The 57,671-nt window shown below is 52.5% G+C and carries 50 protein-coding genes and 1 other annotated feature; of the genes, 31 read left to right on the forward strand and 19 right to left on the reverse strand.

What is annotated here, in order from left to right:
- Nucleotides 1–368: 368 nt before the first annotated feature.
- Both BUB68_RS02570 and BUB68_RS02575 read left to right on the forward strand, forming a co-directional pair.
- Nucleotides 369–2,210: a glucose PTS transporter subunit IIA gene (locus BUB68_RS02570; RefSeq protein WP_073088238.1), complete on the forward strand. Its 1,842-nt coding sequence runs from the start codon at nucleotides 369–371 to the stop codon at nucleotides 2,208–2,210.
- A 51-nt stretch (nucleotides 2,211–2,261) separates the two neighbouring features.
- Nucleotides 2,262–3,707, forward strand: a complete 1,446-nt coding sequence (locus BUB68_RS02575) for a glycoside hydrolase family 32 protein (protein WP_073088239.1) — start codon at nucleotides 2,262–2,264, stop codon at nucleotides 3,705–3,707.
- Nucleotides 3,708–3,786: 79 nt separating this feature from the next.
- Here the strand turns inward: BUB68_RS02575 and BUB68_RS02580 are convergent, their stop codons facing one another.
- A complete protein-coding gene (locus BUB68_RS02580; RefSeq protein WP_073088240.1) occupies nucleotides 3,787–4,023 on the reverse strand; it encodes a ferredoxin in 237 nt (78 codons plus the stop codon).
- Between the two features lie 458 nt (nucleotides 4,024–4,481).
- Here BUB68_RS02580 and trkA point away from each other — a divergent pair, with 458 nt between their 5' ends.
- The 5 genes from trkA to BUB68_RS02605 all read left to right on the forward strand — a co-directional run bounded on the left by trkA (nucleotide 4,482) and on the right by BUB68_RS02605 (nucleotide 10,339).
- A complete protein-coding gene (gene trkA / locus BUB68_RS02585; protein WP_073088241.1) occupies nucleotides 4,482–5,834 on the forward strand; it encodes a Trk system potassium transporter TrkA in 1,353 nt (450 codons plus the stop codon).
- 28 nt (nucleotides 5,835–5,862) lie between these two features.
- Nucleotides 5,863–7,341 (forward strand): TrkH family potassium uptake protein, encoded by a 1,479-nt coding sequence (locus tag BUB68_RS02590; protein WP_073088242.1) that lies wholly within the window; start codon nucleotides 5,863–5,865, stop codon nucleotides 7,339–7,341.
- 4 nt (nucleotides 7,342–7,345) lie between these two features.
- The gene (locus BUB68_RS02595; protein WP_073088243.1) at nucleotides 7,346–8,797 is read left to right on the forward strand and encodes a TrkH family potassium uptake protein; all 1,452 of its coding nucleotides are present in this window, start codon (nucleotides 7,346–7,348) and stop codon (nucleotides 8,795–8,797) included.
- 12 nt (nucleotides 8,798–8,809) lie between these two features.
- Nucleotides 8,810–9,751: an AEC family transporter gene (locus tag BUB68_RS02600; RefSeq protein ID WP_073088306.1), complete on the forward strand. Its 942-nt coding sequence runs from the start codon at nucleotides 8,810–8,812 to the stop codon at nucleotides 9,749–9,751.
- Nucleotides 9,752–9,865: 114 nt separating this feature from the next.
- Entirely contained in the window at nucleotides 9,866–10,339 is a 474-nt protein-coding gene (locus BUB68_RS02605) for a hypothetical protein (RefSeq protein WP_073088244.1), read from the forward strand.
- A 78-nt stretch (nucleotides 10,340–10,417) separates the two neighbouring features.
- Here the strand turns inward: BUB68_RS02605 and BUB68_RS02610 are convergent, their stop codons facing one another.
- Nucleotides 10,418–11,533 carry a hypothetical protein gene (locus BUB68_RS02610; RefSeq protein ID WP_143188063.1) on the reverse strand — a complete coding sequence of 372 codons (1,116 nt, stop codon included), beginning with the start codon at nucleotides 11,531–11,533 and terminating at the stop codon, nucleotides 10,418–10,420.
- A gap of 12 nt (nucleotides 11,534–11,545) precedes the next feature.
- Nucleotides 11,546–12,934, reverse strand: coding sequence for an MBOAT family O-acyltransferase (locus tag BUB68_RS02615; protein ID WP_073088246.1), 1,389 nt, complete (start codon nucleotides 12,932–12,934; stop codon nucleotides 11,546–11,548).
- A gap of 461 nt (nucleotides 12,935–13,395) precedes the next feature.
- Between BUB68_RS02615 and BUB68_RS02620 the strand changes: the two genes are divergently transcribed.
- The 10 genes from BUB68_RS02620 to pdxR all read left to right on the forward strand — a co-directional run bounded on the left by BUB68_RS02620 (nucleotide 13,396) and on the right by pdxR (nucleotide 23,208).
- Entirely contained in the window at nucleotides 13,396–14,415 is a 1,020-nt protein-coding gene (locus BUB68_RS02620) for an ABC transporter substrate-binding protein (RefSeq protein ID WP_073088247.1), read from the forward strand.
- A gap of 84 nt (nucleotides 14,416–14,499) precedes the next feature.
- Nucleotides 14,500–16,008 (forward strand): sugar ABC transporter ATP-binding protein, encoded by a 1,509-nt coding sequence (locus BUB68_RS02625; protein WP_073088248.1) that lies wholly within the window; start codon nucleotides 14,500–14,502, stop codon nucleotides 16,006–16,008.
- Nucleotides 16,008–17,081: an ABC transporter permease gene (locus tag BUB68_RS02630; protein WP_073088249.1), complete on the forward strand. Its 1,074-nt coding sequence runs from the start codon at nucleotides 16,008–16,010 to the stop codon at nucleotides 17,079–17,081. Before BUB68_RS02625 ends, BUB68_RS02630 begins: the two co-directional genes overlap by 1 nt.
- Nucleotides 17,078–18,112: a galactofuranose ABC transporter, permease protein YjfF gene (gene yjfF, locus BUB68_RS02635; protein WP_073088250.1), complete on the forward strand. Its 1,035-nt coding sequence runs from the start codon at nucleotides 17,078–17,080 to the stop codon at nucleotides 18,110–18,112. The genes BUB68_RS02630 and yjfF overlap by 4 nt, the downstream gene beginning before the upstream one ends.
- Nucleotides 18,113–18,223: 111 nt before the next feature.
- Nucleotides 18,224–18,370 carry a hypothetical protein gene (locus BUB68_RS15185; RefSeq protein WP_178139451.1) on the forward strand — a complete coding sequence of 49 codons (147 nt, stop codon included), beginning with the start codon at nucleotides 18,224–18,226 and terminating at the stop codon, nucleotides 18,368–18,370.
- A 2-nt stretch (nucleotides 18,371–18,372) separates the two neighbouring features.
- Nucleotides 18,373–19,533 (forward strand): tetratricopeptide repeat protein, encoded by a 1,161-nt coding sequence (locus BUB68_RS02640; RefSeq protein ID WP_073088251.1) that lies wholly within the window; start codon nucleotides 18,373–18,375, stop codon nucleotides 19,531–19,533.
- Between the two features lie 118 nt (nucleotides 19,534–19,651).
- A complete protein-coding gene (locus BUB68_RS02645; RefSeq protein WP_073088252.1) occupies nucleotides 19,652–19,894 on the forward strand; it encodes a hypothetical protein in 243 nt (80 codons plus the stop codon).
- 379 nt (nucleotides 19,895–20,273) lie between these two features.
- Nucleotides 20,274–21,161: a pyridoxal 5'-phosphate synthase lyase subunit PdxS gene (gene pdxS, locus BUB68_RS02650; protein ID WP_073088253.1), complete on the forward strand. Its 888-nt coding sequence runs from the start codon at nucleotides 20,274–20,276 to the stop codon at nucleotides 21,159–21,161.
- A gap of 12 nt (nucleotides 21,162–21,173) precedes the next feature.
- Nucleotides 21,174–21,755: a pyridoxal 5'-phosphate synthase glutaminase subunit PdxT gene (pdxT, locus tag BUB68_RS02655; protein ID WP_073088254.1), complete on the forward strand. Its 582-nt coding sequence runs from the start codon at nucleotides 21,174–21,176 to the stop codon at nucleotides 21,753–21,755.
- 19 nt (nucleotides 21,756–21,774) lie between these two features.
- A complete protein-coding gene (gene pdxR / locus BUB68_RS02660; RefSeq protein ID WP_073088255.1) occupies nucleotides 21,775–23,208 on the forward strand; it encodes a MocR-like pyridoxine biosynthesis transcription factor PdxR in 1,434 nt (477 codons plus the stop codon).
- 104 nt (nucleotides 23,209–23,312) lie between these two features.
- On the opposite strand, the gene BUB68_RS02665 is transcribed toward pdxR, so the two are convergent.
- Complete coding sequence (locus BUB68_RS02665) at nucleotides 23,313–24,665, reverse strand: PTS sugar transporter subunit IIC (protein ID WP_073088256.1); 1,353 nt, start codon at nucleotides 24,663–24,665, stop codon at nucleotides 23,313–23,315.
- Between the two features lie 333 nt (nucleotides 24,666–24,998).
- Here BUB68_RS02665 and BUB68_RS02670 point away from each other — a divergent pair, with 333 nt between their 5' ends.
- Nucleotides 24,999–29,477 (forward strand): autotransporter outer membrane beta-barrel domain-containing protein, encoded by a 4,479-nt coding sequence (locus tag BUB68_RS02670; protein WP_073088257.1) that lies wholly within the window; start codon nucleotides 24,999–25,001, stop codon nucleotides 29,475–29,477.
- Between the two features lie 100 nt (nucleotides 29,478–29,577).
- Here BUB68_RS02670 and BUB68_RS15190 read toward each other — a convergent pair whose 3' ends face one another.
- The 8 genes from BUB68_RS15190 to BUB68_RS02705 form a co-directional block, all read right to left on the reverse strand.
- Nucleotides 29,578–29,742: a hypothetical protein gene (locus BUB68_RS15190; protein WP_178139452.1), complete on the reverse strand. Its 165-nt coding sequence runs from the start codon at nucleotides 29,740–29,742 to the stop codon at nucleotides 29,578–29,580.
- Between the two features lie 81 nt (nucleotides 29,743–29,823).
- The gene (locus BUB68_RS02675) at nucleotides 29,824–32,385 is read right to left on the reverse strand and encodes an ATP-binding protein (RefSeq protein WP_073088258.1); all 2,562 of its coding nucleotides are present in this window, start codon (nucleotides 32,383–32,385) and stop codon (nucleotides 29,824–29,826) included.
- Entirely contained in the window at nucleotides 32,372–33,487 is a 1,116-nt protein-coding gene (locus BUB68_RS02680) for a BMP family ABC transporter substrate-binding protein (RefSeq protein ID WP_073088259.1), read from the reverse strand. Before BUB68_RS02680 ends, BUB68_RS02675 begins: the two co-directional genes overlap by 14 nt.
- Complete coding sequence (locus BUB68_RS02685) at nucleotides 33,477–34,805, reverse strand: PTS transporter subunit EIIC (RefSeq protein WP_073088260.1); 1,329 nt, start codon at nucleotides 34,803–34,805, stop codon at nucleotides 33,477–33,479. The genes BUB68_RS02680 and BUB68_RS02685 overlap by 11 nt, the downstream gene beginning before the upstream one ends.
- Before the next feature lie 21 nt (nucleotides 34,806–34,826).
- Nucleotides 34,827–35,267 carry a response regulator gene (locus BUB68_RS02690; RefSeq protein ID WP_073088261.1) on the reverse strand — a complete coding sequence of 147 codons (441 nt, stop codon included), beginning with the start codon at nucleotides 35,265–35,267 and terminating at the stop codon, nucleotides 34,827–34,829.
- Nucleotides 35,268–35,288: 21 nt separating this feature from the next.
- Entirely contained in the window at nucleotides 35,289–37,349 is a 2,061-nt protein-coding gene (locus BUB68_RS02695) for a type 2 periplasmic-binding domain-containing protein (protein ID WP_073088262.1), read from the reverse strand.
- A gap of 139 nt (nucleotides 37,350–37,488) precedes the next feature.
- Nucleotides 37,489–37,851 (reverse strand): PTS glucitol/sorbitol transporter subunit IIA, encoded by a 363-nt coding sequence (locus tag BUB68_RS02700; protein WP_081371826.1) that lies wholly within the window; start codon nucleotides 37,849–37,851, stop codon nucleotides 37,489–37,491.
- Nucleotides 37,852–38,112: 261 nt separating this feature from the next.
- Entirely contained in the window at nucleotides 38,113–38,358 is a 246-nt protein-coding gene (locus BUB68_RS02705) for a hypothetical protein (protein ID WP_073088263.1), read from the reverse strand.
- Nucleotides 38,359–38,628: 270 nt separating this feature from the next.
- On the opposite strand from BUB68_RS02705, the gene mqnE (BUB68_RS02710) reads away from it, so the two are divergent.
- The 7 genes from mqnE (BUB68_RS02710) to BUB68_RS02740 all read left to right on the forward strand — a co-directional run bounded on the left by mqnE (BUB68_RS02710) (nucleotide 38,629) and on the right by BUB68_RS02740 (nucleotide 45,911).
- Nucleotides 38,629–39,726 (forward strand): aminofutalosine synthase MqnE, encoded by a 1,098-nt coding sequence (mqnE, locus tag BUB68_RS02710; protein WP_073088264.1) that lies wholly within the window; start codon nucleotides 38,629–38,631, stop codon nucleotides 39,724–39,726.
- 9 nt (nucleotides 39,727–39,735) lie between these two features.
- A complete protein-coding gene (mqnE, locus tag BUB68_RS02715) occupies nucleotides 39,736–40,821 on the forward strand; it encodes an aminofutalosine synthase MqnE (RefSeq protein ID WP_073088265.1) in 1,086 nt (361 codons plus the stop codon).
- Complete coding sequence (gene mqnC, locus BUB68_RS02720; RefSeq protein ID WP_073088266.1) at nucleotides 40,821–41,846, forward strand: cyclic dehypoxanthinyl futalosine synthase; 1,026 nt, start codon at nucleotides 40,821–40,823, stop codon at nucleotides 41,844–41,846. The genes mqnE (BUB68_RS02715) and mqnC overlap by 1 nt, the downstream gene beginning before the upstream one ends.
- A gap of 68 nt (nucleotides 41,847–41,914) precedes the next feature.
- Nucleotides 41,915–42,766 carry an MTAP family purine nucleoside phosphorylase gene (locus BUB68_RS02725; RefSeq protein ID WP_073088267.1) on the forward strand — a complete coding sequence of 284 codons (852 nt, stop codon included), beginning with the start codon at nucleotides 41,915–41,917 and terminating at the stop codon, nucleotides 42,764–42,766.
- Nucleotides 42,767–42,779: 13 nt separating this feature from the next.
- The gene (locus BUB68_RS02730; protein ID WP_256625619.1) at nucleotides 42,780–43,712 is read left to right on the forward strand and encodes an AAA family ATPase; all 933 of its coding nucleotides are present in this window, start codon (nucleotides 42,780–42,782) and stop codon (nucleotides 43,710–43,712) included.
- 5 nt (nucleotides 43,713–43,717) lie between these two features.
- The gene (locus tag BUB68_RS02735) at nucleotides 43,718–45,397 is read left to right on the forward strand and encodes a vWA domain-containing protein (protein WP_073088268.1); all 1,680 of its coding nucleotides are present in this window, start codon (nucleotides 43,718–43,720) and stop codon (nucleotides 45,395–45,397) included.
- Between the two features lie 49 nt (nucleotides 45,398–45,446).
- Nucleotides 45,447–45,911: a hypothetical protein gene (locus BUB68_RS02740; protein ID WP_073088269.1), complete on the forward strand. Its 465-nt coding sequence runs from the start codon at nucleotides 45,447–45,449 to the stop codon at nucleotides 45,909–45,911.
- On the opposite strand, the gene BUB68_RS02745 is transcribed toward BUB68_RS02740, so the two are convergent.
- From BUB68_RS02745 to BUB68_RS02760, 4 genes are all read right to left on the reverse strand, one after another.
- Complete coding sequence (locus tag BUB68_RS02745) at nucleotides 45,889–46,260, reverse strand: hypothetical protein (protein ID WP_073088270.1); 372 nt, start codon at nucleotides 46,258–46,260, stop codon at nucleotides 45,889–45,891. The two genes, BUB68_RS02740 and BUB68_RS02745, sit on opposite strands and share 23 nt — an antisense overlap.
- Nucleotides 46,261–46,334: 74 nt before the next feature.
- On the reverse strand, nucleotides 46,335–48,233 hold the full coding sequence (locus BUB68_RS02750; RefSeq protein WP_073088271.1) for a PTS fructose transporter subunit IIABC: 1,899 nt from the start codon (nucleotides 48,231–48,233) through the stop codon (nucleotides 46,335–46,337).
- A gap of 58 nt (nucleotides 48,234–48,291) precedes the next feature.
- Complete coding sequence (gene pfkB, locus BUB68_RS02755) at nucleotides 48,292–49,200, reverse strand: 1-phosphofructokinase (protein ID WP_073088272.1); 909 nt, start codon at nucleotides 49,198–49,200, stop codon at nucleotides 48,292–48,294.
- A gap of 3 nt (nucleotides 49,201–49,203) precedes the next feature.
- Nucleotides 49,204–49,950 carry a DeoR/GlpR family DNA-binding transcription regulator gene (locus BUB68_RS02760; RefSeq protein WP_073088273.1) on the reverse strand — a complete coding sequence of 249 codons (747 nt, stop codon included), beginning with the start codon at nucleotides 49,948–49,950 and terminating at the stop codon, nucleotides 49,204–49,206.
- A 249-nt stretch (nucleotides 49,951–50,199) separates the two neighbouring features.
- Between BUB68_RS02760 and BUB68_RS02770 the strand changes: the two genes are divergently transcribed.
- Nucleotides 50,200–51,084 carry a YitT family protein gene (locus BUB68_RS02770; protein ID WP_073088309.1) on the forward strand — a complete coding sequence of 295 codons (885 nt, stop codon included), beginning with the start codon at nucleotides 50,200–50,202 and terminating at the stop codon, nucleotides 51,082–51,084.
- A 13-nt stretch (nucleotides 51,085–51,097) separates the two neighbouring features.
- The gene (locus BUB68_RS02775) at nucleotides 51,098–51,757 is read left to right on the forward strand and encodes a hypothetical protein (protein WP_143188064.1); all 660 of its coding nucleotides are present in this window, start codon (nucleotides 51,098–51,100) and stop codon (nucleotides 51,755–51,757) included.
- Here the strand turns inward: BUB68_RS02775 and BUB68_RS02780 are convergent.
- Together BUB68_RS02780 and BUB68_RS02785 are read right to left on the reverse strand one after the other, a co-directional pair.
- Complete coding sequence (locus BUB68_RS02780) at nucleotides 51,738–52,301, reverse strand: beta-class carbonic anhydrase (RefSeq protein ID WP_073088276.1); 564 nt, start codon at nucleotides 52,299–52,301, stop codon at nucleotides 51,738–51,740. The two genes, BUB68_RS02775 and BUB68_RS02780, sit on opposite strands and share 20 nt — an antisense overlap.
- Before the next feature lie 15 nt (nucleotides 52,302–52,316).
- Nucleotides 52,317–52,862, reverse strand: coding sequence for a hypothetical protein (locus BUB68_RS02785; protein WP_073088277.1), 546 nt, complete (start codon nucleotides 52,860–52,862; stop codon nucleotides 52,317–52,319).
- Nucleotides 52,863–53,028: 166 nt separating this feature from the next.
- Here BUB68_RS02785 and BUB68_RS02790 point away from each other — a divergent pair, with 166 nt between their 5' ends.
- From BUB68_RS02790 to BUB68_RS02800, 3 genes are all read left to right on the forward strand, one after another.
- Nucleotides 53,029–53,292 (forward strand): YhdT family protein, encoded by a 264-nt coding sequence (locus BUB68_RS02790; RefSeq protein WP_073088278.1) that lies wholly within the window; start codon nucleotides 53,029–53,031, stop codon nucleotides 53,290–53,292.
- Nucleotides 53,285–54,784 carry a sodium/pantothenate symporter gene (gene panF, locus BUB68_RS02795; RefSeq protein ID WP_073088279.1) on the forward strand — a complete coding sequence of 500 codons (1,500 nt, stop codon included), beginning with the start codon at nucleotides 53,285–53,287 and terminating at the stop codon, nucleotides 54,782–54,784. Before BUB68_RS02790 ends, panF begins: the two co-directional genes overlap by 8 nt.
- A 170-nt stretch (nucleotides 54,785–54,954) precedes the next feature.
- Nucleotides 54,955–55,239, forward strand: coding sequence for a hypothetical protein (locus BUB68_RS02800; RefSeq protein ID WP_073088280.1), 285 nt, complete (start codon nucleotides 54,955–54,957; stop codon nucleotides 55,237–55,239).
- A gap of 50 nt (nucleotides 55,240–55,289) precedes the next feature.
- On the opposite strand, the gene BUB68_RS02805 is transcribed toward BUB68_RS02800, so the two are convergent.
- Nucleotides 55,290–55,598 (reverse strand): AzlD domain-containing protein, encoded by a 309-nt coding sequence (locus BUB68_RS02805; RefSeq protein WP_073088281.1) that lies wholly within the window; start codon nucleotides 55,596–55,598, stop codon nucleotides 55,290–55,292.
- A gap of 153 nt (nucleotides 55,599–55,751) precedes the next feature.
- Nucleotides 55,752–56,006 (forward strand) — a binding site (T-box leader).
- Between the two features lie 50 nt (nucleotides 56,007–56,056).
- Between BUB68_RS02805 and BUB68_RS02810 the strand changes: the two genes are divergently transcribed.
- Nucleotides 56,057–57,394 carry an MFS transporter gene (locus BUB68_RS02810; RefSeq protein WP_073088282.1) on the forward strand — a complete coding sequence of 446 codons (1,338 nt, stop codon included), beginning with the start codon at nucleotides 56,057–56,059 and terminating at the stop codon, nucleotides 57,392–57,394.
- Nucleotides 57,395–57,671: the final 277 nt, after the last annotated feature.

The raw sequence follows: 57,671 nt of genomic DNA on the forward strand, positions 1-57,671 counted from the left end.
ACAGCATTGGCTGGAAGCTTCGTTGATTGGAGCGCCGTTGGCCTGCCCGGCGCAGGTAACTGGAAGATACGTACTTCTGCTGGCGGGGCATTTAGTGGAGCGGCGAAAAAGTATTCCCACCGCCGCCCCGCTGAGCTGTAACAAATTGCGTTCCAGCTCACACAAACAAACTGCAATTTATGACAGGTTTTGTATTTGGGGGGAAGATGGAGAACGGGACTCTTGACCGATTTTGACGGATTTTTGCAAGTTTCATCTTGACAAAGTAAGAGAAAGCTTGTAGACTGTAAATATGAAATTGGTTTCATACAGATTCTTTACAGGATTTATTCTTAGAAGCACGAACTAATAAAAGGAGGCTTTTTCCGATGAAGGAAATTCGTTTGGACAGCCCGCTTAACGGCGAACTGGTGGAACTGTCCCAGGTAAACGATCCGGCTTTTGCCAGCGGAGCTATGGGATTTGGTGCGGCAGTGAAGAACCCGGAAGGCAAGGTTTATGCACCTGTTGACGGTGAAATCACGGTACTTTTTGAGACGAAGCATGCCATTGGCATCCATGGTGTGAATGGCGAAGACCTGCTGATTCATGTTGGTCTGGATACGGTGAAGCTCAGCGGTGAGCATTTCACGGCGCATGTGGAACAGGGCGCAAGCGTGAAAAAAGGCCAGCTGCTGCTGGAATTTGACGTAGAAGCCATCAAGGCTGCTGGTTATGATATTACGACGCCGTTTGTTGTAACCAATTCCAGTGAGTTTGAAAAAATTACCATTGCGCTGGGTGATAAGGAAATCGTCTCCGCTCAGGCTGAGGAAAAGGCTACTGCCGTGACGGCTGATGATGAATACGCTGACCTGCCGAAGGAAGCCCGCGTAGCCAAGCTCATCGAGAAATATGTGGGCGGTATGGATAACGTGCGCAATGCGGAACACTGTGCTACGCGCCTGCGCCTGATTATCAATGACAAATCCAAGATCGACGAGAAAGCCATTGAGAATATCGACGGTGTAAAGGGCCAGTTCTTCGCAGCTGCCCAGTATCAGATCATTCTGGGCACGGGCTTTGTGGATAAGGTCTTTGCGGAATTCACCAAGGGCACGAACTTCTCCGGTGTCAGCAATAAGGAAGAAGCTTATGCTCAGATGACGCCGCTGCAGAAGATTTCCCGTACGCTGGGTGACGTATTCGTACCGATCATCCCTGTACTGGTTGCAACCGGTCTGTTCATGGGCCTGCGCGGTGCAGCTCAGAGCCTGGGGGTGGAGTTCAGCCCCAATGTGCTGCTGTTGAGCCAGATTCTCACGGATACGGCCTTCATCTTCCTGCCGGCACTTGTTTGCTGGTCCACGATGAAGCGCTTTGGCGGCACGCCAGTTATCGGTCTGGTTCTTGGCCTGATGCTGGTTGGTCCGCAGCTGCCGAATGCCTGGGCTGTTGCCGGCGGTGATGTGCAGCCCATTCCCATGGATGTCTTTGGCATGACCATCGGCATCGTGGGCTATCAGGGTTCAGTCCTGCCCGCATTGGTGCTTGGTATCTTCGCAGCCAAGCTCCAGAAAGCGCTCAAGACAGTCGTTCCGGATATCATCGATCTGATTGTTACGCCGTTTGTCACGCTGTTCATTTCCATGATTCTCGGTATCCTCATCATCGGGCCCATCATGCATGCACTGGAAACGACAATTTTTGGTGCGGTATCCGCCTTCCTGCAGATGCCGATGGGTATCGGCGGCTTCATTGTCGGCGGCCTGCAGCAGGTTATCGTAGTATTTGGTGTGCATCATGTGTTCAATGCTCTCGAAGTACAGCTCCTGGCTTCCACGGGTGTTGACCCCTTCAATGCCATCATCACGGGTGCTATCGTAGCGCAGGGTGGTGCAGCTGTGGCTGTGGCCCTGAAGACGCAGGACCCCAAGAAACGTGCACTCTATATTTCCTCCGCTGTGCCTGCATTCCTGGGCATCACGGAACCGGCTATCTTCGGTATCAACCTGCGCTTCATGAAGCCGTTCCTCTATGCATTGGTGGGCGGCGCCTGCGCTGGCGGCGTGGCCAGCTTCCTGCATCTGGCTGGTACGGGCATGGGCATCACGGTTCTGCCGGGTACGCTCCTGTATCTTGACCATCTGCTGGAATATGTGATTGTAAACCTGATCGGTTTTGGTATAGCGTTCGCTCTGACCTTCACGCTGTTCAAACCGGAAGAATAAAGTTAGGGGAAGGCTATGCCTTCCCTTTTTTTACAAAGGAAGGTGAACACCATGGAAAAATTCAATAAACAGGAAGTTGATGCGAAATTAAAGGAAAGTTTCCCCTTGGAACATCGTTGGCATAACCGCTTTCATCTGGAAATGCCCTTTGGCCTGATCAACGATCCAAATGGACTGGCATTTCAGGATGGAGAATTCCATCTCTTCTATCAGTGGAATCCGCTGGGCTGTGAGCATAAGAATAAATGCTGGGCCCATACGGCGACGCGGGATTTCGTTCATTACAGCATGCCGGAGCTGGCTTTGTGGCCGGATGACGAACACGACAAAGACGGCTGTTACTCTGGCTGCGGCACCATAGAAGATGGTCGGCTCAGAGTCCTCTACACCTGCAATCGCAAGGAAGATGGCGTGCGCATTCCTGCCCAGCGTTTTGGCAGCTTGAAGGGCGGCAAGGTCGAGAAAGAGGAAATCATCGTTCCCGACCATCCCGAAGGAATCACAGGCCATTTCCGTGATCCCTATATCTTCAGCCGCCGGGGCAAGCGGTATTTCGTGATCGGTGCCCAGCGGGAAGCCGATGAAAAGGGTACGGTGCTGATATATGAAGAAACGGCAGAGGGCTGGAAGAACTTGGGCGAAGTGCAGAATCGTCTGGGCGATTTCGGTTATATGTGGGAATGCCCCAATCTCGTGCAGTTTGGCAGCTATGATGTGCTGATCTTCTGCCCGCAGGGGCTTGAAGCGCGGGAGTTTGACCGGCAGAACATCTATCAGGCCGGTTATATCGCTGGCCATCTTTCCCTGGACAGCATGGATATGATGCAGCATACGAAGTTCCAGGAACTGGACCGCGGTTTTGATTTCTATGCACCCCAGGTGCTCACCCATGAAGGGCGGCAGATCCTGATTGGCTGGATGGGCATGCCCGATAAGGACAATGAATATCCGACAGCGGAACTGGGCTGGCAGTACAGCCTGACCATGCCCCGCGAACTGCGTCTGCGTCAGGGCCATATCTATTCACGGCCAGCCCGCGAGATGAAAGATCTGCGCATTGCCGAGACCGCTGTGGAATTGGAAGCAGAGAATGTCACGGAAATCAGCCGTCCTCTGTTCGAGGGATCGGAAATCCTGCTGGATATGGATTTGGGCGAGAGCAGGGAAATCGTGACCACGCTGGCTTATGGTACGGAAAAGCTGCGTTTTATCTATGACCGCAAGGCACAGGTGATGTCCATTGACCGCAATGAGATGAAAAACGGCGGCCGGGGGGTGCGTCGCTTCAAGCTTTTTGCCGATGAGAACCTGTCCTGGCAGATCTTTGTGGACAAGACGGCAGTGGAAGTGTTCTTCCAGCATGGTGAGGAAGTCGCCAGCATCCTGGTGTTCCCCGAGAAGAACATCCAGCCGGAGCTTAGAGTGGCAGCCGATGGGGAAATCAAATCCCTGAGCGGCAAGATCTGGCAGCTGGACAGCTTTAAATTCAACGCTTGACGATAAAAAGGAATAAGCCCCTGAAACCATTGGTTTCAGGGGCTTATTCCTGTCAGAAAACGGCTGGGGAAGCCGTACGTCAGTTGTTTACTGCGCGATCCTCGAACGTTTCCTTTTTCAGCGGGATTCGTCTAATTCGGTCGAAGGGGATTGACTCAAACGAATAACGAATATCAAGATACGCATCCGTACGATTAAAAATGACCTTCTTCAGGGAAAATTTTGAGGTCTTTTTAATGCGGTTGATATAAAACAGCGCATCTTCAGCTGAAAAGGTTCCATTCTCGATGATAACGCGGACGTCATCGACTATCATGGGGAAACACCTCCAACAAATAAAACACCGCATAAGCCGCCTATTGGGGATTATCAGGGACGGCAGCTTATGCATTCCTTGTTGTTAGCGAAGCAAAGGAATAGAGTAATCCTTAACAACTCGATATACAGTATACACTAAGATTAAGTTCTTGTGAAGTAGCAAATGTTACCGTTATTGCCCAAAAGTCTCAATTTCTCTGGAATTATTTCCAGTGATTAGGCATTAAGTCACAATCTCGCCTGTTTTTGAGTGTTTTTAACGTTTTATGCATGATTTTTCCTGAAGTCGGGATATAAAAATTTATAATCCGTCACAATTCATATTATGAATTGTGACTATTTCCTAGCGGTGATCGTGCGGCCGCAGGATTTTATCTATCGACAAAATCTGAATAATAGCGTTATAATAAATTGAAAAATAGTGAATCTTTATCTGCCAGCGGGGAGGGTGTAATTTTGCGTATCATCGTGGTTGGAGCCGGGAAACTTGGCTACAGTATAGCGGAGCTTTTATCCAAGGAACAGTTTGATGTCGTGGTCATCGATAAGGATGAAAGCCAGCTGGAGGCGGCTAAGAATACCTTGGATGTACTTACCATCGCGGCCAATGGTGCCAGCCCGCTTACCATGGATGACCCGGATGTACGGGATGCGGATATCCTGATTGCGGTGACGGCCAGTGATGAAGTCAACATGGTGGCCTGTGTATTGGCCAAGAAACATGGAATCAAGCATACGATTGCCCGGATTCGTGATATGAAATTCATTTCTGAGGCCAAAGACTATCTGAAGCAGAACTTTGATATTGATGTGATGCTTAATCCGGAGATGATTACGGCCAATGAAATCAATCGCATCCTCATGACACCCGCCGCGCTGAATGTGGAAGACTTTGCCCATGGGAAGATTCGTCTCTTTGAGACGAAGATCCATCGGAAATCTCCGCTGATCGGCATTCCCTTGAAGAAGATCCAATTGCCACAGGGTGTGCTGGCCGGTATGATATTCCGGGACCATCGTATGATCATCCCGCATGGTGATGACAGTTTCCAGTCGCAGGACAATGCGTACTTCATTGGTATCCCGGAAGCGATTGAGAAGTTCAGCCAGAAGCTGACGCAGCGCAATGCCCGCAAGCTGCATCGCGTGCTGATCATTGGTGCAGGCCGGGCAGGCCGGGCTTTGGCCAAGGAACTGGATGATCAGGGCGTGCATGTGAAGGTCATCGACCTGGATCGGGAACGCTGCCAGATCATGGCTGGTATGCTCAACAATGGCATCGCGATCTGTGGCGATGGCACGGATATCGATCTGCTGGTGGAAGAGGATGTAGCGCATGCGGATGTGGTGATCTGCCTGACGGAGGATGATAAGCTGAATCTGATGCTGGCCTTGCTGGCACGTCATCTGTCCGGGAATCGTACGAAAACGGTAGTGCGCGTGTCCCGCAACGAGTATGTGGAACTCATGGAGAAAGTGGGTGTGGATATCGTGCTTTCCGCCCGCTTGCTGTCGGCCAGTGAAGTGCTGGCTTTTGCCCGCCGGGGTGGTGTGGTATCCGTGTCCCTGCTGGAAGGGGCCAAGGCAGAGGCCGTGGAAGTCATTGTGCAGGAGGGTGCACCTGTGGCTGGGCAGAAGCTCATGGATGTGAAATTGCCCAGAGAATGTCTGGTCTGCGCCTATGTGCGCAATGGTGAGGCCAATATACCGAATGGTCATACCATCTTGCAGCCGGGGGACAGCACGATTCTCTTTATCCAAAAACAGTTTTCACAGCAGGTCATCAAGTATTTCAAAGGGAAGGAATAAACAGCAGCTTAGAGGATTGTGAATTGTGATGGGTATACAAAAGGCGAATGGTTGGGAACTTTTCTGGCTCCTGATGGGGCAAATGTCCATAGTGATGGCGGGGGCACTGGCAGTGCCTTTTACAGCTGCGCTGATCTGGCAGGATACGGAGGCGTGGCTGTTTGTCCTGCCTGCAGTCTTTGCCTATGTTCTGGGGAAGAAAATGATTGAGTTTGGCGCTTCCGAAGAACGGGGGCGGCAGCTTACCATGAAGGAGGGCGTGTTCTTCATGTCCTTTGTCTGGATCTTCATGGGGCTTATCGGTCTGATGCCCTATGCGATTTCCGGGTTGTTTCCTAGTTTTGCTGCGGCTTTTTTTGAGGCTGTTTCGTCGCTGACGACTACCGGTTTGTCCTGCCTGCCCTTTGACCGGATTGGCCTGCCAAGGGCCTTGCTGCTTTGGCATGGGATTATGAGCTGGCTGGGTGGCCTGACCTTTGTGGTCATCATGGTGACCGTGCTGCCGCAGGTCAGCGGGTGCTTTGGTTTGACTTTGTCGGCTCGGCAGTCCATATTTTTCAGTCCGGTCTGGAATAAGATGGCACAGTCGGCGCGGCAGGGAACGACTGTGTATGCAGTGCTGACCTTGCTGTCCGCATTGGTTTATTATCTGGCGGGCCTGAATCCGTTTGAATCCCTGCTGCGGGCCATGGTGACGATATCTTCCAGCGGGGGCACATCTGCCTACGCTTTTATCTATTATGATAATCCGGCCTTGGAACTGGCTGCTTTTACTACGATGCTGATTTCCAGCCTGAGCCTGTTGCTGCTCTGGCGAGCCTGGAAGATGAAACAGCCCTTGCTGCTTTGGGCCGATACGGAAATCCGGCATTTCCTGCTGGTGGTGCTGGCCTCCGGGGCGCTTCTGGGCGGGCATCTGTATTATCAGGGTGTCTATGATTTTGTGGAGAGCATGCGTTATGGATATTTTCAGGCCATGTCGTTCATCTCTACCAATGGCTTTGTGGCGGCACCATTTTGGCTTTGGCCGTCTTTTGATCATTATGTGCTGTTTTTGCTCGTGTTCGTGGGGGGCTGTATCGGTTCCGCTACCGGAGGGCTGAAAATCATGCGGCTTCTGGTGCTTTTGCGTTTGTCCTGGGCAGAACTGCGCCGTACCCTGCACCCGCGCATGGTGATTTCCTTGAAAATCGACGGGCTGCCGGTGCCGGATAAGATCGTGGGCCGGATTTTGTCATTTTTCTTTCTCTATATGCTGGTGTATGCCATTTTCGCCCTCCTGCTGTCGCTGAGTGGAATCAGTATCGTGCAGGCATTGGGGCTGGCTTCCGGCTGTTTGACCAGTACGGGTGCATCGGCCGCTATTTTTGGTGTGGACAGCCTGCATATTCTGCCGGATTGGGCGAAATTGGTCTGCAGCTTGTTGATGGTCATCGGAAGGGTGGAGATCTTTTCCTTCTTAGTGCTTCTGGATATGGGGCGCCGTAGTTTGCAAAAGAGGTGGTAAAGGGATGGATGTGCGCATTGTCTATTATGTATTGGGACGGCTGGTGATGGCCGAAACGGTCACCATGTTCATCCCTTTTGCCATGGCACTCCTGAATCTGGAAAGCAGTATCCCAGGCTTTGCGGTGGCACTGGGGCTCAGTGCTTCTGTGGGGTTGCTGCTGCAGTCGAATGGACGTCAGCGCCATGCGGATCTTTCCTTGCGCGAGGGCATTGCCATCACGGGCTTTGGCTGGGCTATTGCCACGAGCCTGGGGATGCTGCCCTATGTGTGCGGAGGGTATCTCAATGCACTGGATGCGGTATTTGAAAGTATTTCCGGTTTTACAGGTACCGGTGCGACGGTGTTCAATACGCTGGAGGATCTGCCGCAGAGCATTCTCTTTTGGCGTATGATGACGCATTGGTTTGGGGGCTTGGGCATCATCGTCATTTTTATTGCCCTGTTGCCGCAGACCGGGCAAAGTACCATCTACATGTATAATGCAGAGACTACCGGGCCGACGGATGATCGGGTGCTGCCCCGCCTGCGGGATATGACCAAGGCTTTGTTCCAGATGTATATGCTCTTCACGGCTGTGGCTGCAGGGGTATATATGCTTTGCGGGCTCAGTTTCTATGAAGCTCTGACTCATTCTATGAGCACCATTGGTGCGGGCGGTTTTTCCACTTATGATGACAGTGCCATGCATTTTGACAGCCCTGCTTTTGAATGGTGCATGACCTTTTTCATGATTTTAGCGGGGGGGAACTTTGGCCTATACTATCGTATCTGGCAGAAAGGGCCGGGGGTGATCAAGCGCAATTCGGAGTTTAAGGCTTATTTATGGATTTTAGGCTTGTCTATTTTGCTGATCTTCCTGAATATGATGGTCAAAATGGATATTGCGGCGGGAGATGCGCTGCGTTATGCGGCTTTTCAGGTAGGTTCGCTTTCAACGACAGGATTCGTGTCGGCTGATTTTGAGCAATGGCCTCCCTTCAGCAAAGGGATTATCCTGCTGTTGATGATCTGCGGCGGCTGTGCTGGTTCTACGGCCAGTGGCGTGAAGGTGGTACGCATTTTGCTGCTCCTGAAAAATGCCTGGGGGGTCGTGCATCAGAAATTGTCCCCACGGCGGATTGTGGAGGTACGGCTCAACGGCAGCCGGGTCAATGAGGAGACCCTGCTGCGGGTAGGACAGTTCTTTTTTCTCTATATTTTCTTTATCGCTTTTTGGGCCTTGCTGTTGACGCTGGATGGACTGACGGTGTTTGATGCCATCGGGCTTAGTGTCAGCACCATGGGCAATATCGGCCCGGCTTTTGGGATTGCGGGGGCGACCTGCACCTATGCAGGGCTGTCGGTCTTCAGCAAAAGCATCCTGTGTATTTCCATGCTATTAGGGCGCCTGGAGATGTTTACGCTGTTGGTCATGTTGACGCCGGATTTTTGGCAGAAAGGGAATCGGTGGTAATGTCATATGGATATGATGGATAATTTCTGGGTGGCTCTGGGCGCTGTCGTTCCGTTGTTCACACTGCTCTTTATGGGGCTTATCATCAAACGCCTGCGCCTTATGACGGAAACGGAGTTGGAGCATACCAATCGCATGGTCTTCAAGCTCTTCTTTTTCTGCATGATGTTCTATAATATCTACGTGACGGATCTGGCGCATACGGTGCGGCCCAAACTCATGCTGTTCGGCGGTCTGGGCGTGTTGGCGGTATGCTTTCTGGCTACGGCGTTGGTCTGCTGGGGGGATAAGGACAACCGTCATCGCGGAGCCATGATCCAGGCCATCTTCCGCAGCAATTTCGTATTGTTTGGCATTCCCATCGTGGGCAATATCTTCGGGGATTCAGCCTTGGCTATCCCCACCATGATGATAGCGGTGATCGTGCCCATCTATAACGTGCTGGCGGTATTCATCCTGGAAACCTTCCGCGGGGGCAGATTCGCCTTGGGGAAGATCCTGCTGGGGATACTCAAAAATCCCATGATCATGGGGGCCATCATGGCTGTGATCCTGCGGCTCGTGGAGTTCCCTGTACCGAAGCCGGTGCTCAAGGGAATCGGTCAGGTGGCGGCGGCTACGACACCGGTAGCACTGATCATTCTCGGGGCGTCCTTCAAGGGGGGCAGTTTCCATAACCATCTACCCCAGCTGATCAGCTGTGTGGCGGCACGCTTGGTGATCGTGCCGGCAGTCACTTTGAGCCTGGCAATCTATCTGGGATTCCGGGATATTGAACTCGTCACGCTGTTGGCGGTATTTGCTTCTCCCTGTGCTGTGGCCAGCTTTGCGATGGCGCAGCAGATGGGCAGCGATGCGGATCTGGCGGGGAATTGCGTGGTTTATACCACGGCATTGTCCTGCCTGACGATTTTTGGCTGGGTATTCCTGTTGAAGACCTTAGGGCTCTTCTGAAATTTAACCTGAATTTAATCATTTTCTAAAGACTTTCAAAGGTTGACTATGTATACTATGAACATAGTCAACCTTTTTTTAGTGGATGAATTCGTGCAGATAGGAGCGATAGAGATGAAAAGCAAGAAATGGCAGAAATTTGTGGGCGGAGCGATGGCAGGTCTGATGAGCTTCAGCATCATAGGGACAACCCTGGCTGTGCCGGCTTATGCCGCCGGCTATGAATCCTCCTGGAGCGAAAGAGAGCATCGTGAGGATGTGCATAAAGAAATGCGCCGCCATCAGGAAAAACAGGCTAAGCTTGAGCAGCAGCGCCGTGATGAGCAGGCCAGACATGAGGAAAAAGTCCGCCAGCTCAAGTACGAAAGAGAAAAGCATGAGCGGGAACAGCGTGAAAAAGAGCGCCGGGAAGCGTGGGAACGTGACCATCGTAAAAAGAGTGCCTATGAACGTTACCGTGAAGCCCGAGAGCGGGAAGAAGCAGCAGAAGCCCAGCGCAAGCACGATCAGAAAGTGCAGACTAACCGGACGATTGCCGCCGCCGCCATCGGCGCAGTGGTAGGTGCAGTCATAGCGAAGAATAGCTGAGATATTTATGACGTGGTGCATGAGACCAAGTGAAAATTTCCCCACAGTATGATAAGGTCCATACTGTGGGGAAATCTTTTAGAGAACATCTTTTAATTTTTGTGCCAGATCATCACTAATGATCTGTTGAGCTTTCCAGGAGAAATGTAAATCATCCAGCCAAAACAAATCTTTTACAGCCGCTGGATCTCCATCTGTCAGAGACTGTTGCAAAATTTGTTCTGTATTGACCAGTAAATACTCTTTGGGCAAGGCATCCAGTTCCTGCATGGTTTTGTTGACTTGCCAATCAGGAGGAACATCTTTGATATAAGGATAATATACATCCGCTTTATTGGCGACAGGCATAAATACCAAAACAATTCCCTGCTCCCGGCATAGTTCAGCAGCTGCATTGATATTGTTGTTGATATTTTTTATGGTTTGCTCACTGAAATGCACATTGGAATCTGGCAAGTGTACGAGGAGTTTATCCTCCCAGCCTTCGTTGGAAAAGAGTGGCTGGGACAGGTTTAGGAGACCCACCTTATCATTAACGCGATAATCCTGAGGATGTCTTTGGTGATGAATCAAGGTTTTGACTACCTCCAGGTTAGATTTTATCATAATACCGGGAGCCAGCTTGTCTGCCGAGATTTCATTTTTGGTCTTGGTGGAGATCTTTCCCTGATTCTGTGCTTGTTTTAAACCAGATAAAGACAATGTGTATATCTGCATCTTGTCACTGCCAAACCGTTCCTCCATATTGGCGGCTAAAGATTCTAATATGATAACTTTAGGTTTTATCTTCGCCAATAGTCCGGTTTCCTGTAGACTATACATCATCTGTAAGGCGTTATTATAAGGCCTTGAGGGAACATTTAATATTTTCCAGCCATATGTAGAGCATAGATAATCCTGATAATAATTGCCTCCTGTACCATTGGAAAAAGAATCACCAATGGTCAGCACGTCAGCCTGTATTGCTTCCAGGTTATCCATTACCTCCGGAAATTCGTAATGTTCTGTTGTATATTTTACAGGTTTAGTCTGGGATGGCGGGACATATACGCCCCCCATGCGCTTTAAATCTCCATGCGCATCTTGCCCATAAAAAATGTCTTTTGTATAACCTTGCCAAAGTACGATATTCAATAGAATGAACACACCCAGTACGCCTGCAATGAGCATACTAAATTTTCTTGAATTCATCACGAAATCCTTTCCTCAAAATTGGAAATATAGAAAATCCGATATATGGGAGAAAAAGTATAGCGAAACTACTCCCAATACAATGCACATAACTGCCCATTTTATGTTCGGCTTGAAATACCGTTCAACCAATCTTTGGGCACTAGGACAAAACATAAGCAACAATGTGAATGCTATCAGCATACGTATACGCACACCGGTAGGCCCATGAAGAGAAAAGCCTGCTGCCCAGTTTTGGATATCAAACATTGTGGACAGAATGATCAGTGCCTGTCCTACACTATCGGCTCGGAAAAATACCCAAGCCACCATTACGGCGCCAAAAGTAAGTGGCCACGAAAAAATCTTTGGCAATGCGTTTCCCATACTGCGCCACCAATGATTTATTACCAAAAATAGCCCGTGAAGGCCACCCCAAAGTACGTAGGTCCATCCTGCTCCATGCCACAAACCAATCAGCAGCATACTTACCATGAGATTACGCAACTTCTTGGGCAGTCCATGTCTGTTTCCGCCCAAAGGAATATAAAGGTAATTTTTTACCCATACGCCCAAGGTCATATGCCAGCGCCGCCAAAAGTCGATAATGTTAGCAGCTTGATAGGGTGAATCGAAATTTCTGGGCAAGCGTAAATTGAACATCAGGCCCAAGCCAATGGCCATTTCCGAATAAGCGGAAAAATCAAAGTACAGCTGGAAACTATAACCTAATGCTGCAAACCACGCTTCGATGGGCAGCAAACTATCTGGACGGGAAAAATATTCATTCACCCATGGTGCAAGGCTGTCCGCTATGGCTACCTTCTTAAATAAACCAAAAATAAAAAGGGTCAGGCCTTGTGCGATATTATCATAATTCAGGTGATAGGTACGCTGTGACTGGAACTGAGGGATCATTTCACGGTGATGTATAATAGGCCCTGCAATCAGATGCGGGAAAATGGTTACAAATTCACAATATGAGGCAAAGCCGGTCGATGCTGCATCACCACGATACATATCGATTAAGTAGGCCGCTTGGGTAAAGGTGAAAAAAGAAATGCCTAAAGGCAGTACAATATCTGGGATGGAAAATAGCGCTGTTCCGAATACGTCATTTACGGTAGTCAGGAAAAAACCTGTATACTTATAGTAGCCCAATAGTGCAAAATCGCCCAATAGTCCGGCTGTTAGCCAGAGTTTTGAATTTTCTTTGGAAACAATAAATTGTCCAATTATATAATTGAAACAAATAGATAACACCAACAAGGGAACATAACGGATATCCCAATAACCATAAAAGAGCAGCGATGCGCCGATGATCCAATACATACCCCATTTCCATAACCGCTGGCCAATCCAGTAATATGTGATAAAGACAATGGGCAGGAAAAATATTATGAACTCGTAGCTATTAAAAAGCATTATCAAACCTCCCTTAAAAATGCATTTTTATCATACTACAAATACCCCTCCCCGGACAAGACATTTGTTCGCTATGAAAAAATTGCGAGTCAAGTGTCTAAGAAGTTGTTTCTCTCGTATCTGGTAAATATATGGATTACTGTTTCTTTGTGACGAAGAAATAGTAATAGAAAATTGTGTCCGAACAAAAATAAAGGATAAGAATCTATTGACAAAACGCGATTAAAAGAGTATTGTATATAGCAGATAAGGTTGTGATGCAGCGGGGACATGTTGATATCTGCAAATAATAGTCTGACTTTTGCCAAAAGACTATATTGTGTGCAATTTAAAATGTGCACGAGAACAGAATGTAACATTGCCCGCAAGCCTGAGCCGAAAAGAGTCGCAAAGGGGGCGGGGGAAGAGATTGGCGCAGGACATCGCAAACGGAATCATGATGTAGCAAAGGAGACGATGAGATGAAAAAGCTCATAGCATTATTACTAGCAAGCGTTATGATGATTGTGGCTGCCGGCTGCGGCGGCGGTGAACAGGCCAAAGATAATGGCAAGTCCGCTGGCGGCGATAAGAAGATTACCATGGGCTTCTCCCAGATCGGAGCGGAATCCGAATGGAGAACAGCCAACACGGAATCCATCAAGAAAGCAGCTGAAGAAGCCGGTATCAACCTACAGTTCTCGGATGCCCAGCAGAAACAGGAAAATCAGATCAAAGCAATCCGCTCTTTCATCGCTCAGGGCGTTGATATCATCGCTTTCGTTCCCATCGTGGAAACCGGTTGGGATACGGTGCTGAAAGAAGCCAAAGATGCCAAGATTCCCGTAGTGGTCGTTGACCGCGATGTGAAGCTGGCTGATGACAGCCTCTATGTGGCTAAGATTGGTACGGACTCCGTAAAAGAAGGCAACAATGTCTTCAAATGGATTGACGAATACATGACCAAAGAGAAAAAGACTCCGCGTGATGGCGGCAGCCAGTACAACGTAGTCGTTCTCGAAGGCACGGTTGGTTCTTCTGTAGCTATCCGCCGTCAGGAAGGCTTCAAAGATGCTATGGCTAAGTCCCCGAATGCTTCCAAGTACAACATCCTCGCCTCCCAGACTGGTGAGTTCACCCGTCAGAAAGGCCAGGAAGTCATGGAATCTTTCCTCAAATCCTATGGCCCGAAAATCGACATCCTCTTTGCACATAACGACGATATGGCTCTTGGCGCAATCCAGGCAATCGAAAAAGCTGGCCTCAAACCTGGCAAGGACATCACCATCATTTCTATCGATGGCGTGAAAGGCATGTTCCAGGCTATGATCGAAGGCAAAGCAAACTGCACCGTAGAATGCAACCCGCTTCAGGGCAAGCTCCTGATGGAAACGGCTAAGAAGATCCTGGCCGGTGAAAAGGTTGACAAACTGGTTTACGTTGACGAAGGTGTATTCCCTGCTGATGTAGCAGAAAAGACCCTGCCGGAACGCAAATACTAAGATTTTCAAAATCCAATGCAAGCCGTGCCCGTACAGCGTATGTGTGCGGACGCGGCTTTATTCTTGCAACAAGGAGTGACAGTTATGGCACAGGCACTGCTGGAAATGCGGCATATCACCAAGGAATTCCCCGGGGTGCGGGCGCTGTCCAATGTGGACTTTACCCTGCATGCCGGCGAGATCCACTCCCTGATGGGGGAAAATGGTGCCGGGAAATCCACTTTGGTAAAGGTGCTTACCGGCGTATATCCCCGGGATGGCGGCACGGTGTTCCTGAATGGCAAGGCCATCAATCCCAAGACCCCGAAGGATGCGCAGGACACCGGTATCTCCACCGTTTATCAGGAAGTCAATCTCTGTTCCAACCTTACCGTGGCTGAAAATATCTTTATCGGCCGTGAACCGAGAAAGTTCGGCATGATTGACTGGAAGACCATCAATCGGCGGGCGGAGGAACTCTTAGCTAAACTTGACGTACATATAGACGTGACCAAGACGCTCGATAACTATTCTGTGGCCTTGCAGCAGATGATTGCCATTGCCCGGGCCGTGGATGTGGATGCAAAGATCCTGATTCTGGACGAGCCGACTTCTTCCCTGAATGAGGAGGAAACGGCACATTTATTCAAGATTATGCGGCAGCTGCAGAAGCAGGGCCTGGGTATCATCTTTATTTCTCATTTCCTCGACCAGATCTATGAAATCTGTGACCATATCACGGTATTGCGCAATGGTGAGCTCGTAGGTTCCTATGAAACGGCCAAATTGCCCCGTCTGGAACTCATTGCCAAGATGGTGGGCAAGGACCTCAACGAAGTCAGGGACATGGATAATTTTGCTGAAAAAAGCGTGCCCAGTGAGGAAGTATTCCTCGATGCCAAGGGCATTGGCGCCGTGGGCAAGCTCAATGAGGTGGATGTGCAGATCCACAAGGGCGAGGTTATCGGCTTTGCCGGGCTCTTAGGCTCCGGCCGCACGGAAACGGCAGAACTCTTGTTCGGCATCAACGAGATCAACAAGGGTTCCCTGTCCATCAACGGCAAGCAGCTCCATCTGAAGAACCCTATGGATGCCATGGAGCAGAAAATCGGCTTCTGCCCGGAGGACAGAAAGCTCTCGGGCATTATCGGGGATTTGTCGGTGCGGGAGAACATCATCCTCGCCATGCAGGCAAAAGACGGAATTCTTCGTCACATTCCCTATGAGGAACAGGTGAAGATTGCCGATGACTGTATCAAGCTTCTGCGCATCAAGGTTTCCAGCCGGGAACAGCTTGTCAAGAACCTCTCGGGCGGCAACCAGCAGAAGGTCATCATCGCCCGTTGGCTGGCCACCCAGCCCGACCTTTTGATTCTCGATGAGCCCACACGTGGCATTGATGTGGGCACCAAGACCGAGATCCAGAAGATGGCGATTTCGCTGGCCAAGAAGAAGGGCATGGCCGTGGTGTTCATTTCCTCGGAAATGGATGAGATGGTGCGTACCTGCACGAAACTGGTGGTGATGCGCGACCGCCGCAAGGTGGCCGAGCTTACCGGTTCTGATATTAGTTCCGATGGCGTGATGAAGGCCATAGCAGGAGGTGCAGCCTGATGGATATGCTGAAAAAATTCAGTGGCAGTTCCCTGTTCCTGCCCGTGGTGGCACTGACGGTACTGCTGATTTTCAATACCCTGTTCGTAGATGGGTTCCTGACCATACAGATGACCGAGGACGGTCACTTATATGGACGCCTCATTGATATTCTGAATCGTTCCTGCTCCCTGATCATCCTGGCGCTGGGCATGACCTTCGTCATTGCCACGAGCGGTATCGATATTTCCGTAGGTGCGGTGGTCGCTATCTCCGCTGCCGTGGTCTGCACGCTGATTGGCGGCCGCGGTGACGGTGTGGCCCAGATGCCCATGACGCTGGCCGTGCTGGCCGCTGTGGGGGTCGGCGTGCTCTGCGGTATGTGGAATGGTTTGCTCGTCGCCAAATTCAAGATCCAGGCGGTCGTGGCAACCCTGATCCTCATGACTGCTGGCCGCGGCATTGCCCAGCTTATGACCGAGGGACAGATTATTACCGTATATTATAAGCCTTTCGAGTACATTGCCGGCTTCCTGCCCAGTATGCCGTTGCCGACCAATATCTTTATCGCGTTGGCCATGGTATTGCTCGTAGCCATCCTGATGAAGAAAACCAGTATTGGTTTGTTCGTGCAGTCAGTCGGTATCAATCCGACGGCGGCCCGCTATGCCGGTATCAATGTGACCATGGTCATCTTCCTCGTCTATGCCTTCTCCGGTCTTTGCGCCGGTGTTTCGGGCCTGATTGAAAGCTCGCTGATTCGCGCAGCGGATGCCAACAATGCTGGCCTCAATATGGAAATGGATGCCATCCTGGCTGTAGCTCTTGGCGGCACCCTGCTGTCCGGCGGCAAGTTCTATGTAGGCGGCTCCGTAATCGGTGCCATCACCATCCAGACCTTGACTACTACCATGTACGCTCTGGGCGTTTCAGCTGACCAGTTGCCGGTGGTCAAAGCCGCCGCGGTTATCATCATCTGCCTGATCCAGTCCAAGAAGGCGCAGGAGATGTTCGACCGCTGGAAGGCCTCCCGGCATTCCCAGCAGAAAAATGACAACAAGGCAATCTTAGGAAAGGCGGTGAAGCAATTATGACCAGCAAACTGAATCAGATGATTGCTTCCAAGTATTTCTCCTTCTTTGTGACCTTGGCGCTCTTTGCCATCCTCTATGGTGCTGGCATGGCCATGTATAAGGGCTTCATGCGTCCGCAGGTTTTCTTGAACCTCTTCATTGACAATGCGGCGCTGATTATCGTAACCATTGGTATCACGTTCACGCTGATCATTGCCGGCATTGATTTGTCGGTGGGTGCCGTGCTGGCGCTCGTCTGCATGGTGCTGGCCTGGCTTTTGGCCAATACGGGGATTCCCGTGGGGGTGGCGGCACTGCTGGTGCTCGTGATGGGCACGGTGTTCGGCGCCGTGCAGGGCTATATCATCACGAAATTCGATTTGCAGCCGTTCATCATCACCTTGGCTGGCATGTTCTTTTGCCGTGGGCTCACGGCAGTCATCTCTCAGGATACCATCCAGATTGTCGACCCCACTTGGGTGGCTCTGGCCAGCTACCGCATTGACTTGGGCGTGGGCTTTGTGTCCATCGGCGCTGTGGTGGCGCTCATCATGATTGCCATTGCCGCCGTCGTGCTGGGCTTCACGAAATTCGGCCGGGCGGTCTTTGCTATCGGCGGCAGTGAATCTTCGGCAGCGCTCATGGGCTTGCCCGTGTTCCGCACGAAAGTCATGGTTTATGCTATTTCCGGTTTCTGTGCCTCCATGGGCGGCTTGGCTTACAGCCTGATCATGCTGACGGGCTACAATCTGCATGGCCTGGGCATGGAAATGGATGCTATCGCTTCCTCCGTTATCGGCGGCACCCTGCTGACCGGCGGTGTGGGCTTTATCCCCGGCGCGCTTGTCGGTGTATTGATTCAGGGCGTGATCCTGACCTTCATCAGCTTCCAGGGAACGCTTTCCGCCTGGTGGACGAAAATCGTGGTCGGTGCACTGCTCTGCGTCTTCATCATCATGCAGGCACTGATTACGGAACAGAAGAGCAAACTCTCCTCGAAGCGCTCTATGGAAACTCCGAGTGAACCTCCTAAACCGGCTATGCAAAACTAGGCTGGCGTTCATTCTATGGAATCCCCCGCTCTGGTACCCTGGGTACGGAGTGGGGGATTTATTCTATGCGTACAGGTATTCATAACGATATTTAGCTGCAATACAGGAAAAATGGGTACAGAAGTCGAAAGAATAATCACGGTATCATTGGCGGTGATTGGGCGGATAACGCCGGGCAGGATTGCCGCCGTGCTGCATGGCAGACAGGATTTTTCTTTAAGTGGAGAACTGCAGGTAAGAAAAGAAAGGATGTGCTGAATATGGCTTGCTTGAGCTCAAGCAAAAAGATGATATTGGCTATGGGAATCCTTTTGTTGCTGCCAATACTGCTATCACCTTCGGTATCGGCGGAACGGCGTCAGGTCGAAGGTTATGGCTCGTATCTCCTGCTGTATAGCGATATTGAAGATGAGGCATTGGCCCGGGAGCGGGCACGTTATGAGGCTTTACGGAATGCCAGTGAACAGGCGGCTATTTTCGTTGATACTTCAGCCGACATGCCTTATGGCAGGCTCAGTCGTTCGGATCTGCGCAGTTATGCCGCCAGCGTGCTTGACAAGCGGGGGACGCCTTATTATACAAGAACGTCGCAGGGCGGTGGCACACGGTTCAGCTGCCGTCTGGCCGTTACGGTGGATACCAGTGATTTCAAGGATATTTCGTATGATTCCCTGCAGAAAAGCAGGCGGTGGGCAGAGGAGCGTGACCGCTTGCTGCGGGAAATGGATGACCTGAAGTATCAGTATGCGCATGGGAGCCATGATACAGAACGGCAGAACATCCGTTTCCGCATGAAACAGCTCATGAGCCAATTCCTGCACAATGAGCAGCCTTCTATCAAGACCAGATACTCCTATAATACGGCTATGGCGAAGCTGGCTTATAATGATGGCGTGGATTATCATGATAGGCGGGACTATGGCAATGCGCTCGCGTGCTATCAAAAGGCACTCAGCTATAATCCTGAATTTGATTCGGCCTATTACAACATGGGGATACTTTATAAAAATGCATTCAAGGATTATGAAAAAGCCTTGGAATGCTATGATATGGTCATTCGCATCAATCCTGCTTTTTCCGGAGTCTATAATAATATCGCCTGTGTTTATCTGGTTATGGAAAAATATGATGATGCCTTGAAATTTGTTCAGAAAGAATTGTCGATCCATAAACCGAAACCCTATGTCTACTGTACTCTGGGGGAGATCTATACGGCGATGGGTGAATATGACAAGGCACTGGAGGCCTTTGGTAACGCACTCAGTCTGGATAAGAACTATGCTGCGGCATATCTGTTCCGTGGCCTTGCCTATGAAAAAATGGGCGATAAAGCCAGGGCACTTCAGGAGGTCAGCAAAGCAAGGAATCTCAATTCCAAGGATGAACGTGCCAGACAGCATTATGAGCGGTTGAAGGGATAAAAGCCGCTGCAACCAGTTAGACTCATAATATGAATACAGAATACTTCCTCCCAACCCATCTACAATGCATGTGTAAAGTTGTATACTGATAGAGGGGAATCGAAGGAGGATTGATCTGATGAAAACGTATTTAGGACTGTTTGCGGGACTCCTGATCTGGGGAGGACTGCTCAATCTGCAGGGAACGCCTTCAATCACGGAGGAAATCGCGGAAGAAGCGGTGATCGCTGCGCATCCGGACACGGCTTTCTGCGAGGTGGCGCGTCAGGGCAGTGATTTTCAGGTAGCTTACATGACGGCCAATATGGAGCAGGGACGGGTGACGATTGCCCGGGATGGACATATTGTAAGCATGCAGTGATATGGATTCCAGGAAGCAGGCGGTTTTGCACCGGCAGAACCTGCCTGCTTTTTTCTGTGTTTCGCGTTCTGCGCCAGTTGGTTGGCAGGATTTATCCGGCCGGAGGGAGAATGTTCTCAGAACAGGATCGTTATCCCGGGTGGATTCGCTGGAGCTGAAGTAAATCAAAGCAGACCTGGCAATGCACAGGCTTCAGGTGGTATCACTGGCCGCGCAGGTGTATGGCCAATTGACTTTTGGCTGATATTAAGGTCAGTTGCGGGATTTTATCTGCAACTGACCTTATGTTATTTACAGATATTGGCTATTTTAATATAATCAGATAGAAGCTATGATAAGAACTGTCAACGGAAACCAGGAATCAGAGGAGGCAGTTTGCATGGCTGAGTTAAAAGAAGACAATCGTTATGAACTGAATAAGGAATTGGCCCAGATGCTGAAGGGCGGCGTGATCATGGATGTGACCACGCCGGAGCAGGCGAAGGTGGCTGAGGCGGCAGGTGCCTGTGCGGTGATGGCGCTGGAGCGGATTCCGGCGGATATCCGGGCGGCTGGCGGCGTGGCCCGCATGAGTGACCCCGCGATGATCAAAGGCATCCAGCAGGCAGTGTCCATTCCCGTCATGGCCAAGTGCCGTATCGGTCATTTCGTGGAAGCACAGCTCTTGCAGGCCATTGAGATTGACTATATCGACGAAAGTGAAGTGCTGTCTCCGGCAGATGATGTCTACCATATCAACAAGCGGGAATTTGCGGTGCCTTTTGTCTGCGGGGCACGGGATCTGGGCGAGGCACTGCGGCGCATCAATGAAGGGGCGGCGATGATCCGCACCAAGGGCGAACCGGGAACCGGCGATGTCGTTCAGGCCGTGCGCCATATGCGGGCCATCAACAAGCAGATGACACAGCTGACAGCGCTGCGGGAGGATGAACTCTTTGAAGCGGCCAAGCAGTATCAGGTGCCCTATGAACTCGTGCAGTACGTCCATGCACATGGCAGATTGCCTGTGGTCAACTTTGCGGCAGGCGGCGTAGCTACGCCGGCGGATGCCGCACTGATGATGCAGCTGGGCGCAGATGGCGTCTTCGTGGGTTCCGGGATCTTCAAGTCCGGCAATCCAGCCAAACGGGCGGCGGCTATCGTGGAAGCGGTGACCAATTATCAGGATGCAGAGCGCATCGCAAGGCTCTCGGAAAATCTCGGGGAAGCCATGGTGGGCATCAATGAGGATGAGATCCAGCTGTTGATGGCCGAACGCGGCAAATGAGGAGGGCACAGCATGGCGAAGAAAACAATCGGTGTGCTGGCCCTGCAGGGGGCTTTCCGGGAACATGAGGAAATGCTCATACGACTGGGGGCGGATTATCGGGAAATCCGGCAGGCGGAGGACTTTACGGATGATATTGCCGGGATTATCCTGCCCGGCGGCGAAAGCACCACTCAGCGCAAGCTGCTGCATGCAACGGGGCTGTTTGCTCCTTTGCAGCAGCGGATAGCGGAAGGGCTGCCGGTGTTGGCCACCTGTGCCGGGCTGATCCTTCTGGCACAGAAACTCAGCAATGACAGCGGGGCAGGTCTGGGGACTTTGCCCGTGCTGGTCCGGCGCAATGCTTATGGGCGGCAGCTGGGCAGTTTTGCCAGTACCGCACCGCTCAGGGAGATAGGCGATTTTCCCATGCGCTTTATTCGCGCGCCTTATATCGAACAAGTCCTGCAGGGGGATGTGGAAGTGCTGGGGACTTATCAGGGAAAGATCACGGCGGTGCGTTATCACCACCAATTAGCGATGTCTTTCCATCCGGAACTTACGCAGGATGGAAGGGTTCATCAATTGTTTTTGCAGATGGTCGCAGCGGCCTGAATGGAAGGAGCTGAAATTTTTGCTGACGTATTCCTTTGAACACCGACAGGGGGAATCCCTCTATGAACATCTTTACCGCTGTATCCGGCAGGATATCTTGCAGGGACGGCTTTCCCCGGGGGAAAAGCTGCCCTCCAAGCGGACGCTGGCACGCAATCTGGGCATCAGCGTGATTACCGTGGAGGGGGCCTATAATCAGCTGACGGCGGAGGGGTATTGCGAGTCGCGGCCCCGCCGCGGTTATTTTGTCATGGCCGTACCGCCCCGGAAACTGTCTGTGGCAGACAAAGGAAAACAAGGCAGAAAGCAGGTGCTGTCAGAGGGGGCAGACAGTGTGTCCTGTATTGATCTGACGGCCAATCGTCTGCAGCCCGCAGATTTCCCGTTTGCCCTCTGGTCACGGCTGATGCGGCAGGTGCTTTCCCGGCAGGAGGCGGAACTTTTGGAACGCTCGCCGGGGCAGGGAATCCTGGCTTTGCGGCAGGCGATTGCTGGTCATTTGCAGAGTTTCCGGGGATTGAACGTGGCGCCGGAGCAGATTGTCATCGGCGCGGGCACGGAATATCTTTCCGCCCTGCTGATCCAGTTCTTTGGCCGGGATAAGAGATATGGCCTGGAAAATCCGGGCTATGAGCGCATCCGGAAAATCTATCAGGCCAATGGGGCAGACAGTGCCGCTATTGATTTAGATCTTCAGGGCATCAAGCTGGCCGATTTGCGGGCGGCAGGCGTTGAAATCCTCCATATCAGTCCGTCCCACCATTTTCCCACCGGTATCGTGATGCCGGTCCGCCGGCGTTATGAATTATTGGACTGGGCTGCGGAAAGCGCAGGGCGGTATATCATCGAGGATGATTACGACAGCGAGTTCCGCCTGACCGGGCGTCCCATTCCTACCCTGATGGAAAGCGATGTCCATGAGCGGGTTATCTATATGAACACGTTTTCCAAAAGCCTGACCCCGACTATCCGCATCAGCTATATGGTACTGCCTAGGGCCTTGGTGGTACCATTTCAGGAAAAGATGGGGTGCTATAGCTGCACGGTGGCCAATTTTGAGCAGTATACCCTGGCAAAATTCATTGGCGAAGGCTATTTCGAGAAGCATATCAACCGCATGCGCACCACCTATCGCCGCCGCCGGGAAATGTTTATGGATTTATTGCAGGCGTCGTCTGTGCGGGAATACGTCACATTGATTGAACATGGCTCCGGCCTGCACCTATTGCTGCGGCTGGCGGTGGATATGCCGGACAAGGTCCTGCAGGAAAAACTGCGAGCGGCAGACATACGCATCCGGGCTTTGGGCGAGTATTATGCAGGGGAGGTTCCTGCCCGTGCGGAACATGTCTTTGTGCTGAACTATGCGAATCTGGAAGAAAAGGAAGTCCGGCAGGCGCTGGCAGCTTTTGCGCGATGTTTATCGTCAGACGAGTGCCTTGCTTCTGTCTAAAGGACATTAGGTGCATCTCCTTTCGCAAGGAGATGCTATTATTTTAGTACAATGATTATAATGATAAAAGCCCGGCTGCCATTTGGCAGCCGGACTTTTGCCGGTCAGGCCTGAGCCTGCGGGATGCCATCTTCTTCGGCATCATTATTGTTGTTTTCCGTATCGGCAGCCTGTTCTTCTTTGAGCATGGCTTTGTCCTGCATGCGGACGAAGGGATAGTAGACAATGGTGGACATGATGATAGTCGCTAATTGTACCACAGCGCCCTGCCAGCCATTCAGGAGGAACCCGGCGATAATCGGCGGTGCTGTCCAGGGTACCTGTACAGCGCTGAAGGGCGCCATAAAGCCGACTACGATAGATGCGTAAGTCATGACCAAAGCAATCAGCGGCACCAGCACGAAGGGAATCAAAAGGTACGGGTTGAATACGATGGGCAGACCGAAGATGATGGGTTCGTTGATATTGAAGAAACCGGGCACGGTGGCCAGTTTGGTCAGGGATTTGAGCTGAGAGGATTTTGCGGACAGCCAGCTGGCAATCAGCAGGCCGAAGGTCAGGCCGCAGCCGCCAGTCTTGACCATGAAGTCAACCTGACAGGTGATGATCTTGGCCTCGGGGTTTCCTGCCAGCTGCATGCCCATGTCCAGCAGGTGCTGGTTATCGAGCGAGTTGGCAATGAGAATGGGGCTGACCACGCCGCCGACTACGTTCGGCCCGTGGATGCCGGCCCAGAACAGGACGCTTTCCAAAGCTTCGATGACCGCTCCGCCGACCAAGGTGTCGGAAAGGCCCTGCAACGGCGTCTGGATGATCTTGAAGATGAGTTCCGGCAGCGTCGTGGCACCGGCGTAATGGCAGAGACCATAGAGGATGGAAGCGCCCGTGAAGAGCACCATGCCCGGGGTCAGGGCTTCGAAAGCCTTGGCCACACCGCCGGGAACGGCATCCGGCATCTTGATGCCGATATGGTTCTTCTCGCAGTAGCAGAATACCCAGGAAGCCACAAAGCTTACGAGGATGGCGGTGATCACGCCATTGCTGCCTGCCCAGGCCTTGGGGATGATGTCTGCTACGGTTTCGCCGCCTTTGCTGACAATGGTGGGAGGCAGCAGGATCAGGAAGGTGGACAGGGAGAGGATGGAGGCCATGATGGCATCGCAGCCTTCGGATTCCACGTATTTATAGGTGACGGCTAATACGACAATCAAAGCCAGTACACTGAAGGTGCCGCCGGCTACGGCGTTCAGGGGAGCTGTCCAGTCAGCACCGAAGAGGCTGGCCATGAATTCCGGATAGCCCGGGATGGGCAGGTTGGCCAGCAGCAGGAATACGGAACCTACGACTGTGAAAGGCGTGGTCATGATAAAGCCGTCGCGCAGAGCCGCTACTGCCCGGATTTCAGCAAAGCGTCCCATGAAGTCAACGAATTTATCAAAAAGCTCTTGTTTTGTCATTATCGTTTCCCTCTTTCTCCATAGTTGTTATGATATAAATCATTGCTTGTTGATCTGGTACAACTTTATCATGTAATAGCAGGCGTGGCAATTGTCTTGACAGGCATTTGATACAGTGATTCAGATGGAATAATAAAAAATGCGAAACAGCTGTAACGTTGTTTCGCATTTTTTTATTGAAGGTTATTGAAGGTTATTGAATTTAATTGTGTTATTTTTTCTGGCAAGCAGGAAATAGATGCTTGTCTGTAGAATTTTTCCATAACAATGGTCAGCTATATGACTGGAAGATAAAGTGTTTTTCAGGATTTAGGGAAGAAAGGAGTCTGTTTTATGAGCACAAAGGTTTTTAGGGGGGGTACGCGCTCCGGTGACCAGAGGAAAGTCAGTGCGGCCCTGGCTTTGGCGGTAGCCATTTATCTGTCGGGCGGTTCCCTGGCGCTGGCGGCAGAGACATCGGGTGCATCGGGTTCATCGAGTTCATCGAGTTCATCAGGGACAGGGGCGCAGAAAAATGTCGTGATTTTAAAAGATGCCGATAACAAGGTTACGATAACTGCGATTGCACCGGATGGCGCGACGCTGAACCCGGTGGCGAATACGACGGGGGTAACTTCCCTGACCATCACGGGGGGTACCTGGGACGGTTGGTATGTTATGGGGGGCGGTTATTCCACGGCGGCAGATGTAGATGGCTATTCCCTGACGCTGGATGGCGTGAAGAGCAGCGGCAGCAATATTGCATTTATCACCGGGGGCTGGAGCAGCAATAGTACTGTCAGCAATAATGTGCTTACGCTGCAAGGTGATACTTCCGTGACCGTTACCCAGGGGATAATAGGTGGTTTAGGGCAAAATACGAACAACAATAAGGTCAATATCGCTGGCGGTACCGTCAATGTTTCCCACTACACCACCACTTTATCCGGACTGGTGGGCGGGTTGAGTTATGGTGGCGATGCCAAGGGCAACGGCGTGATGATTTCCGCTGGCAAGGTGGAGAGCAATGCCATTGCCGGTGGCTATGCCCAAGAAGGAACAGGCAATACGGTCAGTGAGAACGCGGCATTCATCACTGGTGGTACGGTAGGCGCTTCTTCGCCCACAGCACTGGTGGGCGGTTTTGCAACTGGTGACAGCACGACCGTACAGGGAAATGATGCTGCGCTTTTCGGCGGCACCCTCACCGGCGGCGTAGTTGGTGGTGCAGCCATGGGGAGCGGTGCGACCGTTACGAATAACACCGCCAAGGTTGCTGGCGGCACGTTTACAGGTGGCAGCAATTCCTACACCGGTTCGTACATTCCCGGCGCCATAGTTGGTGGTGCAGCGTATAATGGTGCCAGCGCCACGGGCAACACGGTGCTGCTGGTGGGCGGCACAATTTCCGGTTATGTCATGGGCGGTGTGGCCAATGCCGCTTCCGGCTCTATTGCTGCTTCTACGGCTTCGGGCAATACCGTGGAGATTTCCGGTACGGCATCAACCCTTGATCTGTCTTCGGCAAGGATTTATGGCAGTGCTATCTATAGCGCGGGCAGTATTTCTACGACAGGTGCAGGTGGGAATAATACGCTGAAATTGGCTTCTCAGGGTGTTTCGGCTTATAACATCCACAATTTCCAGAATATCGTGGTCGACTTTTCCCAGCTTTCGGCTACGCCCATGCTCACGCTGACCATGGGCGAGACACTTCTCGGTGGTGCTGCGTTCACCAAGACAGGAGAGCTGGCTTCCCCTGTCATCGGCGCCACTGGCTTGATCTATCCCGTATTGAAGAATGCGAATGGTATTTCGGGCATGTCTGCGGAATCGGAGAACTGGGTGGCCGCCGGCAGCTATAATTATCGCTTCACTGCTGACAGTAATACCATCAATGCGGAAATCTATAAGCAGGGCAGCAATTCCTCGACGGTGGATGCAGAAGTCACGGGCGATGTATACGGCGGGCGCGCGATGGTAGGGACGAGCAGTTCTGATGCGAACACGCTGGCCATCACGGCGAAAGTGAATGGGAACGCCTACGGAGGTTATAGCCTGGGTGGTGATGCTAAGGGGAATCAGGTTACCATTACGGGCACTACTGTTACAGGCAATGTTTATGGTGGCTACAGCGGCAGCAATGGGGCTACTACGGGAAATGTAATTACCTTGAAGAATGCCACCGTGGGTGGCAGCGTTTATGGCGGCAGTGGCAGCACCTATACAGGCAATCTGCTGAATATTTCCGGTGTGAATACCGTTGCCGGCACAGTAGGTAATTTTGAGACCATCGTACTGGCTGCCGATACGGCCTGGAATCCGGGCAGTACCGTTCTTACGGCAAATAAATTCACCAATATTGGTGCACTGGATATATCCCAGGCGGTAAATCTTCAGGCGGCTGCTGATGCTGGCAGCATGACGCTTCTGGCCTCGGGGACGGCGAATGATTTCGCCTCACTGTCCCTGCGATATTACGATGGCAAGACGGCTCAGCTGACGGCAGATAACCCCAGTCAGATTGTGAAAACCGTGAATAATGGCAATACTGATTTTGGCAATGGAACCGTCTATAGCAGCACTACAAACCATACCGTATCGTTGGATACTGCCAACAGTGCCAAGAATGTTATCTATACCGTTGCCGCAGGCTCTGCGGTCATCAGTCTGGCCAATTGGGACGGCACGGCGGCTGCCGTGACGGGGGTTACAGGCAGCAATATTGCCGTGAATACCGGCAGTTTTGCCATCCCGGCAGCCTCGGAGCAGGTGATTTTGACGGCTTCCACGGACAACTTCTTCGGGGAAGTCACCGGCGAGCGGGCCTATACTTCCGGCGCTTTTTCTACGGATGTGGCCAATGGCGTCAATCTGGCCGGGACGAAATACGGCGGCGTCAAGAAGAGCGACGATGGCAAGGTGCTGACCTACTATGCGGAAACGGCACAGCTGGGGACGGTGAATCTGGCCAACTGGAATGGTACGGATGCCAGCGCTGTGACTGCTGGCTGGAAGGCTGCGGATACCATTGCGGTCAATACCGACAACATGAGCAATCTGCCCCAGGCAAATGCGAATATCCTGACCAAGAACGATACCATGGACTTCACCAATGCGGTGGTCAGCGGGGCAAATGCCTATACCAGTGCCGCCGCATTCAGCGAAAGCGAGCAGGGCGATGGCAAGACCGGCAGCACGACCCTTATGGGGACGAAGACTGGCGGTGTGCGGGTCACGGAGGATAAAGCCGCCCTTGAGTATGTAGCGGAAAAGAGAACGGTCAATACCATTGCCTTGGGGCAGACTGCCTTTGCCGGAGGCAGCACCGTGCTTACCAGAAGTGGTGCCAGCTATGATTACGCGGGTGCCAAGCTGGATAGCAGCAATTTGGCTGTCAGCTTTGACAGCCCGCTGAATGCTGCCGCAGGCGATACCATGACCCTGCTGACGGCGAATGAAACCCTGCCGGAATTCGTTATGCCCCAGAGCTTGCAGGAAAGCAGCTATACCAATGCTGCTTTGGCAGCCGCCAGCGGCATAACGCTGGATGGTACCATCGGCGGCAGCCTTGCCCAGAGCGGCAACAGCATCACCTACACGGTGGCCGCCAATACCGCCACAGGCCTGACCTTTGGCGATGTGGAATGGAAGGATTCCGGGGCAATCCTGGATCACAGCACCACGTTGTCTAATGTCAGCTTTGAAGGGGCCAATGTCAATACGGCCAATATCAAGTTCACCAATCTGGAAGCACAGGAAGCGGAGAAATCCACGATTCTTGTTTCCGGCTTTGGATCCACGGTGGGAACCATCACCGGTGACGAGTATCAGGTGGGCTCCGGTCTCAAGGGCAAGGGCAAGGCATCCCTGGTGGGCAATGACCTGGTTTTCACCACGGAAACCCGTACAGGGGCTACGGAAGCGGCGCACAATACGGTGATGGGAGCCGCGGCTGCTCTCGCCGCCCTGTCCGCAGGCAATGACTTTGTGGGTGCTGCCACGGATGGACTTGGTCTGGCTGCTAACACCGGCAGCGATGGCGTGGCGGTCTATGCCAAAATGGGCGGCGGCACCAGCCGTCAGGAAACGGGCAGCCATGTGGACGCCCATACCTGGAATGCCATTCTGGCAGCAGGGCACAAGAATGAGAAAGACAGCGGTACCATGGAATACGGCGCCTTCTTCGAGTATGGCACCGGCAATTATGCTACCCATAACGGCGCGGAGCGGGGCGACGGCTCCATGCACTACACGGGCGGCGGCTTGCTGACCAAATGGCAGGCACCTGCTGGCCTGTATGTGGAAGGCAGCGTCCGGGGCGGCAGTGTCAAGGATGATGCCAAAAACGTCATGCGGGATGCAGCAGGCAACCCTTACAGCTACAAGACCAGCGCCGGCTATTGGGGGATGCATCTTGGTGTGGGCAAGGAAATCGCTTTGGGCACGGACAGCAGTCTGGATGTCTACGGCAAGTATTTCTTTAACCGCCGTCAGGGTGTGGCCTTCGATGCAGCGGGAAACCACTACGATCTGGATGCCGTAAGCAGCAAGGTGCTGCGTCTGGGCGGCCGCTACACCCTGAAACGGGAACATTGGAACTTCTATGGCGGTCTGGCCTACGAATACGAATTCGGTGGCGAGGCCTCCGGCCGGGTGGATGGTGCTGCGATTCGCAGTGCTGATATCGGCGGTGGCAGCGTCTTCGGCGAAATCGGCGCCAAGCTCCTGCCCACGGATACCAGCCGCTGGGGGCTGGACATCAACCTGACAGGCTTTGCCGGCAAGAAACGCGGCGTCAGCGGCGGCGTGTCCCTGGCATATATGTTCTAACCCAAAGAAGCTGTGAAAAAATCTTCAGCCTCCTCCTATAACGGGGGAGGCTGACTTTTTTCACAGCCTCTTTTTATGTTATGTCAATATTTTTGCTTTTTCAAATGAAGAACGACATTCTGGCAGCAGCTTTATAGCTTTCAGCCAATTTTTTCAGATTTTCCCTGCCGTTGCTGGCCGTTTCGTCATACATACGTCTAGCCGCGCTGTCGCTGATCATATACTTCCAAACCAGTGCCTTGATAATCAATTCTCTTTCCAACATTTTTTCCTTTCATCTTTCCTTTCTTTTACAATGACAGAGTGAAACTATACTCTAAATTTCATGACCTGTCAATAGTTTTTTTTACTCGATGCCAAAGCGCTTTTGTGCTTCGTCAGCCAGTGCTTGGTATAGGCTGATGGCTTCGGGGTGATGCTCCCGGATGTATTGCAGCTGTTGTCCCTGCTCTTCCGCTGGGCCGTCACAGTATGCGTGGCCAGCCATTTCCAAGGCTTTGGCGCATTCGGATAAGTGTATGCCGCCAATGGAGAGGGACGTGGATTTCAAGGCGTGGACATGGGTGGTGTAGTTGGCAATATTGCCGGTTTGCAGGTCGTTTTCCAGCTGATTGACAACGGCTTCCCGGCGGGACACGAACATGGCCAGGAACTTTTTCTGCAGCTCTGTGTTGCCACCGCAGTATTTCAGGGCCGTCGGCAGGTCAATCTGGTATGCTGCTGGTTCTGGTGAGGCATCCGGGAGCGGGGGAGCAGTGGCATCTTTCTCTGCCGCTGCTGGAGCGTTAATCTTTTCCGGTGGCAGATATTTTTGCACCATGCGTTCCAGCGTCTTGCCGTCTACAGGTTTGGACAGGTAATCATGGAAGCCTTTGGCCAGGAACATTTCCTTGACGCCTGCCACAGCGTTGGCAGTCAGGGCGATGAACGGAGACGCCTGGCATTGGCTGGTGGTGAGGGCTTTGGCCCGGGAAAGGGTCTCGAGCCCGTCCATTTCCGGCATCATATGGTCAAGGAAGATGATATCATAATGATTGTTTTGGATCAGCCGCAGGCATTCTTTGCCGCTATGGGCGGTATGGATGTTGATGCGGGTCTTTTCCAGCAGACTTTCTACTACCGTGAGGTTCATATCGTTATCGTCCACCACGAGGATATGCGCCTGGGGGGCGGTGAAGCTTTCGCGATAGTTTTCCTCTTCCTGCAGGGCCGCTTCGACACGGGCGTTGAAATCGCCAATGGGGTCATTTTTTTCGATGGTCTGGGGCAGGCGGATGGTGAAGGTGCTGCCTTGGCCATATACGCTGTCCACGGCAATCGTACCCGCCATCATTTCGGTCAGGCGTACGGTGATGGCCAGACCCAGGCCTGTGCCTTCGATATTGCGGTTCTTTTCCAGATCCAGCCGCTGGAACTTGGAGAAGAGTTTTTCTTTATCTTCTTCCCGGATGCCGATGCCCGTATCTTGGGTGATGAATTCCAGCTCCAGCACATCGCTTTGCATATCCCCGTGTCCATTTACGGTGAAGGTAACGGAGCCTTTGGGGGTATACTTGACCGCATTGTTGAGGATGTTGACCACGACTTGCCGCAGGCGGACTTCATCTCCATAGAGCGCATCGGGGATATTGGGGTCAACCTCCATGTGGAAGGCCAGGCCCTTCTGTCCGGCCTTGTAGCTGACCATGTTGTAGACATCGTTAAGAACCGAGCTGAGACTGTAACGGACAGGCACGATCTCCATATTGCCCGCTTCAATCTTGGAAAAGTCGAGAATATCGTTGATGATGGACAGCAGGGTCTCACCGGCACTTTTGACATTGAAGGCGTATTTTTTGAGCTTACCCGAGGATTCCCGCATGATCATCTCATTCATGCCCAATATGGCGTTGAGAGGGGTGCGGATCTCATGACTCATGTTGGCAAGGAATTCGCTCTTGGCCTGATTGGCCCGCAAGGCCTCGTCCCGGGCTTCACGCAGGGCGGTGCTCTCCTCAGCTGCCACCTGATTGGTGAAGGCGTAGAGGATGAAAACGCAGAAGAGTACGACCAAAAGGCCGAAGACCCAGAGGACGATCAGATGGATGTTGGTAATGCCTGTGACAACGGTGCGCCACTCCCGATAGCCGATGGCGACAAAATTTGTATCGGGGATAGGGGCTGCATAGATTACGTAGCCGTTGCTGATTTCCGGGTCAAAGATAGCGGCTTCATCGCTGTTTTCCAGTTTGTCCAGCAGTTTGTCCACCCCTAAGGGCGCATCTTGCGCAGGTTCGTAAAAATCACTTTGTGGATAGTTTTCGAAGGGCACCATCACCTGCTGGGTATCTTTGTCATAGAGCAGGGCTTTTTCATCATGCCGCTGGGCGCTGAAGTGGAAGGGGGAGCTGCTGTCCTGCAGGCCGCTGCTGGTATGCAGCTTGCAGAGGATATAGCGGATATTCTGTCCTTCGTAAACCGGCACCATGCCCACCAGGCCCAAGCCTTTGTAATAACGCCAGCAGGGTTCTCCCTGCAGGGTGCGGGCGCATTGCAGGCGGGCTTCTCCGGGCAGGGAGACACCCAGGATGCTTTGCCCGTTGATGTCCAGAAGGCCGCCCTGTACACCCTGGCCGTCCATTGCCATGACTCCATCGGCAGGGGTGAGTTTTCCCGCGGTGATCAGGCTGGCCGTTTTGGTCATGCCGGCTATTTCCGCTTGCAGGAGATTGTGGTAGACAATGGAGAGCATATCTCCCTGATGGGTGCTGAATTTTTCCACCTCGCGGTTCAGGGAGTCATTCATCTTGCTCTGCAGGGCGAGGCCAATCACCAGGAGTATGGCGAAGAAGATGAGAAACCTCCCTAAGAGGTGCAGGGTGAAATCCAGCATCCGCTTGTCCGCATTTATGGTATTATCTTGCTTCAATGATTTCCACTCCCTTCACCAGCCAGTCCATTTTTTCCCGCAGGCTGTTATTGGCAATGACGGTTCCTTCCTGACAGCGGATGTTGCCGTCTTTGTCATAGATCTTTCCGGAAAAGACAGGATAGCCCATCAACAGTTCCTGACGGGCCCGCAGAACCAAGGCTTCCTCCTGCGGTGTCAGATCCGGCGAAAGGCGCAGTGTGATGACTTGATCCAGTATGCCCTGCCAGTATACCCGGGAGGCGGATCTCTTGACACTGGTATGGAGCAGTTTCCCATAGACTGCCTGCCAGTCGGTTTCAATGGCGCCGAGACAATGGGGCGGCAGAGTCCTCCCGCTGCCGTGGAAGTCAATATAGTCCAGGCCCAGCGCGGCTGCTTCCTGCGCGGGATGCTGGGAGGCGGCAAAATAGGTTATCACATCGGCACCTGCATGTTTGAGGAGGTAGAGGGCTTTGTTTTCCTTGTCGGTGGAAATCCACTGGCCGGTCCATTGTACCAGGATGCGGGCATCGGGGCGTACTTTCTGTACGCCCAAGGCAAAGGCGTTCAGATCACGGCGGGTTTCCAGTGCGGGGAAAGGGGCCATATAGCCGACAATACCCGTTTGGGAATGGATGCCTGCCAGGATGCCTGCCAGATAGCGGACTTCATAGTAGCGTACGGAATAGTTATACATGCGGTTGGAGACGGTTTCCCCTACGGAATTGGCATAGAAATCCACCTGCGGATATTTCCGGGCAATCATTTCTAAGTTCTGCTGATAGCCGGGATTAGCCAGAAATATTTTTTTGACGCCCTTTTTGACCAGTTTTTCCGTAATCTGGTCCAGACTGCTATCATCGCTTTTTACCCCGTCTTCTATATAGAGATTATACCCGTGTTCATCACAGGTTCGCTGCAGTCCCTGTGCCATATCCCGGGGCCAGCCGGGCGCTTCCCGGGAACTGGCCAGGATCAGGCCGATGGCATCTCTGCGCTCCCAGATGGCCGAACCGAAGTAGTTGATGGAGAGGAAGATGGCCAGGCAGATGAGGGCTGCCTGCAGCAGGGCAAAGGCGATAAAACGCCGCCGCAGGCGTTCATGGCTGTTAAGCTTCATGGGCATTGACCTCCTCCAGCCAGTCATCATCCTGTGTCAGCAGGTTGAAGATGATGACAAATGGTGTATAGATGACAATATCCAGACTGAGCCAGACCAGCTGCAATACGGCTCCCATCACATCGCCGGTAGCCAGCCAGCCCTGCAGGAACACCGGGGCACAGGATTCCACCGTATAGCGGAAGAGTGGCACGATGTCCCAGTGGATCGCCAGATATCCCACGTAGACATTGAGCATGGGGGCCAGCAGATAGGGAATGAGAAGCAGCGGATTCAGTACGATGGGCAGCGCGAAAAGGAAGGGCTCATTGATGGCTGCCAGCAGAGTGGGAAAACAGTAGGAGGACAGTTTCCGTAGTTTTTCCTGGGAGGCAAATACCCAGATGGAAATAGCCAGCCCCAGGAGTGAGACGGAAGTAGCATCAAAAAATTCTGCGGTAAAGACGAAATGCCCGCCGTTCAGTTCGTTGGCCAGCTGGGCAGGGATATAGAAGGCCTCGTTCCAGAAGCAGGTCAGACTGTTGCCGTTGAGGCCCAGCCACCACAGAAAACGACGGACAAATTCATAGCAAACAGCCGCTACAGGGCTTTGGGGGATGTTCTCGCCCATGACGTTTGCCAGTACCGCCGGCAGTGAGAGGGCGGATTCTTCTATGGACATCCAGCTGAGGGCGGCCATAAGCGAAGCAAGCAGGGTAAAGGTCAGTGGCAGCAGGAATCTCAGCGTGACAGCCATTTCTTTAGGCAGCCCGGGGATGACGGTCAGTTGCAGCCTGGGCAGGCGGGAAAGGTAACTGAAGAGCAGGGTGCTGAAGGTGGAGATCAGCAAGGCCAGAAAGAAGCCGCGCACGCTGAAATAGAGCGTCAGTTCATGGGCGTTGCCCGGAAAGGCCGTGATCAAAAACAGATAGGATGAGACGGTGCAGATCAGTGCGAGGATTTTTTCCCCTTGCCACAGTGCGGCCAATTTCAGCGTCAGCACCAGAGCAAAAAGCAGGGACGCCAGGATATTGGTGACCTCCAGATAATTTTTGAGGCGGTTGCACTCGGCAAAAAAGGCTGATTCTCGATAAGCCTGATCGTGGAGTCCTCCGGTGAGCAGGCTGCCCAGTCCCAGTCCGTCGGCTCCCAGCAGGGGACCATTGGGATTGCAGAGGAGAAAGCCGATCATATGGAGCAGTGTCAGGACGATGATTACAGGCATCAGCAGGCAGAAGGTGTCGCGGATAGCCCGCAGGTAAGAGATTTTGCGCAGCCGGTGGCTTATGGGGATGATCAGGCTGTCCAGAATGCCGCCCCACTGAAGATGCTTGCCCATAGCCTGCTCCTTTCTCGGTGGTTATAACCCTAAATTATCCAGAGATTTGAAGATGTCGTTGATTTCCGGATCTTCGATGGGCGGGAAAATCTGTTTTTCCACCCGGGCAATCAGGTCTTCCGGAACAAAGGGTTTTTTCACATAGTCCGCTATTTTCAGTTGGCTGGCTTTGATGATGGTGTTTTTATCCGCAGCTGCGGTCAGGAAGATCACCTTCAGGTCCTGATAGCGCAGATTTTTCCGAATGGTAGCCAGCGTTTGCAGGCCATCCATGCCGGGCATGGCGATATCCAAAAGGATCAGGTCGATGGCTCCCTGTCTTTTTTGCAAAATGTCCAGACAGCCGGAACCACTTTCGGTGGTAAGGATTTCGGCCCGCACTTTCATTTCCAGAATGCTTTTGGCCATGGTCAGATTCATTGCATCGTCATCGACGATTAAAATAACGGGCAGCTTATTCATAAATATCCTCCTCAATTCATGCTAATCTTGGGACAGGGATTTTTCCAATTGGGCATCCCATAGTTTGGCTTTGGCTCCTTTTGCTTTGGCGGCCTGGCAGGCTAAGGCGGCTTTTTCTGCTGTTGTGGCGAGGTTCTGACCTGCCAGAGGGCAAAGGCCGGCTTGCCATTGTCCGTCTCCCGGCTGTTCGGAATCCGTGATGAATTCGGCGGCAAAGTTCAGGATCTGCTGGCTGTTGGCTGCCGTACACAGGCAAAGCAGTTCGCCTGTGATGGCTCCTGCCACGGTTATCTGTACCCAGTCTTTGCTGTTCAAGTCCCGGGCGGCTGCTTGCAGCGATTCCGTCCATTGCGCGCGGCTGTGATTGTTTTCCTGCGGGCAGCTTATGGACAGGGCCATCAGGTAAGAGGGATGGTCTTTGTCATTTGATTGCTGCCGGGCTTGGATATTGTGTTCCAGGTAACGCATATTGGGGATCTGCAGCTGCGCATCGGTACAGGCAAGCTTTTCCATCTTCGCCAATTGCCTGTTGTAGGTGCGGGAGCGGTAATAGAACAACCCGATGATGGTACCCATGACCATCATGATCAATAGTGCGGTCTGCAATGGATAGTGGTAGAGCAGGTAGCGCGGGCTGAAGCGGATGCTCTCTTGGGCGCCGTGGGTCAGGGCATCGGTCAGCAGGCGGGGCGGCAGATGGTTGATTTCCTTGTTGATGATCTGCCAGAGCCGTAAGTCGGCATTCTTGGAAACTCCAATGCTGATCGTGCTGGAGAATATCTGCTCAGTCCCTGCGGAAAGATTGTAGGCGGAGGTCGCCTCCAGCAGATACGGGACGGCTGCCCGCGGCAGGTAGGTGATGTCAGCCAGATTGTTGCTGACAGCCTGGCAGCATTCCGTCCAGTTTGGGAAATAGATGATCTGTTCTTCGGGGTATTGCGCTTTTACAAAAGTGGTGGTCTCATACAGGCCGGCGATTGCAGCTACTCTGGGCTTTTCCGGCAGGTCTGCGCCGTGGCGGGTGATGGGCACAAAACCGATATCCAGATAGGATTGGGTGGGAATCAGCCCGAGTCCATCCAGCCAGCTGAAATCACTGGGGACATCCGCTACCAGATCGACGGTGCCGCGGGTGATCAGCCGCTGGATTTCGGCGGGAGTGGACGTCTCGACGATTTCAATCTGCACATGCAGGTCTTTTTCCAGCTGTTCCATCAGCGCTTTTGTGGCACCGCACCAGCCAGCGTTCTCGTTCTGGTAGAAATATGGCTTTTCCTGAATCAATACGGCCACGCGCAGTGTCGGTTTTGTCTGCAGGTAAGCGGTCTCTGCCGGAGAAAGTACCAGTGGGAAGCCTTTGGATCGCTCATATTTGTCATTGAGGCGGTTGCGGATATTGGGCTGGTTGAGCAGCAGTTCATCCATGGCGGCATTGACTCTGCGGAACAGTTCCGGGCGTCCCTGCTTCAGGAGCAGGCGATAGCTTACGCGGTCAAAGAGGGCCAGGACCCGTTCTTCCTTATCGGGGTGCAGCAATGGCTGTATATACCCGTCAAGGGCGCGGCTGGCAAATTCTTTTTTCATCTCAGCCGGGTCATGGAAGGTGACGAGTTCATAATGGAAGCCGTGCTCCTGTGCAATCTGAGGCAGGCTGGGAATCGGATAGTTATAGTCGAGGGTGCCGATCTTTACCTGCCCGCCGGAAAAATCGTCCTGCACCACGAGTTCCATCGGAAAGCGGGCGATGACATGGTCGGTGCGCTGGGCGAAGGGCAAGGTCTTGTAATTGCCAGGCATGGCGGGCAGCAGGTCGATCTCCCCCGTATTCAATTTATCGCCGGCTTCCCACCAGTTGATGCAGGGCACATAGATGAATTTTGCCCCTAAGAAACCAGACAGGAATTCCATGTATTCATAGCCGTTGCCTTGCATATGTCCGGGGCGGTTTTCTTCGAGGAAGCCCGTTCCCGGCACATAGCCGACTTTCAATTCTTCCATGGCAAAACTGCGTGCCGGCAGCAAGGCCAGCAGCAAGAAAAACAGCAGAACATAAAGTGCCTTTGTCCGCAGCGAAGTCTCCATGCTCCCGCCTCCATATTCGCTATACAAATCAAAATTATCCGATAACACAAGCTAGGAGTTATCTTCGCCTTGAAGTGCCTATAATCCTGCCAGGCATAAAGAAAAAGCCCTCCCCAAAGGGAGGGCTCACAGCCGGGTTTTATTTTTTCGTGATGGTAATGTGTGCCCCTACAGTCAGGACTGGCAGGGACGGGCCTTTGACGATGATCTGGCCGGGCATGGAGCCTTCGGCGTTGAATACCAGCGTGCAGTGGCCTTCTTCGCGCAGGTTGTCGTTCACGGCGTCACCAACTTTTTCGATGGTGTATTTGATGCCGCCCATCAGCAGCTTGTCACCTTTCTTGATATCTTCTTCCAGCTTGCCGGGAGTGTGCTCAAGCACCATATCGGAAAGATTGGGCCGGATACCTTCATCCAACAGGATTGCACTGTTGTTGTTGGTCAGAAAGGTTCTGGCCAGATTGCCGATGGCCGTGATTGCTACGTCGTACTTAATGTCCATGCTGTTCATTCCTCCTAGATACACATTGCCTTCTTCTTACATTCATTCCTTGCTCATTATGAGTTAAACTCTATTATATCATATTTAGACGCGAAAAAACCAAGACATTTGTCTTATTCGGCATTTTTTTAGAGAAAAGCATAGCAAAAAGGACATGCTGTGGGGGCATGTCCTTTTTTGAGATTAGAGAATTAGAGAATTCAGGAATCGAATGTATGTTAATTCTTCTTTTAGGGAAGAGAAGAATTATCGTGGTAGCCGTCAGGTATTCTTGGCAATCACAGCACCGACTACTGCGCCAACGATAGCAGCAGTGTTGCGGTCACCTTCGGAATATTTCTTCGGGTGATATCTGTGGTGCTTGTTAGCAAGCTCCTGCACTTCATAATCATGGCCCGTATGGAAGGGGCTGGCTTCTGCTGCACTTGCCATGATCCCGCCAATCCCCAGGCTTACGAATCCGGCAAGGGCGATAGCAGTCATCTTAACATTTTTTTTGCTAAGCATGTTGCATCTCTCCTTTGCTTCAACCTTTCAGTTGTTAAATCTTGACTACATGGATAATTATAAAAAGCGAAGATTAGAATACAAGAAGATTAAGATTAAATTTTCATTAAAAAATTGCAGTGGTCCCAATTCTTGCGCCTGCCTGGCAGCAAGATCCGGACAAATGCGTTAGGACTGACGTCGAAACGCTAAGCTGAAATTTTGTCTATCGACAAAATCTGAACAATGGCGTTATAATAATATGATATGATTTATTAGTTGGAGGACGAAATGTTAGCTTCGGAAGAATATCGGGATATAGAAGAGAAAATTCAGCGGGGAGAGCGGCTCACGCGGGAAGATGGGGTGCGTCTCTTTCATTGCAGCGATATCGCCTGGCTGGGAGCTATGGCCGACATGGTGCGGAAGCGTAAATGCGGGGATATCGTCTATTATAATGTGAATTGTCATGTGAATCTGACCAATATCTGTACGTCCCATTGTAAATTCTGTGCTTTTGGCCGGGATTGCAATGAGAAGGGCGCCTATGAAATGACGAAGGAACAGGCGCTGGCCTTGGTGGCTGAAGCCATGCACGATCCGAACCTTGCAGGGCTGCATGTGGTCAGCGGGCTTCATCCGACCTGGAGCTTTGACCATTATCTGGGGATTGTCAAAGCCATCCACGAAACGTATCCGCAGCTCTATATGAAAGGGTTCACGGGTGTGGAAATCACGCATTTTGCGCAGATTTCTGGCCTGTCTGTGGAGGAAGTGCTGATCCGCCTGCGGGATGAAGGCGGTCTGCAGGCCATTGCAGGCGGCGGTGCCGAAATCCTGGCTGACCGGGTGCGGGACGAACTGTGCCCCAATAAGGCTACGGCTGATGAATGGCTGGAAGTGGCACGCACCGCCCATAAGCTGGGCATCAAGTCCAATGCCAGCATGCTTTATGGACATATCGAAACGCTGGAGGAACGCGTGGATCATCTCCTGCGCCTGCGGGATCTGCAGGACGAGACCGGTGGTTTCCAGACCTTCATCTGCTTCCCGTTCCTGCCCAAGAACACGGAACTGGGGCAGAGTGTCAAACAGACTTCCGTTTGGGATGATCTGCGCACCATGGCCATTTCCCGTCTGATGCTGGATAACTTCACCAATATCAAGGCTTACTGGGTGATGCTGACGGTGCCTGTGGCGCAGGTGGCACTGGGCTTTGGCGCCAACGATATTGATGGGACGGTGCACAAGGAGACGATACTCCATGATGCGGGCGCGACGAGTCCAACGGCTTTGTCGGAAGACAATATCATCCGCATCATCCGGGAGGCGGGCCGGATTCCGGCAGCCTGTGACTGTAACTTCAATATCCTGCGGACATTTGATTGAGGAGGGCGTATGGATAAGACAAAAATGGCGCGGGCAAAGGTGGAGGCTGGTGAAAGGCTGACACTGGCAGATGCTCTGGCGCTCTATCAGGATAATGACCTGCTCTTCCTGGCCCGATATGCCCGCCGTATGAAGGAGCAGAAAAGCGGCAAGAAGGTTTTTTACACCGTGAACCGCCATATCAATCTCACCAATATCTGCAGTGCCAACTGCCCGCTATGTGCCTTTCAGGTAAAGGAGGGGGACAAGCGGGGCTTTGTGCTGGAAACGGATGACGTGGCCAGGATCCTGTCTGGGGCCAAAGAACTGAAGAACCTTTCAGAAATCCATATTGTCAGCGCTCTGCATCCGGACAAAGATTTTGCTTACTATAAGGATATCGTCAGGCAGGTGCGGGCAGCGTTGCCGGAGGCGGATGTCAAGGCCTTCACCCCGGTGGAAATCGTCAATTTTGCCAAGATCAGCGGCAAGAGCATCCTGGAAGTGCTGACCGAGCTCAAGGAGGCTGGGCTTGACAGCCTGCCTGGCGGCGGCGCGGAAATCCTCTCTGACCGGGTGCGGGAAATCATCTGCCCGAAAAAGGCCACGACAGCGGAATGGCTGGAAGTGATGCGCACTGCCCATAAGCTGGGCATCCGCACGAATGCTTCCATCATGTATGGTCATGTGGAAACCATCGAGGAGCGTCTGCAGCACCTATTCACTCTGCGGGACTTGCAGGATGAGACAAATGGTTTTCAGGCCTTCATGTTGTTCCCATTCCATCCTGAGCATACGGAGCTGGGCGAAGAACGCGGCCTCAAGCGCGCAGGCTCCTGGGAGGATATGAAGATGCTGGCCCTGTCCCGCCTGATCCTCGATAATTTCGACCACATCAAGGCTTTCTGGATCATGCTGACCATGCCCATTGCGCAGCTGGCCCTGGGCTTTGGTGCCGATGACCTGGATGGTACGATCGGCGAGGAAAAGATCATCCATGCGGCCGGCGCTAAGACTAATACGGGCATTACCCGTGCGGATTTGGAGAAATTCATCCGGGAAACGGGCTATGAACCGGTACAACGGGATACTTTCTATCGGGAGGTGCAGGATTGATGCGGCTTAGTGAAGAACAGGGTATAGAGCTGCTCACCAGCGGCGACCCCATCGAGCTGGGCATACAGGCGGATGCTGCCCGGAGAAAGCTCTTTGACGATACGGTGACATTCATCGTGGACCGCAATATCAACTATACGAACGTATGCAAGAATGAATGCAGGTTCTGTGCATTCTTCCGGCGCAAGGAGTCCAAGGATGCCTATCTGCTGACCAACGAGGAGATACTGGCCAAAGTCGGTGAGACCGTGGCGGCAGGCGGCACACAGGTCATGATCCAGGGGGGGCTTTACCCGGATCTGGGGCTGGATTATTACGAAAATATGCTGCGCAGCATCAAGGACAAATATCCCCAGATCACCATCCATTCCTTTACGGCTACGGAAATCCAGTATTTTGCCCAGCAGGCAGGGCTGTCCATCCTGGATACGCTGAAACGCCTGCAGGAAGCGGGCCTCGACAGCCTGCCCGGCGGCGGGGCAGAAATCCTCGTGGATGAAGTGCGTAAGCGCGTCAGCCCCAAGAAAATCATGACGGAGGACTGGCTCCATGTCATGGAATGCGCCCATAGCATCGGCATGGAAAGCACGGCCACCATGGTCATCGGTTTTGGCGAGACCATGGCACAAAGGATCGAGCATATGGAAAAAATCCGTCGACTGCAGGACAAGACCGGCGGCTTCCGGGCCTTCATCACCTGGACTTTCCAGCCCGGCAATACGGAATTGGGCGGCGAAAAGACCAGCGGTTGGGATTATATGAAGACGCTGGCTGTCACCCGTCTCTACATGGACAATGTCAAACACATCCAGGGTTCCTGGGTAACCCAGGGCGAGCGTATCGGCCAGCTGACTCTGGGCTTCGGCGCTGACGACCTTGGCAGCATCATGCTGGAGGAAAACGTAGTGCGGGCCGCCGGCACCCAGTATGAAATGTCCATCCAGAAAATGGTGGATATGATAAAAGGCGCAGGCAAACAGCCCGCCCAACGTGATACAGAATATAATGTTATAAAACGGTATTAAAAGCTGCCCCTTTCAGGGGGAAGTGGGCCTCCAAGGCCCGAAAGGGGCGACATAAATGAGGTGTATATATGAGTGAAAATAAGATTCCCGCCGCCAGTTACGCTGTCGTAGGCGGTTCGGGCACATTATCCAGCAACTTCCCGGCCAACGTGCCGGATGAGGATGTGGAGATCCTCGCAGATAATCTGCGATTTGATACGCCTTATGGCACGAGCCCTGCCATGCGTCTGTTCCGCGTAGGGGAAAAGCATGTGCTTACCGTGAAGATGCATGGCTGGCGCAGCGGTGTCACGCGAGCGGATGCGTCCCGGCAGGTATTCTGGGTGTTCCGGGAAGCCGGTGTCAAGCGCATCATCTCCGAAGGCGGTGTAGGCACGGTCAACAAACTGTTGGATCTGCGGGATTTCATCATTCCCGACGATTATCTCGATTTATCCGTGCGCAAGGATGTTATGCTCGATGGCCGCTATCTGTTGGTCATGAGAGACGCCCTGTGCCCGGAAATGCGCAAGGCCCTGATTGCGGCCACGAAAAAGCGCTTCGATGGCCGTGTATTTACCCGCGGAACCTATGCCGTGACCGATGGCCGGCATTTTGAAAGCCCGGCGGAGGTGGCCATGATGAACGGCCATGCCGACATTGTCGGACAGAGTATCTGCCCGGAAGTCTATCTGGCCCGGGAAATCGGTGCCTGCTATGCGGGGCTGTACTTCACGGTGAATTATGGTGAGGGCATCAAGGAAAAATGGTCCCATCAGGACATGGCGGATATCTTCTATGATGATGCTCCCATGATCGGTGAAATCATCCTCGAAACCATCCGTAATGTGGATGCAGACGAGCGCGCTTGCGAATGCCTGTCCCTGCGCAAGGAAACCCTGCTCAAGGACGTCTATAACGAGGTTTCCGCCAAGGGCTGAAACGCTTTGAGAGGTGAGTGCATTGACAGTTGAGGATATGCAGGCCTTTTTCGGTAAACAGGGGATTCGTCAGGAACTGCTGGTGCAGGCGGCAGAGTTTCGACGCCAGAATCCCTGGCAGGGGGAACGGACGCTGATTCCGCCCCGCTATCCCTACTTTGGCAAGGAAATATTGGAAGAAGCTTTGGCAGCTCTGTTGGCGGGGGCAAATCTCCTGCTGACAGGGCCTAAAGCCACGGGCAAGAACATCCTGGCGGAGAGCCTGGCTTTCCTGCTCGGCAGGCCGGTCTGGAATGTGTCGTTTCATATTGACGTAGATGCCGCTTACCTGATTGGCATGGATACCTTCAAGAGTGGGGAGGTCTGCTTCCGTCCAGGGCCTGTCCATGCTTGTGCAACGGCTGGTGGCATTGGCATCCTTGATGAGATCAACATGGCCCGCAATGAGGCTTTGGCGGTGCTGCATTCGCTGCTGGATCATCGGCGGCAGTTGGAAGTGCCAGGGTATGACCGTTTGCAGCTGCATCCAGCTGCCCGGTTTATTGCTACGATGAACTATGGCTATGGCGGCACCAGGGAACTGAATGAAGCCCTGCTGTCCCGGTTTGTGGTCTTGCAGATGCCTGTACCCGGGGAAACGGAACTCATCGCCTTGCTGCAATATGAATTCCCGGATCTGCGGGCAGATCGGGCAGGTCTCCTGGCGGCATTGTTCCTCGACCTGCGGCAGAAATATGAGGCCAGGGAAATCTCTGGCCGGGCGTTGGATCTGCGGGGGCTTTTAGAATCTTTGCGCCTTATCCGTCTGGGGCTGGATGCCGGACAGGCTCTGTCTATGGGGATTACTGGCAAATGCTTTGACCATCAGGAAAAGGCACTGGTTGAAGATATCATTGCCCTGCGCCTGCCTGCTGCTTGGCGCAGCAAGGATTTCTTTGTGGGGTGATGGCAATGGCAAGTGAATCCCTGCATGCCCAGCGGCAGAAGCGGGCGCTCAATATTGTCTGGACAGCGGCGGGAAAATATGATTTCCGGCCGGAGTTTTTGGCGTTTTATCATGACGGTGAACCGGATCGTTACCTCAATTCTATTGTCGGTCTGGTTCACCGTCATTATGATGCAGAAAAACTGACGGCTTATCTGCGGGAAAGATTGGCTGGATCCCTGCTGGGGGAACTCTATACGGACTTATTCTGGCTGGGGCTGGAGTCGGCCGTCTATGAACGTGAATTGCCCTTTCGGCCGGTCCTGGCAGATTTGCGCCATTGCCATGCGGAGCGTTTTTTGCGGGAAGATGTGGACCTGTCCTTCCAGCAGTTGATGATGCGGCAGGAACTGGCGCATACGCTCAACTGTGCCCGTTGTCGGGAGGTTCTGGGGAAAGGGGCAGGCTTGCTTAATCCCTGGGATCGGCAAATCTATCAGGCCTTATGCTTTCGGGGCGATATGGATACGGCGGACCTCATTGCGGCTATGGAAGGCATCATCAAAGATTTCTTTTGCTGCCATTGGTACGTCACGCCGCGGAAAGCGCTGCATTTTTCCCTGCCATCCTGGCTGCATGCTTGCTTGTATCGATTGCTGCCCATCCATTCCCGCTATGGGCAGGCAGATGCTGGGGGTTCATGGCAGCCCTGTCAGGGGCAGATGGCGACTGGCGGCAAATCTCTCCTGCCGGGCCGACAATGGGCGAAAATCCCTGCGTCAGAGCTGACAGATCGTTACGGGGCGTCCTTGTTCCGCCAGGAGCAGTTGCTGGAGATAGAAGGGGAAATGTGTCAGGACATCCATTGCCAGTCACAGCTCTGGTTTACGCAGGAAAAAGGCGAGGCCTGCAGGGAAAATCTAGTTTTCTTCCAACAACAGCAGGCGCGTTTCCGTACGGAATTACAGACCCTGACCCGCCGCCTGCAAAATGTCATGCTGGTACACCGGCAGCCACTGGCTCTGCCGGCCCGCCACGGTCAGCTGACCGCAGAACGGGTATGGCGCGGGGTGGTGCTGCAGGACAGCCGGATATTTTCTGCTACGGAAAAAGCAAGCTATGGAGATTTTTCTGTCATGCTGCTATTGGATGCCTCAGACTCCCGGAAAAACCGGCAGGCCGTCATAGCCAGCCAAGCTTATCTGATTGCGATGGCTTTGGGGCAGGCAGGAATCCCGTTGGCTGCGGTTTCCTTTTTCAGCCAGGCTGGCTGTACCGTGCTGCAGGTGCTCAAGGGATTTGCGGATTGCACTGCGGAAGGGATTTTTTCGTATAAGGCACAGGGCTGGAATCGGGACGGCTTAGCCTTGCGAGCCGTTGCCAAGCTGTGGGGAGAGCGGCAGGGGCGGAAGCTGGTGTTGCTCCTGACCGATGCCAATCCCAGTGATGAACAGCCTATCCCCGCTGCCTGGGGAATGGATGATCTTTATGGCGGCAAGCCGGCACTGGCAGATGCTGCACAGGGCGTGAAATTACTGAAAGAACAAGGCTTTCATGTGCTGGCGTTGGTGAATAGTGCCGCATGTGCAGCTTTGGCAGCGGAGACCGCCCACAAAATCTACGGCGAGAATTTTGTGCAGCTGCAGGATTTGTCCCAAATGGCCAACAAAGTGGGGGATTTGCTGGAAACTGAAATGCAGCGTTAAAGTTTTGCCCCCTTTCGCTCGATATATAGAGCAGAAAGGGGGCATCATCATGTCTATGGGATTGGAATTGCTGGCTTTGCAGAGCATAGCCGACAAGAAATATAAGCGTACGGAAAATAGCAAGAGCAGGGAAAAGGATAAAGAGGAAAGCTATCAGGATGTCTGGGACAAGGTCCGGAAAGAGCAAGAAGAATGGGATAAAACGCTCAATGAATATGACCTGACGAAATATAAATTGGGTCTGATGGATAGTTTCTGGTCCGATAATCATAAGACACAGGGTTATCTCTATAGCTATTACAAACGTCAGCAACGCAGCCTGAACCAGCAGGCCATCCATGAGATTACCCAGAATATTGCCTGGCTCAACCAGCTCAACAACAGTGGCTTATTGAATGGCAGTATCGACACCGAAGCCGCCCAGGCCACCAGCAAAGCCTTAACTACGGCCCTGCAAACCACTGTACTGGCCAGCATTAAGAACTACCAGCTTAATTCGTTTTTGGGGATTTGATCTTTCTAGTCAGTCTAATAGGAGTGGTTGGCATTGCATAAAGTATATTATCGAACAGTTCCACCATGGTAAAGGTGAAGATGATGGAAATGATCCCGTAATCCCAGGCCCCTGCAATATCGAGCTGGGCGAAGGAGCCGCTCAGCGAGGGAATATTGAAGCTGATGATATCGTCAATGCCGTGGGGCACAGGGGAATAGCCCAAAGCCATGGAAAGAAGCGTGGTCAAGCCAATGCTGATCAAAATAGCGCCCTGCACCATGAGGATAATGGTGAGTGCCAGGGTGAACATGGCAAAGACAGGAGCAGGCTGGGTGACATCGCCAAGGGCCATCAGCGTATCATACATCCTCCTAAAATTTACAAATAAGCAGCTCATCAACGAACTCGATGAGCTGCTTATCTTATGGTATTCTTTTGATTTTATTCTTTGATGGGCTTCTTCAGTACGGACAGCACAAGGCAGCCAACTACAGCACCAATGATGATTGCGGCCAGATACATGGCAGCGTTGCCGATGGTCGGTACTACGAAGATACCGCCATGGGGAGCACGCAGCGTGCAGTCAAAGGCCATGGACAGGGCACCAGCCGTAGCGGAACCGATGAATACGGACGGAATCACGCGCAGGGGGTCACCAGCAGCAAACGGGATAGCACCTTCCGTGATGAAGGACATGCCCATGACGTAGTTGGTGATACCAGCTTTGCGTTCGCTTTCGGTGAAGCGGTTCTTGAAGAACGTTGTGCAGAGCGCGATAGCCAGAGGCGGAACCATACCGCCAGCCATAACAGCGGCCATGACATGGTATTCGCCGGAAGCTAAGAGGCCTGTACCCGTTACATAAGCAGCCTTGTTGATGGGGCCGCCCATGTCGATAGCCATCATGCCACCCATGACGATGCCCAGGAAGATACGGGCATTCGGGTCCATGTTCTTCAGGGTATCAACCAGCCAGGTGTTGATGGCACCGACCGGCGGAGCAATGATGAACATGCTGATGAAGCCGATGATCAGGATGCCGAAGAAGGGATAGAGCAGAACGGGCTTGATGCCGTCCAAGGACTCCGGCAGGCAGGAGAAGGCTTTCTTCAGGAAGTTAACAGCGTAACCGGCAACGAAACCAGCTACGAGGGCGCCGAGGAAGCCGGAACCCGTGGTGCCAGCCAGAGCACCGCCGACGAAACCAACAGCCAGGCCTGGACGGTCAGCGATGGACATAGCGATGAAGCCAGCGAGAATTGGCAGCATGAAGCCGAAGGAAGCACCGCCGATATCCATGAAGAACTTAGCCAGCGGCGTATTGGAGCCGAACTTGCTCGGGTCGATGGAATAATCATCGAACAGGAAGGCCATGGCAATCAGGATACCACCGCCAACGACGAAGGGCAGCATGTGGCTGACACCGTTCATGAGGTGCTTGTAGATCTGACGGCCCAGGCTTTCACCGGATACGTCAGCAGCGCCGTCGCTTTCGTCAGCACCGGAAGCATGATAGATGGGAGCGTTGCCGGACAGGGCACGGTCGAGGAGTTCGTCCGCCTTGTTGATGCCGTCAGCAACCTTGGTGATGATGGTCGGTTTGCCATCGAAACGGGCCATAGCGACGTTCTTATCAGCAGCGACGATGATAGCGTCAGCTTTGGCAATCTCTTCAGCCGTCAGTACATTCTTGGCACCGCCGGAGCCGTTGGTCTCAACCTTGATGGTGATACCGCGTTTCTTGGCGTGCTGTTCGAGGCTTTCAGCGGCCATGAAGGTATGGGCAATGCCGGTGGGGCAGGCAGTTACAGCCAGTACCTGGATATGGTCAGCTTTCGGTGCTTCTTCAGCGGCACTATCTGCGGCAGCCGGAGCAACGAATTTGCCATCTTCCTTGTCGTCGATGAGCTTCAGGAACTCATCTTTGCTCTGGGCAGCAATCAGGGCTTCCTTGAAATCCGGGTCCATGATCATGGTAGCCAGCTTGGACAGGATTGCCAGATGGTCATCATTGGCAGAGTCCGGAGCGGCAATCATGAAGAACAGGCGGCTTGGCAGGCCGTCCATGGAAGCGAAGTCCATGCCAGCCGGAACCGTCATAGCAGCAAGGCCAGCGGCTTTAACGCCAGCACTCTTGGCATGGGGAGTGGCGATACCATCGCCGAGGCCAGTCGTGCCGGATTCTTCACGGGCAAATACGTCTTTCTTGTACTGTTCTTTGTCGGACAGATTGCCGCCAGCTTCCATCAGATCAGCCAGCTGATTGATGGCGGCAGCTTTGTCCGCGGGGGAGGCGCCAAGAACGATGCTCTCGCTCTTGAGCAGGTCAGTGATACGCATAATGTTCTCTCCTTTGTAAAAAAATTATATTTATGATGCCTAAAAGGCGAGATCCCAATTATTCGATGGTTGCCAGCAGTGCTTCAACTTCCGGACGGGTAGCGAGATTTTCACTAAATGCAGAAGCAGAACCCGTAGCCACACCCATATGGAAGGCCTTCTCGAAGTTCCCATTGGATTCCATATAGCCCGTGATGAAACCAGCTACCATGGAGTCGCCAGCGCCGACGGAGTTGATGAGCTTGCCTTTCGGTGCCGGGCACTTGAAGGACTGGCCATCAGCCGTCAACAGGATTGCACCATCGCCAGCCATGGAAATCAGTACGTTCTGAGCACCTTTTTCCTGCAGCTTCTTGGCATAGGTGATGATTTCTTCATCCGTGGTCAGCTTCACGCCGAACATATCGCCCAGTTCATGGTTGTTCGGTTTGATCAGGAACGGATGATACTGCAGTACGTTGAGCAGCAGTTTCTTCTCGGCATCTACCACGATGCGGATGCCCTTGCCGTCGAGGCGGGCCATGATGCGCTGATAGATATCATCCGGCAGGGTCTTGGGAATGGAGCCTGCCAGCACCAGCGTGTCGCCTTCCACGAGCTTATCGAGCTGGGCAAAGAGTTCCTGCTGTTTTGCAACGCTTATGTCCGGACCCTGGCCGTTGATTTCTGTTTCCGTGCTGGCTTTTGCCTTGACGTTGATGCGGGAGAAACCCTCATCAAGCTGAACGAAATCGCTCTTGACGCCGAAGTCCTTGAGTTGGCGCTTGATTTCCTCGCCTGTGAAGCCTGCGACGAAACCCAGGGCGCTGTTGTCATGGCCGAGGTTCTTGAGCACGATGGACACGTTGATGCCCTTGCCGCCCGCCAGTACCTGCTCGTAGTTCACGCGGTTGATCTCACCAGCCGTGAAGCTGTCCAAGCGTACGATGTAATCCAGAGATGGATTGAAGGTTACGGTGTAAATCATGTTTCATTCTCCTTCAATAACAGTTGTATAATCACGATATTTCTTATCTTCCAGACGACCCGTGATGATGGTGGCACTGGAGATATTGGCAAAGGTAATCGGGGAAATCTTGTTGAACTTTGACTGGTCAGCCAGAACATAGGCATTCTTGCAACGAGCCAGGGCTGCACTCTTGATGGTGCCCTCATCCGCATCCGGCGTAGAAAAACCGGACTTGGGGCTGATGCCATTGGTGCCAAAGAATCCCTTGGTGAAGTTGTAACATTTCAAATTATTCAAAGCTTCTGTACCAACCACTGCCTCTGTCACAGCCTTTACAGCCCCGCCGATGATAAAGACCTTGAAGCCCTTGGCGGCCAGTTTGGCTGCGTGCTGCATGCCGTTCGTGACGAATACGGCACTGGTTTCAGTCAGAAAGTCAATCAAATGCAAGGTGGTGGAACCAGCGTCGATATACACAAAATCTTTACGCTTGATCATTCCAGCCGCCTTGCGGGCAATGGCAATCTTTTCCTCGGGGAAAAGATCGTTCTTGGTTTTCATGTCTTCCTCGGCACTCGTGTAATTGTTGTCGATGGAAGTGGCCCCGCCGTACACCTTGTAGAGCCTGCCGCATTTATGCAAAGCGGTGAGGTCCCGGCGCACCGTGGACTCAGAAGCATCCAAAGCGCGGGTGAGGTCAAGGACGGTAACAGCCTTTTTCTCTTCCAGGATGCGCAGGATGGTCGCATAACGCTCTTCCGTCAGCATGGCTATCACTCTCCAAAATTGTGATGTTTTTTATATAATACAACTAAAGTCAGCCAAAGTCAATCAAAGCCACGAAAAAACAAGCAAAAAAGTGCTAAATCTCGTCAAAAACCACCGACAAAATACGAATGTACTTTATTATAGTACAGAGATAAACATAAAAAAGAGGATTATTCGCTATGCAGATGGTATAATAGATAATAGATATGATTGTAAAATGGGAGCGTGAGGCGTATGGAAGAAAAAGCAATGCAGGATAAGGACGGTAAGCAGAAAATCGTACAGCATCGCAAGGCATCGTTCTATTTGAAAAAATATGCCATGATCTTTGTCGGTGCGATTATCGCGGCCCTGGGCTTGGAATTATTCCTGATTCCAAACAATGTAATCGACGGCGGTATCGTGGGCGTGTCCATCATGATGCAGACGCTTACGGGCATGAGCCTGGGTGTATTCCTGGTTTTGCTGAATATCCCCTTTCTCTTCATGGGGTATAAGCAGATCGGCAAGAATTTTGCTATTGCCACCATGATTGCCATCTGTTTCCTGTCATTTTGGTCGGAAGTCTTTGGCCCTGTGCCCAAGGTTACGGATGACCCTTTCCTCGCGGCTATCTTTGGCGGCATTATTGACGGTCTGGGCGTAGGGCTGATCATTCGGGCAGGGGGAAGTCTGGATGGCACAGAGATCGTGGCCATTATCATGGATAAGAAATCTGTGTTTTCCGTTGGTGAAGTAGTTATGTTCATCAACCTCTTTATTTTGTCCAGTGCCGGCCTGCTTTATGGTTGGGATAAAGCCATGTACTCATTGGTGGCCTATTTCGTCATTTCCAAGATGATTGATGTGGTGATCAAAGGGCTGGATGAAAGCTATGCGGTGATGATTGTGACCAACGAGCATGAGGAAATCACTTCTGCCCTGAATGACCGCCTGGGCCGTGGTGTGACCTTGCTGCACGGTGCAGGTGGCTACACTGGGGAGAGCAAGGAAGTGCTTTACTGCGTAGTGACCCGCCTGGAAGTGGATAAGCTGAAGGAAATCGTTTTGGACAAAGATGAAAGCGCCTTTGTAACCATCAATGCCGTGCATGACATTGTGGGCGGGCGCTTCAAGAAGAAATCCATTCATTGAATTTTAGGAGGGAATGATGATGAAAAAGCTGCTCAGCCTGGTTTGTATGTTAGCAGTTTTTTGCCTCCTGTCGGGGGCGGCGGAAGCAACGCGGGAACTTCCACCGTTGCCTCCGCTGCGGGTCGCGCAATTTCCTTTGCAGATGCAAGGCCGGATGCAGCCTGCTCCCCATGTCCAGGATAAGCTGGAACGGCTGATTGACCGCAGCCTTCATATTCCCTTCAATGATTCTCTGCAGGTGTTGTCTTTCATTCCCGAAGGGGAATGTTTTGCGGCCTGGGATAAGGTCTGTGCTGCGGGTGGTGATAAGGTTCGGATCAAAGACCTGATGCGGCCGTTGGCGCAGGAATTGAAGGCGGATCTGGTGGTCATGCCTGTGCTGGCGGGATACGAACAATATCAAAGTATGAGCTGGCATCATTGGGGGCGGTATATCCTCCACAGTTATGCCTCAGTGCGGATCGTGGGGTATGATCGCGTGGCTGATGAGGTTTTCAGCAAGACCGTATCCCGCCGCTATGATGACGAGATTTCCCTGCAGGGAGATGTCGATAATCTGGCTTATGAGGCGATGGACGGAGCATTGCGCCAGGCCAGGATCCATGACCGGGTATGGGAATGGAAAGCCAGGAAATATGGCACTGGGAGCGCGCCTAGTGGTAGCCATTCATGACCACATCCACCTTACCTGTGCGGGGGTGGAAGATCAGCCCGTGGATGGGGACATCCTCAGGAATCAGCGGGTTGAGGCGGATGCGTTCCACTGTGTCGATGACGTTCTGTTCGGGATGGTGGAATTCGTCTGCCCATTCGGCCAGTTCCTTTTTTACCATATGGATGGCTTCTTTGGAAATGCCGCGTTCCAGCATGGATTTTATGAGACTTTCAGAGGTGGTATTGGCCATGCCACATTCATGATGGCCGATTACGATGATCTCCTTGACGCCTAATTCATAGATGCATACGAGAAGGCTCCTGATGGTGCCATCAAACACGCCGGTAATGCCATTGCCGGCGGTTTTTATTACCTTGGCTTCGCCGCGGCCGATCCCCAAGGCTGGTTCTAAGAAATTCACCAGCCGGGTATCCATACAGGTGATCAGGGCTACCTGCTTTTGCGGCAGCTTGCTTTTTTTGTGATCTTCCTGCGTATAGTCCGTGGGTGGATTCGCACAGAATTCTGCATTGGCTGCCAGCATGCTATCGAGAATGGTCATGATAAAACTCCTTTCTTAAAGAAATCCTGGGCGGATCTTTATGTTCTGCCCATTTTTCAGGCTGACCTTCTGCACCAGGCAGGTGCGCATCCCAATCATGAATAGTTCAAATTCATCGGTATGCGGAAGTTTTTGCAGAAGCTCATCGCGGCTTATTTTTTCGGTGAGATTCTGGGTGCTTTCCTGCCCATTGGGGTCGAGAATCATGACATAATAATCAGCCGCGGGCACATCTTGGAATGTAAAGTGTCCTTTTTCGTTCACTTCCACATGATAGATGGGCTGGCCTTCGGGAATCTTTCCTTCCTGATACCATTTTTGTACGGAGGCATAGGGCAGCGCATGGAAGTTGATGTTCTGTTCAATGAGCCAGACCTCTGCCCTTTCGGCATTCTTGCGGTTTTTGGGGGCACTTATATCCCACATCATGCCGCCAGGGCCTGCATGCACGCCCCGTTCGGTATTGGGGAGATAAACGGTGCCTGTTATGGTGCCATTGGCAGCCGCCAGGCTGCTGCTTAGCAACAGCGCGAACAGCAGTAACGTTATAACGTGTTTCATATAGCATCATCCTTTCCTGAGTCGTGTGAATCAATATCCTTGCCATTAGTTTTCGCCTTGGCGGGGAAAATTCCTGCTGTATTTGCCTGCACGGAAATTTTGCGGTACACTAGATGTTGACGGTATGCGCGGAAGAGGGTGCAACTGTACGAAAGGAGATTTAGAAATGACAGAGTGGGAAAAGTATCAGCAGATTCGCCGGGAAGCCGCGTTTACGGGGCTGGCTTTGCTGGTCCTTATTTTATTTTGGTGCTGGGCGGGATTTGGCCTCAGCGATGTGCAGGTGGAATTGTTTGGTTTGCCTTTATGGGCGGTTACCTCCAGTATCGGCGTCTGGCTTTTTGCCATTGTGCTGGTGAGAGTGTTGCTGAAGTTTGTTTTCCGGGACATGTCTTTGGAGCAGGAAAAGGAGGCAGGTTCCCATGAGTAATGGCGGTAATCCGGCAGCCCTTTTGCCGCTGCTTATCTTTATGGCGGTGATGATCGGCATTGGGTTCTATGTGCGGCAGGTACAGGCCAGAGGCTTTGGCAAGAATTTTGTCCAACAGTATTTTATCGGCAATCATGATTTGGGCGGTTTTGTGCTGGCCATGACCACGGTGGCGACCTATAGTTCGGTCAGCTCCTTTGTGGGCGGGCCGGGGATGGCCTGGCAGATTGGTTTTGGCTGGATATATATGGCGGTGGTACAGGTCACGGCGATCTTTCTCGTGCTGGGCATCTTTGGCAAGCGGGTGGCGTTGCTATCGCGCAAGTTCGATGCGGTGACGGTGGTGGATATCATCCGTGAGCGATTCCAATCCGATGGTTTGGCCAGTCTGGCCGCGTTCATTATCGTCTTGTTCTTCTGTGCGACCATGACGGCGCAGTTCGTCGGCGGTGCCAAGCTGTTTGCGGCGGTCACGGGTTATAGCTATGAGATGGGGCTGCTGCTCTTCGGCCTGGCCGTGGTGGTCTATACCACAGTGGGCGGCTTCCGGGCTGTGGCGCTCACGGATACCTGCTGTGCGGTCATCATGATGGTGGGAATCGTACTGCTGCTCTACCATGTGCTGGATGCGGGCGGCGGCTATACGGCGATCATGGCGAATCTCCATGCCAACCATCCGGAAATGTTCGAACCGTATTCTGGCGGACATATGCCGGCCGGGCTCTATCTGACCCAGTGGATCTTGGTCGGTATCTGTACCATTGCCCTGCCTCAGTCGGTTGTGCGTGGTATCAGCTACAAGGACACTGCCAGCCTGCACAAGGCCATGCTGATTGGCACGGTGGTCGTCGGCTTCATGAACATCGGCATCAATTTCACCGGGATTCTGGCTCATGGTGTGCTGACGGGGGATCTGGCTTCTTATGGCGGCGTGGATAATATCATTCCTAGGACTATAGTCACGGTTATGCCGCCGGCTTTGGTGGGGCTGGCCATTATCGGCCCGCTGGCAGCTTCGATTTCGACGATTTCCGGCCTGCTGATTGTGGCGTCTTCAGCCATCATCAAGGATGTATATCTGCATCACGCGCATAAGCAGGGCAAAGAACCGGGAACGAAACAGCTGCGCCTGCTGTCCATGCTGGCCACGGCTGTCATCGGTGTAGTGGTCTTCGTGATTGCCCTGACGCCGCCGAGCCTGATCTGGATCATCAATATGTTTGCCTTCGGCGGCCTGGAAACGGCGTTTTTCTGGATGCTGCTGTTGGGCCTGTTCTGGCGGCGCGCCAATAAGCTGGGCGCTATCCTGTCCATGGGCGGTGGCACGCTGGTGTACTGCCTGACGCAGGGGATGGGCTTCAAGGTCATGGGCCTGCATCAGATCACCATCGGGATCACGGCTTCCCTGTTGTTCTTCCTGTTGGGCACATATCTCGGCAAGCCGCAGGATGAGCGGGTGCTGAACGAATTCTTCCCCCAGCGGGAGCCTTGATAAGCTGGCGGAAAAGTTTTTCGGGAAAGCAGGTATTTTCGGGAAAAATATCTTGATAAATTGGGACTTTTGGAGTAAAATCAGGGTGTAAATTTATAAAATAGATGTATGTTAAGGGAATCTATAAAAAGCATTTATGCAATGGGAAAAATCAGAGAGGAGAAAGAAAGATGATTGTTGCGGTGAATAATGCGACAAATAAATTGTTCAAGTTCAAGAATGGCCGGTATAATCTGAAGGAGCAGGCGGCCTGGAAATCGCGGACGGCGTTTGTGGAAGATACGTTGCAGGAGATTCTTCGCGAGGCGGCCAGCAAGGAAGCAACGGTGTTTGCAAAATGCTGTTATGGCATTGAACTGGGCAAGAGTGAAGCTGAGGATCGCTACCTGTTGTCCTATGATGATGCTGTGAGCTATTGGAAAAACTTTGATGCACGTGTGTATCAGATTGCATAGAGTGGACGAAGAGCCCCTGAAGCCGGGATGATGCTTCAGGAGCTCTTTTTTTACAGCAGTACGAACTCCACGCCAAACACAACAATACAGCAGGCGGCGGCCACTTTGAACAGGCTGAAACCCTTCCAGGCCAGCCAGATGCCGATAAGCAGGGCCGAAAGTCCTGCATAGGGACTCCGAGTGGCATACAGGATGGCGGGGAACGTCATGACAGCCAGCGTGACGTAGGGAACATAGAAGAGAAACGACCGCAGGAACTGATTTTTGATGGGGCGGCGGATAAGGGTGACAGGGAGCAGGCGGATGGCGATAGTGACGGCGCTCATAACGAGCAGGTAAATATAAATATCGTGGTTCATGGGAGCAGTCCTTTCTGTCTGATATATGTTATCTATTTTAGGCGCATGTTCTGGAATTGTAAAGTTTGTTTCGGGAAAATAACAGGTTGACAACTTTACATAGGGGTGCTAATATAATACTCGTATTCGAAAACACAATAATCCATATCATGAAAACAGTCGATGAGAGGAAAGAGTACATTTTGCAGCGGATTGGCAGCGAGTCGGGTTTGGTGTAAGCCGATAGTCCAGCGGAAGTGGAAAATCATCCTTGAGATATGGTGCTGAACGGACTTGGTTTTGTAAAGTCCAGTAAGCGGCCACGGGGGCTTCCCGTTACAGAAGCCGCGTATGATGGTACGCAGTAGAGTGCCTTGCTGTATGGCAGGGAATTTGGGTGGTAACACGGACGATGGGTCCGTCCCTTTCGGGGGACGGGCTTTTTTATTTTATAGGAATCATTTTAGGGAGGAATCATTATGGAAGCTTTGGATTTGCAACGATTGAAACGGAAACGGGATTGGCGCATCATTTTGCCGGTGTTCCTGGTTTCCATCATTGCTTGTATCGATCGCGTGAACGTGGCGTATGCCAAGCTCACGATGACGGAAGATATGCCCTGGCTGACGCCGGAAATCTTTGGCATGGGCGCGGGCATCTTCTTTGTTGGCTATCTGATCTTTGAAGTGCCAGGTTCGCTGGTGGCCGCGAAGTTTTCGGCAACGAAGTGGATTGCCCGTATCATGTTCACCTGGGGATTGGTTTGCGTGTATATGGCCTTCGTGAAAACGCCGTCGGAATTCTATCTGTGCCGGTTCCTGCTGGGGGCATCAGAAGCAAGTCTCTATCCGGTCATCTATTCCGTGCTGTTCCCGCGTTGGTTTGCTGCTGGCGAACGGGCCAGAGCGACTTCCCTGATGCTCACGTCGCTTCTGATTTCTACCATTATCGGTGCGCCGTTAGCTGGCGTGCTGTTGGAAACGTCTCTGTTCGGACTGCATGGCTGGCAGGAACTCTTTATCCTGGAAGCGCTGCCGGCTTTGGCTTTTGCGGTATATTTCTTCTTTGCGGTCAAAGATCGTCCCGAGCAGGCGCATTGGCTTACGGCTGAAGAGAAGGCTTATCTGAATACGGTCTATGAGGACGAGCAGGCCGCTATGCACCGCGTCAAGAAATATACGGTTTGGCAGGCATTCTGCGAACCGAAGGTTCTGAAACTCTGCCTGATCTATTTCCTTTGGGTTGTCGGTTTTTGGGGGTTCAATTTCTGGATGCCGACGGTACTTAAAGGCATGTCCGGTTGGTCTACGAGCCTGCTGGGCGGCGCTATCGCCATCCCCATGCTGGCTGCGCTGGTGGTGCAGGTGATCATCGGCCATACGTCTACCCGTACGGGTGACAAGGTTTGGCATGTGGCTGGTGCCTTGCTGGTAGGTGCTGTGGGCCTGGGCTGTTCGCCGTTGGTGGATAGCATGGGCATGGCCTTGTTCCTCGTCTGCCTGTCGGCAATCGGCATTTACGCTGCCATGGGCGTATGGTGGACGATACCGACGACCTTCCTGACGGGGCCGGCAGCCGCGGCATCTGTTGCCCTCATCAATTCCTGTGGCAATATCGGTGGTTGGGTTGGCCCTAACATGATGGCCTGGGTACATACCACCACAGGTGGTTTTGCATGGGGCTACTATATCATGGCCGCCTTCATGCTGGCCGCAGCTGTGCTGGTCCTGACGGTGAAATATCGTTGGAACGGTGCCGTGCGTGAAGATATGGTTCAGCTCAAGGCCGAGGAAGAAGTTACGCTGGCAGCTGAATAAATAGAAGAAAAGGGACAGTGAAGTATGGATATGCTCCCCTATGAGAGACAGTAAAAAATAAAACTGTCATTACCCTTAGTGTTGGATAAGCATAATTTATGTGAATAAAAATTAAAAGGCCGGCCAGTTTTCTGGCCGGCCGGTGCTGATGGTGACTAGTCATCAGCGGAGTTTTGAAGGCTCTTTACCGTTGCGGGCGCTGTCTGTCGAGCTACTTAAGCAATACCTGCAAGAACAGAAAGTGCGAAGTTAGCGAAAAGGCATTCTGTCAATGGTT

Source organism: Pseudoselenomonas ruminantium, from assembly GCF_900142515.1.
Taxonomy (GTDB): domain Bacteria; phylum Bacillota; class Negativicutes; order Selenomonadales; family Selenomonadaceae; genus Selenomonas_A; species Selenomonas_A ruminantium_D.

What these genes read in the sequence shown, in the direction of transcription:
- pdxT (WP_073088254.1), top strand. Translation starts at nt 21,174, where the DNA reads ATGGCGAAGAAAACAATCGGTGTGCTGGCCCTGCAGGGGGCTTTCCGG.
- BUB68_RS02785 (WP_073088277.1), bottom strand. Translation starts at nt 52,862, where the DNA reads ATGAAACACGTTATAACGTTACTGCTGTTCGCGCTGTTGCTAAGCAGC.
- BUB68_RS02800 (WP_073088280.1), top strand. Translation starts at nt 54,955, where the DNA reads ATGATTGTTGCGGTGAATAATGCGACAAATAAATTGTTCAAGTTCAAG.
- BUB68_RS02760 (WP_073088273.1), bottom strand. Translation starts at nt 49,950, where the DNA reads ATGCTGACGGAAGAGCGTTATGCGACCATCCTGCGCATCCTGGAAGAG.
- BUB68_RS02620 (WP_073088247.1), top strand. Translation starts at nt 13,396, where the DNA reads ATGAAAAAGCTCATAGCATTATTACTAGCAAGCGTTATGATGATTGTG.
- BUB68_RS02595 (WP_073088243.1), top strand. Translation starts at nt 7,346, where the DNA reads ATGGATGTGCGCATTGTCTATTATGTATTGGGACGGCTGGTGATGGCC.
- BUB68_RS02735 (WP_073088268.1), top strand. Translation starts at nt 43,718, where the DNA reads ATGGCAAGTGAATCCCTGCATGCCCAGCGGCAGAAGCGGGCGCTCAAT.
- BUB68_RS02740 (WP_073088269.1), top strand. Translation starts at nt 45,447, where the DNA reads ATGTCTATGGGATTGGAATTGCTGGCTTTGCAGAGCATAGCCGACAAG.
- pfkB (WP_073088272.1), bottom strand. Translation starts at nt 49,200, where the DNA reads ATGATTTACACCGTAACCTTCAATCCATCTCTGGATTACATCGTACGC.
- BUB68_RS02590 (WP_073088242.1), top strand. Translation starts at nt 5,863, where the DNA reads ATGGGTATACAAAAGGCGAATGGTTGGGAACTTTTCTGGCTCCTGATG.
- BUB68_RS02810 (WP_073088282.1), top strand. Translation starts at nt 56,057, where the DNA reads ATGGAAGCTTTGGATTTGCAACGATTGAAACGGAAACGGGATTGGCGC.
- BUB68_RS02580 (WP_073088240.1), bottom strand. Translation starts at nt 4,023, where the DNA reads ATGATAGTCGATGACGTCCGCGTTATCATCGAGAATGGAACCTTTTCA.
- BUB68_RS02805 (WP_073088281.1), bottom strand. Translation starts at nt 55,598, where the DNA reads ATGAACCACGATATTTATATTTACCTGCTCGTTATGAGCGCCGTCACT.
- BUB68_RS02615 (WP_073088246.1), bottom strand. Translation starts at nt 12,934, where the DNA reads ATGCTTTTTAATAGCTACGAGTTCATAATATTTTTCCTGCCCATTGTC.
- BUB68_RS02690 (WP_073088261.1), bottom strand. Translation starts at nt 35,267, where the DNA reads ATGAATAAGCTGCCCGTTATTTTAATCGTCGATGACGATGCAATGAAT.
- mqnE (WP_073088265.1), top strand. Translation starts at nt 39,736, where the DNA reads ATGGATAAGACAAAAATGGCGCGGGCAAAGGTGGAGGCTGGTGAAAGG.
- BUB68_RS02770 (WP_073088309.1), top strand. Translation starts at nt 50,200, where the DNA reads ATGCAGGATAAGGACGGTAAGCAGAAAATCGTACAGCATCGCAAGGCA.
- BUB68_RS02705 (WP_073088263.1), bottom strand. Translation starts at nt 38,358, where the DNA reads ATGCTTAGCAAAAAAAATGTTAAGATGACTGCTATCGCCCTTGCCGGA.
- BUB68_RS02685 (WP_073088260.1), bottom strand. Translation starts at nt 34,805, where the DNA reads ATGGGCAAGCATCTTCAGTGGGGCGGCATTCTGGACAGCCTGATCATC.
- BUB68_RS02790 (WP_073088278.1), top strand. Translation starts at nt 53,029, where the DNA reads ATGACAGAGTGGGAAAAGTATCAGCAGATTCGCCGGGAAGCCGCGTTT.
- mqnC (WP_073088266.1), top strand. Translation starts at nt 40,821, where the DNA reads ATGCGGCTTAGTGAAGAACAGGGTATAGAGCTGCTCACCAGCGGCGAC.
- panF (WP_073088279.1), top strand. Translation starts at nt 53,285, where the DNA reads ATGAGTAATGGCGGTAATCCGGCAGCCCTTTTGCCGCTGCTTATCTTT.
- pdxS (WP_073088253.1), top strand. Translation starts at nt 20,274, where the DNA reads ATGGCTGAGTTAAAAGAAGACAATCGTTATGAACTGAATAAGGAATTG.
- BUB68_RS02575 (WP_073088239.1), top strand. Translation starts at nt 2,262, where the DNA reads ATGGAAAAATTCAATAAACAGGAAGTTGATGCGAAATTAAAGGAAAGT.
- mqnE (WP_073088264.1), top strand. Translation starts at nt 38,629, where the DNA reads ATGTTAGCTTCGGAAGAATATCGGGATATAGAAGAGAAAATTCAGCGG.
- BUB68_RS02625 (WP_073088248.1), top strand. Translation starts at nt 14,500, where the DNA reads ATGGCACAGGCACTGCTGGAAATGCGGCATATCACCAAGGAATTCCCC.
- BUB68_RS15185 (WP_178139451.1), top strand. Translation starts at nt 18,224, where the DNA reads ATGGGTACAGAAGTCGAAAGAATAATCACGGTATCATTGGCGGTGATT.
- BUB68_RS02570 (WP_073088238.1), top strand. Translation starts at nt 369, where the DNA reads ATGAAGGAAATTCGTTTGGACAGCCCGCTTAACGGCGAACTGGTGGAA.
- BUB68_RS02695 (WP_073088262.1), bottom strand. Translation starts at nt 37,349, where the DNA reads ATGGAGACTTCGCTGCGGACAAAGGCACTTTATGTTCTGCTGTTTTTC.
- BUB68_RS02670 (WP_073088257.1), top strand. Translation starts at nt 24,999, where the DNA reads ATGAGCACAAAGGTTTTTAGGGGGGGTACGCGCTCCGGTGACCAGAGG.
- BUB68_RS02680 (WP_073088259.1), bottom strand. Translation starts at nt 33,487, where the DNA reads ATGAAGCTTAACAGCCATGAACGCCTGCGGCGGCGTTTTATCGCCTTT.
- yjfF (WP_073088250.1), top strand. Translation starts at nt 17,078, where the DNA reads ATGACCAGCAAACTGAATCAGATGATTGCTTCCAAGTATTTCTCCTTC.
- BUB68_RS02775 (WP_143188064.1), top strand. Translation starts at nt 51,098, where the DNA reads ATGATGATGAAAAAGCTGCTCAGCCTGGTTTGTATGTTAGCAGTTTTT.
- BUB68_RS02700 (WP_081371826.1), bottom strand. Translation starts at nt 37,851, where the DNA reads ATGGACATTAAGTACGACGTAGCAATCACGGCCATCGGCAATCTGGCC.
- BUB68_RS02605 (WP_073088244.1), top strand. Translation starts at nt 9,866, where the DNA reads ATGAAAAGCAAGAAATGGCAGAAATTTGTGGGCGGAGCGATGGCAGGT.
- BUB68_RS02600 (WP_073088306.1), top strand. Translation starts at nt 8,810, where the DNA reads ATGATGGATAATTTCTGGGTGGCTCTGGGCGCTGTCGTTCCGTTGTTC.
- BUB68_RS02665 (WP_073088256.1), bottom strand. Translation starts at nt 24,665, where the DNA reads ATGACAAAACAAGAGCTTTTTGATAAATTCGTTGACTTCATGGGACGC.
- BUB68_RS02780 (WP_073088276.1), bottom strand. Translation starts at nt 52,301, where the DNA reads ATGACCATTCTCGATAGCATGCTGGCAGCCAATGCAGAATTCTGTGCG.
- BUB68_RS02645 (WP_073088252.1), top strand. Translation starts at nt 19,652, where the DNA reads ATGAAAACGTATTTAGGACTGTTTGCGGGACTCCTGATCTGGGGAGGA.
- BUB68_RS02750 (WP_073088271.1), bottom strand. Translation starts at nt 48,233, where the DNA reads ATGCGTATCACTGACCTGCTCAAGAGCGAGAGCATCGTTCTTGGCGCC.
- BUB68_RS02745 (WP_073088270.1), bottom strand. Translation starts at nt 46,260, where the DNA reads ATGTATGATACGCTGATGGCCCTTGGCGATGTCACCCAGCCTGCTCCT.
- BUB68_RS02630 (WP_073088249.1), top strand. Translation starts at nt 16,008, where the DNA reads ATGGATATGCTGAAAAAATTCAGTGGCAGTTCCCTGTTCCTGCCCGTG.
- BUB68_RS02725 (WP_073088267.1), top strand. Translation starts at nt 41,915, where the DNA reads ATGAGTGAAAATAAGATTCCCGCCGCCAGTTACGCTGTCGTAGGCGGT.
- BUB68_RS15190 (WP_178139452.1), bottom strand. Translation starts at nt 29,742, where the DNA reads ATGTTGGAAAGAGAATTGATTATCAAGGCACTGGTTTGGAAGTATATG.
- BUB68_RS02640 (WP_073088251.1), top strand. Translation starts at nt 18,373, where the DNA reads ATGGCTTGCTTGAGCTCAAGCAAAAAGATGATATTGGCTATGGGAATC.